Source organism: Fusobacterium sp. DD2, from assembly GCF_018205345.1.
In the GTDB taxonomy this organism is placed as follows: Bacteria; Fusobacteriota; Fusobacteriia; order Fusobacteriales; family Fusobacteriaceae; genus Fusobacterium_A.
In genome coordinates this window covers 1-57671 of sequence record NZ_JADRHM010000003.1, presented here as the reverse complement: position 1 = coordinate 57671, position 57671 = coordinate 1, and the positions used below count along the sequence as shown (strand labels likewise).

The 57671-nt window shown below is 32.2% G+C and carries 51 protein-coding genes (1 of these 51 running past the window's edge); 32 read left to right on the top strand and 19 right to left on the bottom strand.

What is annotated here, in order from left to right:
* Together IX290_RS00965 and manA are read left to right on the top strand one after the other, a co-directional pair.
* A protein-coding gene (locus IX290_RS00965; RefSeq protein WP_211491355.1) for an ROK family protein crosses the window boundary here: on the top strand, nt 1-727 show its 3' portion. Its footprint begins 149 nt before the window's first position; only the last 727 of its 876 coding nucleotides appear in the window; the start codon falls outside the window, past its left edge; the stop codon is at nt 725-727.
* An 8-nt stretch (nt 728-735) separates the two neighbouring features.
* The gene (gene manA / locus IX290_RS00960; RefSeq protein WP_211491354.1) at nt 736-1704 is read left to right on the top strand and encodes a mannose-6-phosphate isomerase, class I; all 969 of its coding nucleotides are present in this window, start codon (nt 736-738) and stop codon (nt 1702-1704) included.
* Between the two features lie 46 nt (nt 1705-1750).
* Here manA and IX290_RS00955 read toward each other — a convergent pair whose 3' ends face one another.
* The 9 genes from IX290_RS00955 to IX290_RS00915 all read right to left on the bottom strand — a co-directional run bounded on the left by IX290_RS00955 (nt 1751) and on the right by IX290_RS00915 (nt 11350).
* Nucleotides 1751-2839, bottom strand: a complete 1089-nt coding sequence (locus tag IX290_RS00955) for an antitoxin (protein WP_211491353.1) — start codon at nt 2837-2839, stop codon at nt 1751-1753.
* Between the two features lie 94 nt (nt 2840-2933).
* Nucleotides 2934-3278, bottom strand: a complete 345-nt coding sequence (locus IX290_RS00950) for a DUF1667 domain-containing protein (RefSeq protein ID WP_211491352.1) — start codon at nt 3276-3278, stop codon at nt 2934-2936.
* A 1-nt stretch (nt 3279) separates the two neighbouring features.
* A complete protein-coding gene (locus IX290_RS00945; RefSeq protein ID WP_211491351.1) occupies nt 3280-4545 on the bottom strand; it encodes an FAD-dependent oxidoreductase in 1266 nt (421 codons plus the stop codon).
* 1 nt (nt 4546) lies between these two features.
* Entirely contained in the window at nt 4547-5992 is a 1446-nt protein-coding gene (locus IX290_RS00940; RefSeq protein WP_211491350.1) for an NAD(P)/FAD-dependent oxidoreductase, read from the bottom strand.
* A gap of 144 nt (nt 5993-6136) precedes the next feature.
* The gene (glpK, locus tag IX290_RS00935) at nt 6137-7639 is read right to left on the bottom strand and encodes a glycerol kinase GlpK (RefSeq protein WP_211491349.1); all 1503 of its coding nucleotides are present in this window, start codon (nt 7637-7639) and stop codon (nt 6137-6139) included.
* A gap of 27 nt (nt 7640-7666) precedes the next feature.
* The gene (locus IX290_RS00930) at nt 7667-8416 is read right to left on the bottom strand and encodes an MIP/aquaporin family protein (protein WP_211491348.1); all 750 of its coding nucleotides are present in this window, start codon (nt 8414-8416) and stop codon (nt 7667-7669) included.
* 201 nt (nt 8417-8617) lie between these two features.
* Complete coding sequence (locus IX290_RS00925; RefSeq protein ID WP_211491347.1) at nt 8618-9181, bottom strand: glycerol-3-phosphate responsive antiterminator; 564 nt, start codon at nt 9179-9181, stop codon at nt 8618-8620.
* Between the two features lie 266 nt (nt 9182-9447).
* Entirely contained in the window at nt 9448-11064 is a 1617-nt protein-coding gene (gene groL / locus IX290_RS00920; RefSeq protein WP_211491346.1) for a chaperonin GroEL, read from the bottom strand.
* 16 nt (nt 11065-11080) lie between these two features.
* Entirely contained in the window at nt 11081-11350 is a 270-nt protein-coding gene (locus IX290_RS00915; protein WP_211491345.1) for a co-chaperone GroES, read from the bottom strand.
* 173 nt (nt 11351-11523) lie between these two features.
* On the opposite strand from IX290_RS00915, the gene IX290_RS00910 reads away from it, so the two are divergent.
* Both IX290_RS00910 and IX290_RS00905 read left to right on the top strand, forming a co-directional pair.
* The gene (locus IX290_RS00910) at nt 11524-12885 is read left to right on the top strand and encodes an MATE family efflux transporter (protein ID WP_211491344.1); all 1362 of its coding nucleotides are present in this window, start codon (nt 11524-11526) and stop codon (nt 12883-12885) included.
* Between the two features lie 92 nt (nt 12886-12977).
* Nucleotides 12978-13796, top strand: coding sequence for an EFR1 family ferrodoxin (locus IX290_RS00905; protein ID WP_211491343.1), 819 nt, complete (start codon nt 12978-12980; stop codon nt 13794-13796).
* A 62-nt stretch (nt 13797-13858) separates the two neighbouring features.
* Here the strand turns inward: IX290_RS00905 and IX290_RS00900 are convergent, their stop codons facing one another.
* Nucleotides 13859-14638, bottom strand: coding sequence for an HAD family hydrolase (locus IX290_RS00900; protein WP_211491342.1), 780 nt, complete (start codon nt 14636-14638; stop codon nt 13859-13861).
* Between the two features lie 152 nt (nt 14639-14790).
* Here IX290_RS00900 and IX290_RS11765 point away from each other — a divergent pair, with 152 nt between their 5' ends.
* Nucleotides 14791-15486: a DUF134 domain-containing protein gene (locus IX290_RS11765; protein ID WP_349290730.1), complete on the top strand. Its 696-nt coding sequence runs from the start codon at nt 14791-14793 to the stop codon at nt 15484-15486.
* A gap of 78 nt (nt 15487-15564) precedes the next feature.
* Here the strand turns inward: IX290_RS11765 and IX290_RS00885 are convergent, their stop codons facing one another.
* A complete protein-coding gene (locus IX290_RS00885; protein ID WP_211491341.1) occupies nt 15565-17283 on the bottom strand; it encodes a sigma 54-interacting transcriptional regulator in 1719 nt (572 codons plus the stop codon).
* Between the two features lie 307 nt (nt 17284-17590).
* Here IX290_RS00885 and dpaL point away from each other — a divergent pair, with 307 nt between their 5' ends.
* The 8 genes from dpaL (at nt 17591) to IX290_RS00845 (ending at nt 26361) form a co-directional block, all read left to right on the top strand.
* Nucleotides 17591-18811 carry a diaminopropionate ammonia-lyase gene (gene dpaL / locus IX290_RS00880; protein WP_211491340.1) on the top strand — a complete coding sequence of 407 codons (1221 nt, stop codon included), beginning with the start codon at nt 17591-17593 and terminating at the stop codon, nt 18809-18811.
* 27 nt (nt 18812-18838) lie between these two features.
* On the top strand, nt 18839-20023 hold the full coding sequence (locus IX290_RS00875) for a YgeY family selenium metabolism-linked hydrolase (RefSeq protein WP_211491339.1): 1185 nt from the start codon (nt 18839-18841) through the stop codon (nt 20021-20023).
* 29 nt (nt 20024-20052) lie between these two features.
* Entirely contained in the window at nt 20053-21525 is a 1473-nt protein-coding gene (locus IX290_RS00870; RefSeq protein WP_211491338.1) for a sodium:solute symporter family protein, read from the top strand.
* 31 nt (nt 21526-21556) lie between these two features.
* Entirely contained in the window at nt 21557-23149 is a 1593-nt protein-coding gene (locus IX290_RS00865) for a D-aminoacylase (protein WP_211491337.1), read from the top strand.
* A 128-nt stretch (nt 23150-23277) separates the two neighbouring features.
* The gene (thyA, locus tag IX290_RS00860) at nt 23278-24102 is read left to right on the top strand and encodes a thymidylate synthase (RefSeq protein ID WP_211491336.1); all 825 of its coding nucleotides are present in this window, start codon (nt 23278-23280) and stop codon (nt 24100-24102) included.
* A 19-nt stretch (nt 24103-24121) separates the two neighbouring features.
* On the top strand, nt 24122-24961 hold the full coding sequence (locus IX290_RS00855; RefSeq protein WP_211491335.1) for a prohibitin family protein: 840 nt from the start codon (nt 24122-24124) through the stop codon (nt 24959-24961).
* A 13-nt stretch (nt 24962-24974) separates the two neighbouring features.
* Nucleotides 24975-25448, top strand: coding sequence for a dihydrofolate reductase family protein (locus IX290_RS00850; protein ID WP_211491334.1), 474 nt, complete (start codon nt 24975-24977; stop codon nt 25446-25448).
* Between the two features lie 316 nt (nt 25449-25764).
* Complete coding sequence (locus IX290_RS00845) at nt 25765-26361, top strand: hypothetical protein (RefSeq protein ID WP_211491333.1); 597 nt, start codon at nt 25765-25767, stop codon at nt 26359-26361.
* Between the two features lie 88 nt (nt 26362-26449).
* Here IX290_RS00845 and IX290_RS00840 read toward each other — a convergent pair whose 3' ends face one another.
* A complete protein-coding gene (locus tag IX290_RS00840; protein ID WP_211491332.1) occupies nt 26450-27391 on the bottom strand; it encodes a manganese-dependent inorganic pyrophosphatase in 942 nt (313 codons plus the stop codon).
* A 286-nt stretch (nt 27392-27677) separates the two neighbouring features.
* Here IX290_RS00840 and ligA point away from each other — a divergent pair, with 286 nt between their 5' ends.
* The 12 genes from ligA (at nt 27678) to IX290_RS00780 (ending at nt 41574) form a co-directional block, all read left to right on the top strand.
* Nucleotides 27678-29693 (top strand): NAD-dependent DNA ligase LigA, encoded by a 2016-nt coding sequence (gene ligA / locus IX290_RS00835; protein WP_211491331.1) that lies wholly within the window; start codon nt 27678-27680, stop codon nt 29691-29693.
* A gap of 95 nt (nt 29694-29788) precedes the next feature.
* Complete coding sequence (secA, locus tag IX290_RS00830) at nt 29789-32467, top strand: preprotein translocase subunit SecA (RefSeq protein ID WP_211491330.1); 2679 nt, start codon at nt 29789-29791, stop codon at nt 32465-32467.
* A 10-nt stretch (nt 32468-32477) separates the two neighbouring features.
* Entirely contained in the window at nt 32478-33218 is a 741-nt protein-coding gene (locus IX290_RS00825) for a hypothetical protein (RefSeq protein ID WP_211491329.1), read from the top strand.
* Between the two features lie 101 nt (nt 33219-33319).
* A complete protein-coding gene (locus tag IX290_RS00820) occupies nt 33320-34168 on the top strand; it encodes a PHP domain-containing protein (protein ID WP_211491328.1) in 849 nt (282 codons plus the stop codon).
* Nucleotides 34165-35163: an ADP-glyceromanno-heptose 6-epimerase gene (rfaD, locus tag IX290_RS00815; protein ID WP_211491327.1), complete on the top strand. Its 999-nt coding sequence runs from the start codon at nt 34165-34167 to the stop codon at nt 35161-35163. The genes IX290_RS00820 and rfaD overlap by 4 nt, the downstream gene beginning before the upstream one ends.
* A 12-nt stretch (nt 35164-35175) precedes the next feature.
* A complete protein-coding gene (locus IX290_RS00810) occupies nt 35176-35985 on the top strand; it encodes an undecaprenyl-diphosphate phosphatase (protein WP_211491326.1) in 810 nt (269 codons plus the stop codon).
* Nucleotides 35986-36030: 45 nt separating this feature from the next.
* The gene (locus IX290_RS00805; protein ID WP_211491325.1) at nt 36031-36336 is read left to right on the top strand and encodes a hypothetical protein; all 306 of its coding nucleotides are present in this window, start codon (nt 36031-36033) and stop codon (nt 36334-36336) included.
* A gap of 150 nt (nt 36337-36486) precedes the next feature.
* A complete protein-coding gene (locus tag IX290_RS00800; protein ID WP_211491324.1) occupies nt 36487-36957 on the top strand; it encodes a thermonuclease family protein in 471 nt (156 codons plus the stop codon).
* 10 nt (nt 36958-36967) lie between these two features.
* Entirely contained in the window at nt 36968-38455 is a 1488-nt protein-coding gene (locus IX290_RS00795) for a carboxypeptidase M32 (RefSeq protein WP_211491367.1), read from the top strand.
* 18 nt (nt 38456-38473) lie between these two features.
* Nucleotides 38474-40288 (top strand): DUF2207 domain-containing protein, encoded by a 1815-nt coding sequence (locus IX290_RS00790; RefSeq protein WP_249168787.1) that lies wholly within the window; start codon nt 38474-38476, stop codon nt 40286-40288.
* A gap of 21 nt (nt 40289-40309) precedes the next feature.
* Nucleotides 40310-40861, top strand: a complete 552-nt coding sequence (locus IX290_RS00785) for a LemA family protein (RefSeq protein ID WP_211491322.1) — start codon at nt 40310-40312, stop codon at nt 40859-40861.
* Nucleotides 40862-40899: 38 nt separating this feature from the next.
* Entirely contained in the window at nt 40900-41574 is a 675-nt protein-coding gene (locus IX290_RS00780) for a GntR family transcriptional regulator (RefSeq protein ID WP_211491321.1), read from the top strand.
* Nucleotides 41575-41660: 86 nt separating this feature from the next.
* Here the strand turns inward: IX290_RS00780 and IX290_RS00775 are convergent, their stop codons facing one another.
* From IX290_RS00775 to IX290_RS00745, 7 genes are read right to left on the bottom strand one after another with little or no spacing between them, the layout of a single operon-like run.
* The gene (locus tag IX290_RS00775; protein WP_211491320.1) at nt 41661-41945 is read right to left on the bottom strand and encodes a ferredoxin family protein; all 285 of its coding nucleotides are present in this window, start codon (nt 41943-41945) and stop codon (nt 41661-41663) included.
* A gap of 2 nt (nt 41946-41947) precedes the next feature.
* Entirely contained in the window at nt 41948-43240 is a 1293-nt protein-coding gene (locus tag IX290_RS00770) for an FAD-dependent oxidoreductase (RefSeq protein WP_211491319.1), read from the bottom strand.
* A gap of 21 nt (nt 43241-43261) precedes the next feature.
* On the bottom strand, nt 43262-43960 hold the full coding sequence (locus tag IX290_RS00765) for a ubiquinone/menaquinone biosynthesis methyltransferase (protein ID WP_211491318.1): 699 nt from the start codon (nt 43958-43960) through the stop codon (nt 43262-43264).
* A gap of 1 nt (nt 43961) precedes the next feature.
* On the bottom strand, nt 43962-44885 hold the full coding sequence (locus IX290_RS00760; RefSeq protein ID WP_211491317.1) for a UbiA family prenyltransferase: 924 nt from the start codon (nt 44883-44885) through the stop codon (nt 43962-43964).
* Nucleotides 44886-44887: 2 nt separating this feature from the next.
* Nucleotides 44888-45859: a polyprenyl synthetase family protein gene (locus tag IX290_RS00755; RefSeq protein WP_211491316.1), complete on the bottom strand. Its 972-nt coding sequence runs from the start codon at nt 45857-45859 to the stop codon at nt 44888-44890.
* Between the two features lie 3 nt (nt 45860-45862).
* Nucleotides 45863-48019 (bottom strand): L-lactate dehydrogenase (quinone) large subunit LdhH, encoded by a 2157-nt coding sequence (gene ldhH, locus IX290_RS00750; protein WP_211491315.1) that lies wholly within the window; start codon nt 48017-48019, stop codon nt 45863-45865.
* Between the two features lie 39 nt (nt 48020-48058).
* The gene (locus tag IX290_RS00745) at nt 48059-48610 is read right to left on the bottom strand and encodes a lactate utilization protein C (RefSeq protein WP_211491314.1); all 552 of its coding nucleotides are present in this window, start codon (nt 48608-48610) and stop codon (nt 48059-48061) included.
* A gap of 306 nt (nt 48611-48916) precedes the next feature.
* Between IX290_RS00745 and IX290_RS00740 the strand changes: the two genes are divergently transcribed.
* The 7 genes from IX290_RS00740 (at nt 48917) to IX290_RS00710 (ending at nt 57642) form a co-directional block, all read left to right on the top strand.
* Nucleotides 48917-50107 (top strand): ArsA family ATPase, encoded by a 1191-nt coding sequence (locus IX290_RS00740; protein WP_211491313.1) that lies wholly within the window; start codon nt 48917-48919, stop codon nt 50105-50107.
* Complete coding sequence (locus tag IX290_RS00735; RefSeq protein WP_211491312.1) at nt 50107-51273, top strand: ArsA family ATPase; 1167 nt, start codon at nt 50107-50109, stop codon at nt 51271-51273. Before IX290_RS00740 ends, IX290_RS00735 begins: the two co-directional genes overlap by 1 nt.
* Before the next feature lie 356 nt (nt 51274-51629).
* Complete coding sequence (locus IX290_RS00730) at nt 51630-53162, top strand: L-lactate permease (RefSeq protein WP_211491311.1); 1533 nt, start codon at nt 51630-51632, stop codon at nt 53160-53162.
* 68 nt (nt 53163-53230) lie between these two features.
* Entirely contained in the window at nt 53231-54658 is a 1428-nt protein-coding gene (locus IX290_RS00725; protein WP_211491310.1) for an FAD-binding oxidoreductase, read from the top strand.
* 51 nt (nt 54659-54709) lie between these two features.
* Complete coding sequence (locus IX290_RS00720) at nt 54710-55846, top strand: acyl-CoA dehydrogenase family protein (RefSeq protein ID WP_211491309.1); 1137 nt, start codon at nt 54710-54712, stop codon at nt 55844-55846.
* An 18-nt stretch (nt 55847-55864) separates the two neighbouring features.
* The gene (locus IX290_RS00715) at nt 55865-56641 is read left to right on the top strand and encodes an electron transfer flavoprotein subunit beta/FixA family protein (protein ID WP_211491308.1); all 777 of its coding nucleotides are present in this window, start codon (nt 55865-55867) and stop codon (nt 56639-56641) included.
* Nucleotides 56642-56658: 17 nt separating this feature from the next.
* Nucleotides 56659-57642, top strand: coding sequence for an electron transfer flavoprotein subunit alpha/FixB family protein (locus tag IX290_RS00710; protein WP_211491307.1), 984 nt, complete (start codon nt 56659-56661; stop codon nt 57640-57642).
* Nucleotides 57643-57671: the final 29 nt, after the last annotated feature.

Here is a 57671-nt window from a genome sequence, read left to right as displayed (position 1 = left end):
GATTGAAGCAATGGGTGTTGGATGCTTTGGTCCTTTAAGTTTAAATCCAAAAAATAAAGATTATGGAGCTATAACAACTACACCAAAAGTATTGTGGCAAAATTATAATATTGTAAATAAGCTTAAAGAACATTTTAATATTCCAATAGGTTTTGATACAGATGTAAACATAGCTGCACTTGGAGAGTACACATGGGGAGGAGCTAAAGGTCTTGATTCATGTTTTTATATGACAGTTGGAACTGGAGTTGGAGCTGGAATAATAGCTGAAGGAAAAATGATACATGGACTTTTACATCCTGAGGTAGGGCATATGATAGTTCCAAAACATCCAGAAGATGATTTTGAAGGGATATGTCCATTTCATAAAAATTGTCTTGAAGGTCTTGCTTGTGGTCCTGCAATTGAAAAAAGATGGGGTAAAAAAGGTCATGAATTGCCTGCTGATCATAAAGCATGGGATATTGAGGCTTACTATCTTTCAATAGCAGTAGTTGAAACAATAGTTATGCTTTCACCTGAAAAAATAATATTAGGTGGAGGAGTAATGAAGCAGTCTCAACTCTTTGAAAAAATAAGAAAACAGGTTAAAGAGATGCTAAATGGATATATCAATGTATCTGAAATAACTGAAAATATTGATGAATATATTATCTATCCAAAATTAGGGGATAATGCTGGAATATCAGGAGGATTAGCACTAGCTAAACAGGTTTTACAAAAATAGGAGGGAAAATGTATCCAATTAAATTTGAAAAACATCTGGTAAAAAAAGTATGGGGAGGACGTGAGTTTGAAACTATACTTGGAATTTCCCTCCCTGAAAATGAAAAAATAGGGGAATCATGGGAAGTTAGTTGCCATAAGAATGGACTTTCTATAATAAAAAATGGAGAGTTCAAAGGAAAAACTTTAGAAGAGATTGTAAAAGAATATAAAGGTGAAATTTTAGGTGAGGAGATATATGATAAATATGGAGATAAATTTCCTCTGCTTATAAAATTTTTAGATATCAATGACAGACTTTCTGTACAGGTTCATCCAGATGATAAATATGCTCTTGAAAAAGAGGGAGAGTTTGGAAAAAGTGAGTGTTGGTATATTTTAGATGCAAGTAGTGATGCCAGACTTATTTTAGGAATAAAAGATGGAATAGATAGAGAAAACTTTATTGAAAAAAGTAGAAAACGTGATTTTACAGATCTATTTAACTGCGTATCTGTAAAAAAAGGTGATTTTATAAATATTACACCTGGTCTTGTGCATGCAAGTTTAAGTGGAAGTATATTACTATGTGAAATACAGCAAAACTCAGATACTACATATAGAATATATGACTTTGACAGAGTTGTAGATGGTAAATTAAGACCTTTGCACCTGGATAAGGCATATGATGTTATAGAGTTTGATAAAAAGCCTGAAATGAGTAGAGAAGAGGACAGGGAGAAAATAGAAGTTTCCAGAGGAAGTAAAGAGCTTCTTGTTAAATCTCCATATTTTACAGTTGAAAAGATTAAACTAAAAGGTAAGTATAGAGATGAAAAGTACAAGAACTTTAAAATCTATTCAGTAATAGATGGAGAGGGGTCAGTTAGAACTGAGGAAAAAATCTATAGAATAGGAAAAGGAGAGACTCTGTTTATACCAGCTAATCTGGAAGTAACATTAGATGGAAATATAGAGATATTAAAATCATATATATAATAAAAAGTACGGCTTTTGCCGTACTTTTTTAGTGAGTGTTAATTAATTAAAGGAAGTTTTCGTTAAAATAAATCATTAGAGCTTCATATTCACGCTTAGTAGAAGCTACTGTATATATATCTATTCTAAATCCTCCAACAGAAGTTTTCATTTCTAAAGCAAGAGTGCTTTCGAAATCATCACTGTCAAGAATAAAGAATTTAGAAACTTTTAATTTTCTATTTGGGTTATAGAATACCACTTTTAACTTATTAACATATGGAGATGCTTTTAACATCTTTATCATATCTTCAAGTTCAGGTGGTCTTGCAGTAATTGTAGAAGAAGGAATCTCTTTATCGTTGATATTTACATTTGTTGTTCTTCTAGGAAGATGATGTGAGTTTTTGACAGTTTTTAGATAATAATATCCAATAGCAGATAACTCAACATATTCTTTTCCATCTATAATTCTGTCTTCTATAAAATAGCTAAGTTCTACTTCCTGCTGTAAGTATTCTTCAACTTTAGCTTTTTCAACTGGTTTGCTAGATGCAATTTTGTTGAAAAATTCTTTATTTTCAAGATAGTAGTTGTAGTCTATTTTAATAGGTAGTGGTGGTATTTCAGTAACGTCTTCAAATTCTCTAAACATGAAATATGATTTGATACCAAGAATTTGAGCCATAAGACTTACCATAAATATTTCAGCTGTATATCCACCAACAGTGCAAACAGCAATATTATATTTGTTAATTACTTTATCAACAATGTTACTGATTTCTTCAACAAGATTTTTAAGTCCTTCAGTTCTAAATTCAACTGGGTGTCTTTTATCAACTTTGCTTATTGATTTTCTTGTAACCTCTTTTACAATTCCTTTTTTTAGGAAAAACTCTTCAAGAACTTCTCCCGCAAGTTTACCATTTACTGTATCATGGTTAATCATATAAAGGTGTTCTCCAGAGAAGATACCCTTCTCTCTAAGATTTTCTACTGAGATAATCTCAGAAGCGTATCTCTTGTCTCTGAAGTCCTCTATTCTTTCTTCTTCATAAAATTTTAAAATGTTTTCTTTGGTGATATCTTTATTTTCATTATGGGCGATATAGTTCTCTATTAAACTAGTACCCACTGTAATAATCAGATTATCCAAATGTATCCCTCCTATCTTTAATAAAAAAATCTCTATACCTAGTTAATACCCTTAAAAACTGATTTTGTCAATACTAAAGATAGATTCTAAGGGCCTACATATCTCTGCAAGCTATTATATCTGCACCTGTTCCAAGTACGTCTTTAATAAGCACTTGACCGTGTTTAACAGGAGATTTTACTACGATATTATTTAGAAGTTCCATACATTTAAAATTTAATTCTTTAGGAATACTTGTACTTGTTTTAACAGGTAGTCTTTTGTGAATTCCACCTTCAATTTTTACTGTAGAAGTGATAACTCTTTTTGGAGCTGTAAGTTCTTCTTTTGCATAAGCTTCACCTCTAGGGCAAGTGTTTCCAGTTACCTCTAAAGTTTTAGTGTCTATTTCAAGATGACATCCCATAGGACATACAATACATACCATTTCTTTTATCATATTACTTATCTCCTTTCTCTTCTACAAGAGTAACTACCAGTTCTTTACCTTGAACACCTTCTAATAGTTTTTTAGGAACCATAACTTTTTCCATTTCTCCTGGAGCAAGGTGTTGTTTTTTCATGTTAACTAATACTCTGTCTCCATCTTTAACTTGAAGTCTCATATTTTTGTAGATATTGTTTACTCTCATTGAAATTTCAAGAGCGTTTTCTATATTTTCCAATCTGTATTTTTGAGGGACTGTATATGTAATTCCAAATCCAGTTTTAAGTTCTACATATTCTCCATCAACAGCTTCATCTTTAATATACTTAGCAGCAGCTTTACCAGCTTTTCTAGCTTCAGCACTAACGAAGTCAACAAGGTCATGAACGTGTACAACGTTTCCACAAGCAAATATTCCTGGGATACTTGTTTCCATCATTTCATTAACAATTGGTCCAGATGTTCTTCTGTCAATTGCAATTCCAGTGTTTCTAGAAATATCATTTTCTGGGATTAATCCAACAGAAAGAAGTAATGTATCACAATCATATTCTATTTCAGTACCTGGAATAGGTCTTCTATTTTCATCAACTTTTGCTATTACAACTTTGTTAAGTCTTTCTTTTCCCTGAATATCAATTACTGTGTGGCTTAGATATAAAGGAATATTATAGTCATTTAGACATTGAGCAATGTTTCTTGCAAGTCCTCCTGAGAATGGCATAAGTTCAACAACTGCTTTAACTTCTGCTCCTTCAAGAGTCATTCTTCTTGCCATAATTAATCCGATATCTCCAGATCCAAGGATAACTACTTTTTTACCAACCATGTATCCTTCCATGTTTATAAATCTTTGAGCTGTACCAGCTGTAAAGATTCCTGCAGGTCTTTCACCTGGAATAGATATAGCTCCTCTAGTTCTTTCTCTACATCCCATTGCAAGGATAACAGCTTTAGCTTCAATAGCCATATATCCATCTTTTGTATTTATAGCATGAACCATTTTTTCAGGAGTGATATCAAGTACCATTGTATCAAGTTTATACTCTATATTCATTTTTGCTAATTCTTTTATAAATCTTTCAGCATACTCAGGACCTGTTAATTCTTCTTTGAATTCGTGTAATCCGAATCCATTGTGGATACATTGTTGTAAAATTCCACCAAGTTCTTTATCTCTTTCTATTACTAAAATACTGTCTACACCATTTTTCTTTGCTTCTATTGCAGCAGCAAGACCTCCTGGTCCTCCACCTATTACAACTAAATCAAATTTCATATTATAGTTCCTCCTGCTTCTTAGTTTCTCCAGTAAGTATATAAGAACCTACTTTATCTAAAACAATATCATCTAGATTTTCATGTAATTCTCTTGCAAGTATCTCTTGTACTCTAGGACCACAGAATCCACCTTGACATCTACCCATACCTGGTCTACATCTTTTCTTGATTCCATCTACTGTTTTAGCTCCAACCATTCTATGGATAACATCAACTATTTCTCCCTCAGTAATGCTTTCACATCTACAGATTATTCTTCCATATCTAGGGTCTTTTTTAATTACTTCAGCTTTTTCTTCAGGTGATAATTCCATAAAGTAGATATGAGGTTTATTTTTCTTGTGTTCAGCTTTTTTAGCTGGATTTCCAAGTTTTTCAACTATCATATTTGCTACATCCAGTCCAATTGCTGGAGCTGATGTAAGTCCTGGAGATTTAGTTCCTGCAATGTTAAAGAAGAATGGAACATCTTCAACTTCTCCTATTATGAAATCAGGAATATCTGCTTCTGCTCTAAGTCCAGAGAAGTTTTTGATATTATCTCTGAAATTAATGTTTTTAACACTTTTTACAGCTGTTGCTTTTATAAAGTCAAAAGCTTCTAATGTATTTCCAACATAGTCTTTGTCATCTTGAGTAGTAGCTGTTGGTCCAACTATTAAGTTTCCGTGTACTGTTGGAGATACTAGAACTCCTTTACCAACTTTTGTAGGGCATTGGAAGATTACTTTGTTAACTAGATTTCCTTGAACTTTATCAAGTAAGAAGTATTCTCCAGCTCTAGGAGTTATTTTTATTTTTTTAGAGCTTACCATGTTGTTAATATCATCAGCATAAACACCGGCAGCATTTACAACAACTTTAGCAGTAAGTTCTTCTTTATTAGAAAGGATAACTTTGAATCCTTCAGCAATTCTTTCTATTTTTTCAACTTTTGCATCAGTTTTAAGTTCTGCACCATTTAATACAGCATTTTCAAGTAATTTTATTGTAACTTCCCAAGGGCTTGTTACTCCAGCAGTAGGAGCATACAGAGCAGCTTTCACTTCTGGGTTGATATTAGGTTCCATCTTTAATACATCTTCTCTTTCTAGAAGTTGCATTCCTGGGATACCATTAGTTATTCCTCTGTTGTATAGTAAATTTAGATGTTCTCTATCCTCCTCAGAAAATGCTAAAACAAAAGAACCAGTTCTTTTGAATGGAGCATCTATCTCTTTACATAGATCCTCATACATCTCATTACCTAATGCATTGTATTTTGCCATTAAAGTTCCCTCAGTAGCATCATATCCAGCGTGAACGATTCCTGAGTTTGCTTTACTTGTACCATTAGAAACATCGTGTTCCTTTTCTAATACCATAACTTTTAAGTTATATTTAGCTAGTTCGTAAGCGGTAGCAGCTCCCATTATACCTGCTCCAATAATAATAACGTCAAACATACCTTCCTCCTATTTTTGTTTATAAAAAAGAGTCAACAAATAGGCAGAAGAAAACCTGCCTATTGTCGACTCTCACTTTTCACCAGTCAATATTCTATTTCAAGACTATTATCTTACATTTCGAAGTGTTTGTCAAGAAATATTTTATTCTTCGTCCCAAGCCATAGATCTTTTAACAGCTTTCTTCCAACCAGCGTATTTTTTATTTCTTTCTTCTTCACTCATTGAAGCTGTAAACTCATGGTCAAGTTTCCATTGAGAAGTGATTTCTTCCTTAGATTCCCATACACCAACTGCTAATCCAGCTAAGTATGCAGCACCAAGAGCCGTAGTTTCAAGAGTCACAGGTCTTCTTACATTAACACCTAATATATCAGATTGGAATTCCATTAAGAAGTTGTTAGCAGCAGCTCCACCATCAACTTTCAGGTTGTTTAATTTAATTCCTGAATCTTCTTGCATTGCTTCAAGTACGTCTCTAGTTTGATAAGCTATTGATTCAAGAGTAGCTCTTATTATATGGTTTTTGTTAGCTCCACGAGTAAGTCCTAATATAGCTCCTCTAGCATACATATCCCAATATGGAGCTCCAAGTCCAACAAATGCTGGTACTACATATACTCCACCATTATCTTTAACTTTTCTAGCAAAGTATTCAGTATCTCTTGCTTCAGAAACAAGTTTTAGTTCGTCTCTTAACCATTGTACACTTGCTCCACCTATAAATATACTTCCTTCAAGAGCATATTCAACTTTACCATTAAGTCCAATTGCTATTGTTGTAACAAGTCCATTTTGGCTTCTAACCATTTTGTCTCCAACATTCATAAGTAGGAAACATCCAGTTCCATAAGTGTTTTTAGAATCTCCTTTATTGAAACAAGCTTGTCCAAATAGAGCAGCTTGTTGGTCTCCAGCAACTCCAGCTATTGGAACTCTATGTCCACCTTTACCTCCAAGGTTTGCGTATCCAAATGTTCCACTACAATCTTTTACTTCAGGAAGCATTGATTTTGGTATACCTAAAATTTTAAGAAGTTTTTCATCCCATTCAAGATTTTTAATATTATATATCATAGTTCTAGATGCGTTTGTATAATCTGTTGCGTGAACTTTACCATTTGTAAGTTTCCATATTAACCATGTATCAACTGTACCAAATAGTAAGTCTCCTCTTTCAGCTTTTTCTCTTGCACCTTCTACATTATCAAGTATCCATTTAATTTTTGTTCCTGAGAAGTATGCGTCAATTAAAAGTCCTGTATTTTCTTTTACATATTCATCTAAACCTTCAATTTTCTTTAGTTCATCACATATCTTAGCTGTTCTTCTACATTGCCAAACTATTGCGTTATAAACAGGTTTTCCAGTGTGTTTGTCCCAAACTATAGTAGTTTCTCTTTGGTTAGTGATTCCAAGTCCAATGATATCATGTTGAGAAATACCAGTTCTTGCAATTACTTCAGCAAGTACTCCACTTTGGCTTGACCATATTTCCATAGGGTCATGTTCTACCCAACCTTCTTTTGGATAAATTTGTCTAAATTCTTTCTGTGCAACTCCTACAATTTTTTGGTCACTATCAAAAACTATAGCTCTTGAACTAGTTGTTCCTTGATCAAGTGCGATTACATATTTTGTATTCATAAGTTTTAAACCTCCAAGATAATGTTATTAAAGTCCTAATACACATTCAACGCAGTAATTAGCGAAGAAGTCAAATAATAATACACCAAGTACAGCACCAATAATTGGTCCAACTATAGGTACCCATGCATATCCCCAGTTTGATCCACCTTTACCTTTTATAGGAAGTATAGCATGAGCGATTCTAGGTCCTAAGTCTCTTGCAGGGTTGATAGCAAATCCAGTTGCTCCTCCAGTTGACATACCTATAACACAGATTAGAAGTCCTACTAGGAATGGTGTAATTCCAGGTTGCACCATGTTTTTACCATATCCTATTGCTAAGATTCCAACTACAAGTATAGCAGTACCAACTATCTCTGTTACTACGTTCCAAGGTTTGTGGTCTATTGCAGGTCCAGTTGAGAAAACACCTAATTTTACTCCAGCGTCAGGTTCTGCATCCATAAGATCCTTGTAAACTAAGTAAGCTAAAGTAGCTCCTAAAATTCCTCCTAAAACTTGTGCAACTATGTACCCTGGTACAAGTGCCCAATCCATTCTTCCACTAAGTGCCAATGCTATTGATAAAGCTGGATTTAAGTGTGCACCACTTACCCATCCTGTAAGATAAGCTGACATAGTAACTGACATACCCCAACCGAAGCAAGTTACCATCCAACCTCCTCCTTTTCCGAAACTCTTGTCTAGAGATAGAGTCATGTTAACTCCGTTTCCCATAAGTAAGAGTAAGGCAGTACCGATAAATTCGGCCAAATACATTGAACTTGGTTCCATACGTAATTCCCCCTTAAATATTTTTTTGGGCTATATGAAAAAAAGAGGCTTAAAAAAACTTTACTACCCTCAGAGTAGTAAGGTTTCTTCCGCCTCACAAATCACATAGCTCTATAACATTACATTAAGTATAATCCTAAAAGTGATTTTTGTCAATACATTTTTTACTGTTTTAAACTATACTGTTTTAAACTAGATAGGTTAGATGTTCCATAAATCTTTATCTGTAGTAGATATACCCATTGCACCTGCACCTAAAGCATTTATGATATCTTCCTTCTCATCAATAAGTCCTCCAGTAATAACAGGAATCTTCACTGAACGGTCTATTCTTGAAATTATTTTAGGCATTAATCCTGGTAATATTTCAACTGCATTTGGAGTATTTTCTCTTATATGAGAGATAGTATTTGAAAGAGAAAAAGAATCTAATACAAAAAATCTTTGAATGACACTGATATTATTTTTTATAGCAAAAGTTACTAAATTATGTTTAGTTGTTATGATTCCATCAGGGTTGATCTCTTTCATTAAAAATTCAACTCCATTATTAGAACTAGAAAGTCCATCCACCATATCTATATGAACGTAAACTATTTTATTTGCCTCTTTTAACTTTGTAACAATATCTTTGATATTAAGGATATCTGCCATAATTACAAATACGATTTCACTATTACTGTGAATAGCTTCAATTAAGTTAACATCATTTTTAACTGCTGGAATTATTGGATTTCTTTCTAATATCTCTTTAATATTATGCATAGGTATTCTCCTTTTTTTTATATTTTAATTTTTTAATGTCTATTTAAATGATATCACGTTTTTTACAAGAAAAAAAGGTATTTTTCTAAAATAGAGAGTTCTAAATACTAATATAGATGATAGAACTTAGTTTTGCGTCGAAAATAGTACAGATATCAACCTTTATTTTTGTAAAATTATCTCAAAAAGCAATAAATTATAGACAAAAAAACCTGTCATCTAAATTTAGATGACAGGCTATATTGATTAAGAAAAATGATCTATTTTTACATCATTCCAGGCATCATACCTGGATTCATCTCATGTTGTTTTGGCTCTTTTTTAGTAGCTACTAACACTTCAGTTGTCAGTATTAGTGCAGATATAGATGCAGCATTTTGGATAGCTGATCTAGTTACTTTAACTGGATCTATTATACCTGCTTCAAGCATATTTACGTAGATTTCAGAAATTGCGTTAAATCCATATCCTTTAGGAAGTTCTTTTATCTTTTCAAGAACAACAGCACCATCGATACCAGCATTGTCTGCAATTTGTTTTAAAGGAGCAGTTAGTGCTTTTTTAACTATTTCAACTCCAACTCCTTCTTCACCTTCAAGTTTAAAATCTTCCATATCTTTAGCAATTTCAACTAAGATAGTTCCTCCACCTGCTACAATTCCCTCTTCAACTCCAGCTCTTGTAGCATTTAAAGCATCTTCTATTCTAAGTTTTTTATCCTTCATTTCAGTTTCTGTAGCAGCTCCAACTTTTATAACTGCAACTCCACCAGAAAGTTTAGCAAGTCTTTCCTGAAGTTTTTCTTTATCATAGTCAGAAGTTGATTCTGCTATTTGATTTTTAATAGCTCCAACTCTTGTTTGGATAGCTTCACTATCTCCAAAACCATCTACAATTATTGTATTGTCTTTAGTAACCTTAACTCTTTTTGCAGTACCTAATTGAGGAATAGTTGTTTCTTCAAGTTTAAGTCCTTTTTCTTCACTTATTACTTCTCCACCTGTAAGAATAGCAATATCCTCAAGCATAGCTTTTCTTCTATCTCCAAATGCAGGAGCTTTTACAGCTACTACATTTAATGTTCCTCTAAGTTTGTTGATAACTAGAGTAGTAAGAGCTTCACCTTCAAGTTCATCAGCAATAATTAAAACTGGTCTTGAAGCTTGCACTGTCTGTTCAAGTATAGGTAGAATATCTTTCATACTTGAGATTTTTCTATCAGTGATTAAAATGAATGGATTATCAAGTTCAGCAACCATTCTTTCTGAATCAGTAACCATATAAGGTGAAATATATCCTTTGTCAAATTGCATTCCTTCAACTACCTCTAGAGTAGTGTCTAGTGATTTTGCTTCTTCAACAGTGATAACTCCAGTTTCTCCGACTTTTTCCATAGCTTGTGCTATTAGTTTTCCAATCTCTTCATCTCCTGCAGAAATTGATGCAACTTGTGCAATCTCTTCATTTGATTCGATTTTTTTTGCTTTTTCTTTTAAATGTTTAATTACCTCTTTTGTAGCTTTTTCGATACCTCTTTTGATAAACATAGGATTAGCTCCTGCACTTACCATTTTTAGCCCTTCTTTAACAATAGCCTGAGCCAAAATAGTTGCAGTAGTAGTACCATCTCCAGCTACGTCATTAGCTTTTGTAGCTACTTCTTTTATAAGTTGTGCTCCCATATTTTCAAATGGATCTTCAAGTTCTATCTCTTTAGCAATTGATACACCGTCATTTGTTATTAATGGTGAACCATAGCTTTTTTCAAGTACAACATTTCTTCCTCTTGGTCCTAATGTTATTTTAACAGCGTCAGCTAATGTGTTAACTCCTATTTCAAGTTTTTTTCTTGCTTCCTCATCAAATTTCAAAATTTTTGCCATTTATATCCCTCCAAAATTAGTCAATAATAGCTAATACATCTTCTATATTTAAAATAAGATATTTTTCTTCTCCATCTTTTATCTCAGTTCCTGAGTATTTAGCATAAATTACTTTTTCTCCAACTTCTATCTTAGGCATGTCTTCTCCAGTTCCAACAGCCATTACTTCACCCATATTAGGTTTTTCTTTGTCCCCAGCTCCTGGAAGAATAATACCACTTGCTGTTTTTTCTTCTTCTTTTATCAATTTAACTAAAACTCTTTTACCAATAGGTCTAATATTCATGATATCTATGCCTCCATAATTTTTATTAGCACTCTATATAACTGAGTGCTACTCAATCTATTAATATATTAAATCATTTACAATTAACTGTCAATAGTTTTTTGAAAATTCATTGTATTTTTTTAGAAGTATTGTTAAAATGTCCTTATATAAAAAATAAGGAGGATGGAAAGATGTTTGCCAAGTTGAGAGATAACAGTGATCTTAGAAATTTTTATAAAAGTTTTTTGGCAATTGGAATTCCGTTAACTATACAGCAATTAGTTTCTTCTTCGTTAAATTTTATAGATAATTTGATGATTGGAAGATTAGGAACAGAGTATTTAGCAGCTGTTGGATTTGCAGGAAGTCTATACAGAATATTGGACCTTGTTATTTTTGGCGTGTGCAGTGGAATGGGAGTCTTTGTTGCTCAATATTATGGTAAAAAGAATTATGATGCTATTAAAAAGATATTCGGCCTTATGATGAGGTGTGCTGTCTTTATAGGAATAGTATTTGCTTTTATTGGTCATTATTTTTCTAATGAAATAATAAAGATTTTCTCTAAAGATACCAGGGTAATTGAAATAGGTGTATCATATATAGAGATTGTTGTATACTGTTATATTTTTTATGCTATTTCATCAGGAATAGCCTATACTCTGCGTTCTATGGGATATACTAAATATCCTATGTTTGCAGCAGCAATTGGAGTAGTTGCAAATACATTTTTTAACTACTGTCTTATCTATGGAAACTTTGGATTACCTAGACTGGAAGAAAAAGGTGCTGCAATTGCTACTATTATTGCAAGAATTATTGAAATGGTAATTATTTTGACAATTGTATACATAAAAGACTTTAATTTAAAAGGAAAACTATCTTCATATATTAATGTATCAAAAGAACTGATAAAAGAGATAATAAGAGTATCAACACCTGTTATGTGTACAGAGTCAATGTGGATATTAGGTACTATTGCTCTTACTATAGCTTATGCCAAACTTGGAACAGATCAGGCTGCCTGTGCTCAAATTGCAGATGTTGTATCAACCTTTTCAGCAATACTTTTTATGGGGATTGCCAATTCAGCAGCAGTTATAATAGGTCATACTATTGGTGAAGGAAATAAAGAAAAAGTTATTTTTTATGCAAAACAGGTTTTATATGTGGCCTTTATAATGGCAGCATTTTGCTTTGTAATGGTTGAAATATTTGTAAATCCTATTGTTTCTCTATATCATCTGCCTGAAGATATCACTTATATGGCAGAAAAAACTGTCCAGGTATATGGAGGATTAATCTTCTTTAAAATGGTAAACTGGGCTATTTTGATTGGGATTTTTAGAGCAGGTGGAGATACTAAGGTGGCATTTTATTTAGATATTCTGCCACTGTGGTTATATGGTGTACCAATGGCATTTGTGGGGGCTTATTTTGCTCTTCCTATATATTACGTAATAGCAATAGCAGAGTTTTGTGAAGTTATAAAACTATGTTTTGCAATGTTAAGATACAGATCTCTAAGATGGATGAAAGATGTAACTGTATAGAGATTTATGTTGAAATACCAGGATAAAAATATTACTATATAATATATAGTGAAGCGAGGGTAAATAATAATAATTAAAAGAGGGGATGGATTATGGAAATAAAGAGAGTGTGGGGAGTATATTTTAGTGCAACAGGAACAACAAAAAAAGTTGTAGAAGAGTTGGCAAAATCTCTTGGGAAAAAATTTAATATTGAAGAAAAGATTTATGATTTTACAGTGCCTGAAAAAAGAAAAGATATACTAAAATTTGAAAAGGGAGATTTAGTTGTTTTTGGTATGCCAACTATTGCTGGAAGAGTTCCAAATCTTATGCTTGAATATCTAAAATCAATTGAAGGAAATGGAGCATTGGCAGTTCCTGTTTCACTTTATGGTAATAGAAATTATGATGACGCATTGATAGAACTTAGAGATATTTTAGCTGATGATGGATTTATGCCAGTGGCAGCAGGAGCTTTTGTAGGAGAGCACTCTTTTTCAAAAATATTAGGAGCAGGAAGACCTGATGCTAAAGATATAGAAGTTGTTCATGAATTTGCAGACAAAATTTATGATAAAATTATTGCAAATAATATCTCTTTAGTTGAGGTTAAAGGGACTCCAAAGCCATATAGATGGTATTATCAGCCAAGGGACAGAAAAGGAGAAAAGATAGATATAAGAAAGGTAAAACCTCTGACAAATGATAAATGTGTAAAATGTGGATTATGTGCAAGAATTTGTCCTATGGGATCAATTTCTCTTGAAGATCCAAGTCAGGTAACAGGAATATGTATTAAATGCTGTGCATGTGTTAAAAGATGTCCACAGGAAGCTAAGTATTATGATGATAAAGGATATCTGTATCATAAATCAGAATTAGAAGCTGAATACTCTGAAAAGAGAAATGAACCTGAGTTATTTCTATAGAATATGTTAAAAAGATGGGCTATTGCAGATTTATAAATGCAATAGCCCATTTTATATAAGTTTTATAGATTAAAATATTTTTCAATATATTTAGCAACACCATCGTCTATGTTTGAAAGTGTCATATTATGAAATTCTTTTTTTATAATCTCCTGTGAATTGGCCATTATTACTGGATGACCAGCTGTTCTTAACATATCAAGATCATTTTCTCCATCTCCAAAAGCCATAAATTCGTCAAGGTTAAGATTAAAAATCTCTGCTAAATGTCTTAGAGCAGCTCCTTTGCTGCAACCTTTAGGAGAGATATCTATACATGTAGGTTGAGAAAGGGTAATCTCAACTTGAGAAGCAAATTTTTCTCTTAGAACTTTATTTATTTTTAAAATAATATCTGTATCCTCATCTACTACTATTATTTTATTAAGTTCAGGACAATCTTTAGGAGTATCAAGAATAACCTCTGTAAAAAGAGTTCTTGTTGAATGATCCCTATTATCATCTTTATCACGATAATAATAATTTTCTCTAAATCCACTATAAAAATGGTTGTTATCTTTTATTGTCTGTAAAATATCAGCAGCAATTTTAGAAGGAATCAAATCTTCATATATAAGTTTTCCCTCTTTATTATAAATATTTGCTCCATTATTACATATAAGGAAAATATCAGTATCCAATTTTTTTAAAATCTCTTGAACTCCCAGTTTTCCTCTTCCAGTTGCAATTACAAAATTTATTCCTCTATCAATAAGTTTAGTTATAGCCTTTTTTGCGTATTCACTTGGTAAGTGATCTGGCTGTAAAAGTGTTCCATCTAAGTCTGATACTACAAATTTCATAAAATCTCACCTCTTGTGTACTATATAATACACCAAAAATGTGAAATATAAAAGAGAAGATATTGTAAAAAATAATATATTGACATTTTAATAAGAAAGGAGTATATTTTAATTGTGCATATGCACACAATAAAATTTACTGAGGTGATAAAGTGCCTAGATGTAAAAAGACACGTTGTTGTAGGATTTTGCAAAATGAGATAATTTTCAAACCTACTGGTATTCCTTTGGCAGATTTAGAGATAGTTGAAATAGAAGTAGATGAACTGGAAGCTGTAAGACTTTGTGATTACGAAAATAAAAGTCAGATAGAAGCTGGTGAGATTATGGAAATCTCCCGTGGTACTATTCAAAGACTTTTAAATGAAGGCAGACGAAAGATTTTAGATGCTCTACTTCATAAAAAAGCGATAAAATTGAAAAATGATTATTCTGATGAGATAAAAACTATAGGAGATGATAATATGAATAAAAATTTAAGAGTAGGGTTTGGAACTAATGATGGTGTAAATGTAGGAGATCACTTTGGACACTGTGCTAACTTTGTTATTTTTACAATAGAAGATGGAAACATTGTAAATAAAGAGATGTTAGCTGCTCCAGAACATGCACCAGGAGTATTCCCTAGATTTATTGCTGAAAATAAAGTGGATGTAGTTATTATTGGAACAATGGGAAGCAGAGCTTTTGATATGATAAAAGCAAATGGTGGAGAAGTAATACTTGGAATCAATGGTAAAATCAGCACTGTATTAGAAACATACCTTGCTGGAAACTTAAAATCTCAAGGTACAGCATGTCAACATCACCATCATCATGAAGGTGAAGATCACCACTGCAAACACTAATTTTGATATTTGCAAACATACAACTATACAAATTCAAAAAAGTCTGGAATTTATTTCCAGGCTTTTTTGTTTTCCAATCTATTCTTTTTCTAATTGGTATTGTTTTATCTTTCTATAAAGAGTTGCAATACCTATATCTAAAATTTTAGCTATTTTTTGTTTCGCAGCAGAGGTGTATCCAAACTTACTTAACATTTTTTCAATAGTTTCTTTTTCAATTTGGGCCATTGTTTTAAAAAGTTCACTATTTCCAGTAGTTGTAAAATGAGGTGGTAGATGTACAGTAGTTATTACATTTTCATTGACATCTACAACATTTACAAGATATTCAATAATATTTTTTAATTCTCTTATATTTCCTGGCCATGGATATGAAATAAAACTATTCATTACTTGTGGAGATAATTTTTTTTGAGATGTTCCAAATTTACGGCAATATTTAGTTACAAAAAATTCAGAAATAGCTTTTATATCTACAGGTCTTACTCTTAATGGAGGAATATTAATAGGGAAAACATTTAATCTGTAAAATAAATCCCCTCTAAAAGTATTTTCTTTTACCATTTCTAATAAATTTTGATTTGTAGCTGCAATTACTCTGACATCAATTGTTTTACTTGTATCAGATCCAACTGGTGAAATTGTTTTTTCCTGAAGTACTCTTAGAAGTTTAACTTGTAAAGGTAAAGGCATATCTCCAATTTCATCTAAGAAAATTGTGCCACCATTAGCTTGCTCAAAATATCCCACCTTACCTTTAGGATTTGCTCCGGTGAAAGCTCCTTTAACATACCCAAAAAGCTCACTTTCTATTAAATTTTCAGGAATTGCACCACAGTTAATAGGAATAAATGGTTTATTTTTTCTTTCACTATTACAATGAATTATTTTGGCAATAACTTCTTTTCCAGTTCCGCTTTCACCTGTAATTAAAACTGATGTTGTTGTTTTTGCTACTTTTAAAGCTTTAACGTATACTTCTTGCATTTCAGCAGAGGAAAAAATAAAACTGTGTTCTTCATCAGTGTTAAATTGTCTAAGATAAGATCTGAATTTTACAGCTTCTTCAAATATATAAAGAGTTCTAAATCTTCCCATATGTGTAGGAAAGTCAAGAATGTCTCCAACTACTTCATTTTTTACGTTGTTACAAGTAAGAATGAATTTTTTCTTATCTATGAATTGTTCAAGATTTGTTACTTTAACATCTGAATGAACTTCTGGAGATTGGAAAAGTGCACTACCCATTTCATTAATTAATTCTATTTGATTGTATTCATTAGTAATGATAATTGGATTTGGAATTCGATCAACAATATTTAATAAGACTTTGTTGTTATTCTCAATTCTAATTTTTTCTGTTTCCTGGTAAAGGTGTGAGCTTACAAATGAAGCCATCTGTTCTATGAACTTTATATAGGATTCTTTTTTTTGTATAAATTCTTCTTTTTGTTCGTCGTTAAAACAAATCAAACCTATAACTCCTATTGGGCTAGAATCGAATATGATTGGAGTGGAAAGCTCTAAGTATTCTTTACATTCTCCTATTGAAGGACAATTTTTACAAAGAGGCTCTTTTCTAGGATTAGCAATAATTATAGTCTTTCCTGTTTTTAAAACATGTTTATATACGTGTGATTCCTTTGACATATTTAATCCAACTTTATCAGCTAGTCTACCAGTACCTGCAATTCTAATGAGATTCTGATCCATAACTTCTACATCAACGTTAAGTATATTGGCAATTGTTTCTGCGTATAACATTATATCTTTTTTTAATTTAAAAAGTATATCCATCTCTTCTCCTTTAATTATTTTTCTAATTTCATCCATTATTTTATCATAATGATATAAAAAAGTTAAATTATTTCAGAATTAACACTTTAAATTGTGATATAATTTGTGTTACATATTATTTTATCAAAATGATACTTATTTATCATTTTGATAAATAAAAGACTGATAAAAATATAAGACCCAAGATATATTCTTCTTTTAATAAACTATTTTTGTATATATTTCATGGTTAAAATAGAATTTTAAATTTGGCATCAAAATTGCTATATAAAGTAGCAAAAGATAAAAATAGGAGGAAAAGATAGGAATGAAAAAACTTATTGATTGGGTTCAAAATACTAGAAGTAGAGACAAAAATTATAAAAAATCTAAATTGGAAGGTTTTGACGAGAAAACTATGAAAGAGGTTTATACATTTCATAAAAGTTTACCAAATTATAAACCAACTCCTTTAGTTGAATTAAATAACTTAGCAAATCACTATGGAGTAAAAAAGATATGGGTTAAAGATGAATCAAAGAGATTCGGATTAAATGCATTCAAAGTATTAGGTGGATCTTATGCTATTGGGAAATACTTAAGCAATAAATTACATAAAGATATAAGTGAACTGCCTTATAACGTATTAGTATCAGATGCAGTAAAAAAAGAATTAGGAGATGTTACTTTTGTAACTGCAACAGATGGTAACCATGGAAGAGGAGTTGCATGGATGGCTAACAGATTGAATCAAAAATCTGTAGTGTATATGCCTAAAGGATCTGCACAAATGAGATTTGATGCAATAAAAAATGAAGGTGCAGATGTAACAATAACTGATATGAACTATGACGATGCTGTTAGATTAGCTAATAAGAAAGCAGAAGAGTGTGGATGGGTTATGGTACAAGATACAGCATGGGATGGTTATGAAGATATTCCTTTATGGATAATGCAAGGTTATTCAACAATAATAAATGAAGTAGTGGATCAATTAAAAGCTACTGACGAAAAACCTACACATGTATTCTTACAAGCAGGAGTTGGATCTTTTGCTGGAGCTATTCAAGGGTACTTAGCACAATTATATGGAGAAGATAGACCAATAACAATTATTTGTGAGCCTCATGGAGCAAACTGTATTTATAAATCAATGCTTGCAAATGATGGAAATCCACATAGTGTTGGAGGAGACCTTACAACAATAATGGCTGGTCTTGCTTGCGGAGAACCAAATACTATAAGTTGGAAAATTTTAAGAGATAATGCTGATTTCTCAGTATCATGTGATGATTCAATTTCAGCAAGAGGAATGAGAGTTTTATCTAGTCCATTGAAAGATGATAAAAGAGTTATATCTGGAGAATCTGGAGCAGTTGGACTTGGACTATTTACTATTTTAATAGATAAACCAGATGAATGTAAAGAACTTCTTGAGAAGTTAAAGATTGATGAAAATTCTAAAATATTATGTATCAGTACAGAAGGGGATACTGACATAGTTGGATATGAAAATGTTGTATGGAACGGAGCTTACTGTAATAAATAAAAAATAAAAAAAATTAGGAGGAATAAAATGTTTTCACAAGAAAGAAAAAATCAATTAGTTGAAGTTTTACAAAATATGATTAGAAGAAGAAGCTACTCAGGAGAAGAAAAAGAAATAGCTGAGTATATCAAAAAAATCTGTTTAGAAGTTGGATATGATGAAGTTCATATTGATAAATATGGAAGCGTAATTGGAAAAATTAAAGGAAATTATCCAGGACCAAAAGTGTTAATGGATGGACATATGGATACAGTTCCTGTTGATGAAGAAAAATGGGAGAAGAAACCTTTTGAAGGAGAAGTAATAGACGGAAAACTTTATGGAAGAGGAACTAGTGACATGAAAGGTGCTTTATGCGCTATGTTGCTTGCAGGAGCATATTTAGCACAAGACCTTAAAAAAGAATTTGCTGGGGAAATATACATTGCAGGAGTAGTACATGAAGAGTGTTTTGAAGGAGTTGCTGCAAGAGAAATAAGCAAATATGTAAAACCTGATTTTGTAATTATAGGAGAAGCTTCTCAATTAAATCTAAAGATTGGTCAAAGAGGAAGAGGAGAAATAGTTGTAGAAACTTTTGGAAAACCATCTCACTCTGCTAACCCTGAAAAAGGAATAAATGCTGTGTACAAAATAATGGGAATTATTGAAAAAATAAAACAACTTCCAATGACTCATCATGATGTTTTAGGATACGGAATTCTAGAACTTACTGATATAAAATCATCTCCATATCCAGGAGCATCAGTTGTACCAGATTATTGTAAAGCTACTTATGATAGAAGACTTCTTGTAAATGAAACAAAAGAAAGTGTTTTAAAACCTATCCAAGATTTATTAGATGAAATGATGAAAAATGATAAAGAATTAAAAGCTAAAGTTTCATATGCAAAAGGAAAAGAAAAATGTTGGACTGGAGATACTATAGAAGGAGAAAGATTCTTCCCAGGATGGCTATATGATAAAAATGAAGAGTATATCCAAAAAGCTGTAAAAGCTTTAAAAGGAATTGGACAAAATCCAGAAATTACAAACTATAACTTCTGTACTAATGGATCTCATTATGCAGGTGAAGCTGGAATAAAAACAATAGGATATGGACCATCAAAAGAAAACTTAGCTCATACTATTGATGAATACATAGAATTAGATCAATTATATAAAGTATCTGAAGGTTACTACGCAATTTTAAAGGAATATTTAGCGAAATAGTTTAGACTATAATTTAGGAGGGGTTTTTTATGCGTAATGAACAGATTACAGCATTGGTAATAATATTACTATATATGTTGGCAACTGTAGGAATTGGACTTTTTGCTTCAAGAAAAAAAGCGAAGGAAAAAGAAAGTAATGATGACTTTTTAATGGCTAGTAAATCTTTAGGACCAGTAGTATTAGCAGGAACATTATTTGCTGCAAATACTGGAGGAGCAAGTACAACTGGAATTGCTACAAATGTATATCAATATGGATTGTCAGCATCTTGGTATGTTATAGCAGGAGGAATAGGATTTGTTTTAGTATCATTTATAGCGCCATATTTTAGAAGAGCTCAAGCTAATACAGTTCCTGAAATTATAAGTAAGAGATATGGAAAAGCATCACATATTTTTACAGCTTTAACTTCGATAACTGCATTATTTATGGCAACTGGGGCACAAATTATAGCAACAGCTTCAATAATAAACGTTGTAACTGGATTGAACTTTAAAACAGCAGCAATAGTAAGTACAGTGGTTGTAATTATTTATACAATGATTGGTGGATTTAAGTCTGTTACAGCAGCAAACCTTATGCACGTATTGTTCATAACTGTTGGAATGACTGTGGCAATGTTTATTATGGTAAATAGTGATAAGGTTGGTGGATTTGACGCATTATTTGAAAAAGCAAGAGCGATGACAAATGAATCAGGTGTCAACATGGATTTCTTAAGTATGACTAAAATTGGAGCTACAACTATTTTAGGATATGTTGCAATGTACTTTATGACTTTCCCAACTGGACAAGAAATAGTTCAAACTTATTGTTCAGCCAAGGATGGTAAGGCTGCAAAACTTGGTTCTATATTAGCAGGAGTAGTTTCAGCTCTATATGCAATAGTGCCAGCAATAATTGGTCTATTAGCATATGTATGTATAGATGGTTATATTTTAGGTGGATCACAAAAAAATGCTTTAGCACAAGCAACTTTAACTTTTGCACATCCATTGATTGCAGGTGTTGTACTAGCAGCAATAGTTGCGGCAACAATGAGTAGTGCTGCTGGAAATATGATAGCAACAGCAACTATGTTTACAAATGATATTTTTGTTCCTTACATGAATAATGGAGTGAAAGATGATAAAAAAGAAATCTTCATTTCAAAGGTAGCAATGTTCTTAGTTGGTGGAATAGGATTATTTATCGCATTAGAAGCAAGCAATGTTATCAGTGTAATGATGGGAGCTTTTGCACTAAGAAGTGCAGGACCATTTGCAGCATTTATTTGTGGATTATTCTATAAAAATGTAACAAAAAGAGCAGGATTTGTATCTATCCTTGTAGGAACAATAGTTGCAGCAATATGGATTTATGGATTTAATACACCTTGGGGATTAAATGCAATGGTGCCTGGTGGAATTGTAGCGTTCATAGTTATTTTCGCAATGTCAGCCATTGAAAGAAAAATGGGAGTAGAACCAGCACCAGAAATTAAATTTGATGAGATGTAGGATTTAAGACAAAATATTTGGAGGAATTTAGATGAAAATTTTAATAAAAAATGGGCAAATTATTGATGGAAGCAGAGAAAAAAGATATGTTGGAAATATTTTATTAGAAAATGATAAAATAGTAAAGATTTCAAAAGATGAAATAAATGAAAAAGTTGATAGAGTAATTGATGCTACAGGAAAAGTAGTAAGTCCTGGATTTATAGATACTCATAGCCACTCAGATTTAAAAGTATTGGTTGAACCTTTCATTGAACCTAAACTTCGTCAAGGTATTACAACAGAAATATTAGGACAAGATGGAATATCAATGGCACCATTACCAAAAGAATATGTAAGTTCTTGGAGAAAGAATCTTGCAGGTTTAGATGGTGATAGCGATGAACTTTCATGGGATTGGGAAAATACTGAAAACTATTTAAATCTAATAGAAAAAACAGGATCTGGACCAAATGAACTATATTTAGTACCACATGGAAATATAAGAATGGAAGCAATGGGATTAGAAGCTAGAGTTGCTACAGATGAAGAACTAGCAAAAATGAGAGATATTACTAGAAGAGAATTAGAAGCAGGAGCTGCTGGAATTTCTACTGGACTTATTTATATTCCGTGTGCTTATTCTGAGACTAAAGAATTAGTTGAAATATGTAAAGTTGCTGCTGAATTTGATAGACCATTAGTAATTCACCAAAGAAGTGAAGCAGATACTATGATTGAATCAATGAATGAAGTAATTAATATTGCAAAACAAAGTGGAGTAAAAATACATTTTTCACACTTTAAAATTTGTGGAAAAAATAACTGGCATTTAATAAAGGATATAATAGCTCTTTTAGATAAGTGTAAAGAAGAAGGAATAAGAATTTCTTATGACCAATATCCTTATGTAGCTGGAAGTACAATGCTTGGAGTTATTATTCCTTCATGGGCTCATGCAGGTGGAACAGATAAGCTTGTTGAAAGATTGGGAAATCCTGAAGATAGAGCTAGAATGAAACATGATATTATAAATGGAATACCTGGTTGGGATAACTTCATTGATTTTGCTGGATTTGATGGTATCTATGTAACATCAGTTAAAACAAAAGCAAATGAAGATTGTATCGGTAAAAATCTTCTTGAAATAGCTGAAATGAGAGGAAAAGATAAATTTGATGCAGTATTTGATCTATTAAAAGAGGAAGAAAATGCTGTTGGAATGTACGATTACTATGGAAAAGATGAGCATGTTGTTACATTTATGACTAGAGAAGAAAGTAATATTTGTACAGATGGATTATTAGGTGGTAAACCACATCCAAGAGTTTATGGAGCATTCCCAAGAGTAATAGGTAAATTTGTCAGAGAAATGAAAGCAATGAGTTTAGAAGAAGCAATCTATAAAATGACAAATAAACCTGCTAAAACTTTCAAAATTGATAATAGAGGTCTATTAAAAGAAGGATACTTTGCTGACTTAGTAATATTTGATGAAAATACTACTATTGATAAAGGAACATTTACAGATCCAATTCAATTCCCTGAAGGAATTAGTCATGTTATAGTAAATGGAGAAGTTGTTATTGATGACTTCAAGAAAAATGAAAAACTTGCAGGAAGAGTTATTCGTATAAAAAAATAATTAATCTAGTTCAAGCTACTGAGTTGGAGACAGCTCAGTAGTTTTTTTATATTTTGGTTTTAATTGACAGATATGATAGTTATGATAGAATATAAAAGGAAAAATATGGATAATTATAGGAGGATGGTATGTCAAAATTTGATAAAGAGTACAGAAAAATAGTTGAAACGATAAATGAAAAGGGAATTTGGAGCGAAGGAAAGGTAAGAACAGTTTATGCAGATGGGACTCCAGCTCATTATAAAAGCTATATAGGATATCAGTTTAGACTTGATAACTCAGATGATGAGGCACAGCTTATAACTACGAGATTTGCACCAAATAAAGCTCCTATAAGGGAATTATATTGGATATGGATTATGCAGTCTAATGACGTAAATGAATTAGAGAAACTAAAATGTAAATTCTGGAATGAATGGAAGCTTGAAGATGGAACAATAGGAAAAGCTTATGGTTATCAGATAGCTAAAAAGACATTTGGCCATGAATCACAACTTCATTATATAATCAATGAACTTAAGAATAATCCAAATAGCAGAAGAATAATGACAGAAATCTGGGTTCCAGAAGAGTTAGATCAAATGGCACTAACTCCTTGTGTGCATCTGACTCAATGGAGTGTCGTAGGAGATAGACTTTATCTTGAAGTAAGACAGCGTTCATGTGACGTTGCTTTAGGACTTGTAGCCAATGTATTCCAATATGCTGTATTACACAAGTTAGTTGCTATGGAATGCGGATTAAAACCTGCTGACATTATCTGGAATATTCATAACATGCATATTTATGATAGACATATGGATAAACTTTTAGAGCAGGTTCAAAGAGAGGAGTATCCTGGAGCAAAATTAAAAATAAATAACTTTACTTCGATTTTTGATTTTAAACCTGATGATGTAGAGATAACAGATTATAAGTATGGAGATAAAATATCTTATGAAATAGCAATTTAGCTATATGAGGTGGTAATGTATGGGAAAAAAGATTTTAAGTGGACTGATAGGAATCTGTATATTAGTAGTAATTGCCTTGGGACTTATGAGTTATTATACAGTTAATACTGGTGAAGTAGCTATAGTTAGTACTTTTGGTAAAGTAAGCAGAATTGAAGGAGAAGGACTTCATTTTAAGCTTCCTATAGTTGAAACTAAAACAATAATGGAAGTAAGGGAAAAAATTTATGATTTTACCCGTCAGGGATTGAATAAAAAATTTGATGAAAAAGCTGGAGCAACTGACAATTCTATGGTTGTAAGTACCAAAGATATGCAATCTATCAATATTGAAATAACAGTTCAAGCAAGCATAATTGATCCTGAAAAATTATATAGAGCTTTTAAAGGAGCACATGAGGATAGATTTATAAGACCTAGAACAAGAGAGATAGTACAAGCTACAATTGCTAAGTATACAATTGAGGAATTTGTAAGTAAAAGAGCTGAAATATCAAAAGTTATATTTGATGATTTGAAAGATGATTTTAATTTATATGGACTTCAGGTTTCTAATATTTCAATTGTAAATCATGATTTTTCAGATGAGTATGAAAAAGCCATAGAAGCTAAAAAAGTAGCAGAACAGGCAGTAGAAAAGGCAAAAGCTGAACAGCAAAAACTTATAGTTGAAGCTGAAAACAGAGTTAAACTTGCTGAATATCAGCTTAAAGTTAAGGAGCTTCAGGCTCAGGCAAATCTTATTGAATCAAACTCATTAACACCTCAGCTTATAAAGAAAATGACAATAGAAAAATGGGATGGGCATTTGCCAAAAGTTCAGGGAAATGCAAATAGTTTTATAGACGTAGACAGATAGAAACGAGGAATAAATGGCAGTTAATATGATAGTGTGTGTTGCAAAAGATAACCTTATGGGAGATAGAAATCCTGAAGGCAATGGACTTTTATGGCATTCAAAAGAGGAGTTACAATTTTTTAAGGAAAAGACAGTTGGAAATGTTGTTGTATTTGGAAAAAACACTGCAAAATATGTTCCAATTAAACTTATGGAAAAAACAAGAGATGTAGTTGTAATCTCTTCTAAAGATAATTTTGATGATATAGTAAAAAAATATGAAGGGACTGGAAAGGATATTTTTATATGTGGTGGAGCAACTGTGTATGAACATTACCTAAAAACATATCCAATGGATAGATTATATATTTCAAGATTAAAAGATAATATAGAGGTAAAAGAAGCAACTTCTCCTTTATATTTACCAGTAGTAGAAGATTATGGATATAGGGTAGTATCCAGTATAGAATATAATGATTTTATCTCTTATGTTTATGAGAAAAAATAGAAAAATACAATATTAAAATTGAAAGCTCATTTTCAAAGTGTCTGAAAATGGGCTTTTTTATTTCTAAATGATTGTAAACAAAAATACATAAAATATCTTTTGTATTGTAACAGGAAAATGTGGTATAATAATATGATTTTTTTTATCCACTTAAGTTAAAATTGTATTTAAATGTATTGAAGTAAAATAATTGAAAAACAGTGATTAAAAAATAAACTAATTTGAGAAAAATACCGACTAAAAAATAAGACCATAACGACAAGTACTAACACACATGGAGCTCCTACTCGATATTAGTTTCTGAGGAGGGAAAATGATGAAAAAAATAGTATTGGTGTTGTTTATAATTCTATCAACAATTTCCAGTGCAGTTGGCTATAATGTTGATCCAGAAGAGCTTGCAAAAGAAATACACGAGATAAATAACGTTATCTTTGATTATGAAAATATTGATAAATGGGACCTTTTAATCAATGGAACAGTAAGTGCAGAGACTTTATATGGGACATATAAAGGGAATGGTAATCTGTGTTTATCACAGATAAGTAAAGCGGGTTATAGTTTTGTAGATTCAAGACTTACTGAAGAGGATAAAGAAAAATTAAAGGCTTTAGGATACGAAAATATTAAATTTAAAGATTTGAAAGTAGATAATAGACTTTCAATAATTTATTGCTGTTTATATTACAAATATAAACTGGCAGGAGTTCCACCAAAAAACTTAGAGGATTGTGCTAAAGCTTGGAAAAAATACTACAATACATTAGAAGGTAAAGGTAGACCTAAAGATTTTATAGTCAGATTTAATAAATATGGATTAAAATATGTAATGTCACTTTATACAGGACAGATTAATGAAAATTATATACCAATAGTTGGAAAGGCATTGAAAGCATTGGCGTATAATGGATAACATTAAAAATAGCTAAAATTGGGCAGATAATCATCTGCCCAATTGTTTTTTGACAAAAAAGGCGATGGTTAACATCGCCTTAATTTTATTATTTGCTAGCTTCTAACATGAAAGGTACAACTTGTTTCTTTCTAGAAACAACACCTTCAAGCCAAGCTGTATTATTATCTAGAGTTACTTTAAATCCTTTTTCAACTAATTCAGGTGTTTTACCTGCAACTAATACATAAGAACCAGCTTTGATGATATCAGTAATGATTAGAACAAATAAATCATATCCTTTTTCATCTATTCTGGCATTCATAGCTTTTTCTAGAGTTTCTTGCATAGATAGAGTTCCTTTAGTATCAACAGTATTAACTTGTGCTACTGCTACAGTTTTACCATTCATATCAAATTCTTTCATATCCATAGTGATGATTTCATCTGGAGTTTTGTCAGATAAAGTAGTTCCTTCTATAAGAAGTTTCATACCATAATCTTCATAATCTTCTTCTCCAGCAAGTTTTGATAACTCTTTAACAGCTGCGATATCTTCAGGTGTGCAAGTTGGAGATTTGAATAAAAGTGTATCAGATATAATAGCACTCATCATAAGTCCAGCTGCTCTTTTTGAAGGAGTAATTCCAGCTTGTTTATATAGTCTGAAAACAAGTGTAGAAGTACATCCAACTGTATCTGCAATTATTTTTAAAGGTTCATCAGTAATTAGATGAAATTTGTGGTGGTCAATAACTTCAAGTATTTTAGCATTTTCAATACCATCTGGAGTTTGGAATCTCTCATTGTGGTCTACTAAAATAACTTTCTTTTTATTTCCATTTTCATCTGGATTTACGTTATCTAATAATATTGGAGCTTCAGCACCAAAATGGTCTAAAGCATATTGAGTTTCTCTGCTGATTTTTCCAAGTCTACAAGCTACAGCATTTTCAACACCTTGTGCATGTTTTAATTCAGTATATGAAATAGCTGAACATATAGAGTCAGTATCTGGAATCTTGTGTCCAGTTATAAGAATTTTTTCCATAAGGCCTCCTTAAAAAATATATATGTTTACTTCCCTATCATATCACTTTTTTTGAATTTTGTAAATATTTGAAAGGCAAGAATATATAAAGGTTTTATAAAGGAAAAGAGAGTAAAAACAGAAGCTGAAGTATAAAGGGGAAATGATTTTTCAATTAAGTGACACAAGGTTGGGAAAAAATGATATAATAATCTAGAGATGCAATTTATAAAATATATTGAATTTGAAGAAATTGATTATGAGTAAATAAAGGAAAAATTTTAATTATAGTGATAGGAGTATTAAAATGGACGTAAAGAAAAAAATTGAGGAAATGAGAGAAAAAATTAAGATGTATAGTGATTATTACTATACAAATAATAGCAGCCTTATTTCAGACGTAGAGTTTGATAAGATGCTGGCACAACTTAAAAAACTTGAAGAGGAATATCCTCAGTATGCAGATTCACAATCTCCTACTCAGGTTGTTGGAGCAACTGATTTGAAATCTACCAAGTTTCAAAAGGTTACACACAAAAGACCGATGTTAAGTCTTTCAAATACGTATAATGAAGGAGAGATAAAAGATTTTACAACTAGAGTAAAAAAACTTTTGCCTCAGGATACAAAGGTAGAGTATGCTCTTGAATTAAAATTAGATGGACTTTCTATAAGTGTTCAATATGAAAAGGGAAAACTTGTAAAGGCTGTAACAAGAGGAGATGGACAGATAGGAGAAGATGTTACAGAAAATATTATTCAGATAGAGTCACTTCCTAAAACTCTTAAAGAGGAAGTAGATATGGAGATAAGAGGAGAGGTAGTTCTTCCAATTAGCAGATTTGAAGCACTGAATGAAAAAAGACTGGAAAATGGAGAGGATGTCTTTGCTAACCCTAGAAATGCAGCAAGTGGTACGTTAAGACAGCTTGATTCTTCTATTATAAAAGAGAGAGGACTGGATGCGTATTTTTATTTCCTTATAGATGCTGGAAAGATGGGATTTAAATCTCACAGTGAAAGTCTGGCATACCTAAGTTCTTTAGGAATCAAAACAACTGGAATATGTGAAGTATGCAAAACAGCTTCAGAGTTGATGAAGAGAATTGACTACTGGGGAGAAAAGAGAGAAGAACTTGACTATGAAACAGATGGTATGGTTATAAAGGTAGATAATATTGAATTATGGGATGAACTTGGAACAACTACTAAGAGCCCAAGATGGGCTATTGCCTTTAAATTTCCTGCTAAACAGGTAACTACTAAAATAACTGGAGTAACATGGCAGGTAGGAAGAACAGGAAAGATAACTCCTGTTGCAGAACTTGATGAGGTAGAACTGTCAGGAAGCAGGGTAAAAAGAGCAAGCCTTCATAATTTTCAGGAGATAGAAAGAAAGAGTATTAAAATAGGGGATACAGTATTTATAGAAAAAGCAGCTGAAATAATTCCACAGGTTATAACATCTGTAAAAGAGTTAAGAGATGGAAGTGAAACTGAGATTATTGAACCTACTCACTGTCCTATATGTAATACCAAGGTAGTAAGACAGGAGGGACAGGTAGATATTAAATGTCCAAATCCTCAATGTCCAGGTAAGATAGAGGGAGAACTTATATATTTTGTATCAAGAGATGCAATGAATATAGCAGGTTTTGGAAGTAAGATAGTTGAAAATATGCTAAAACTTGGATTTGTGAAAAATATTGTAGATATATATTCTTTAAAAGAGCATAGAGAAGAGCTTGAAAAGCTTGAGAAAATGGGAAAAAGAAGTGTAGATAAACTTCTTATTGCCATTGAAGACAGTAAAAAAAGAGAGTATTCAAAGGTACTATGTGCTCTTGGAATACCATATGTTGGAAAGACTTCAGCTAAACTTTTAGCTAAAGAGACTAAAAATATAGACAGACTTATGGCTATGTCAGTTGAGGAACTTATGGGAATAGAGGGAATAGGAGACAAGATGGCTCAGGCTATCTATGACTTTGTAAGAGATGAGGAAAAGATTTCCCTTATAAATTCTCTTAGAGAACATGGACTTCAATTTGCTGAAGAGGAAACAGCTGAGGAAAATACAGAAGAGCAGATTTTTATAGGAAAGACTTTCCTATTTACAGGAACTCTTAAAAACTTCAAAAGAGATGAAATAAAAGAAGCAATTGAGAAACTTGGAGGTAAAAATCTATCAGCTGTAAGTAGAAATCTTGACTATTTAATAGTGGGAGAAAAAGCTGGAAGTAAACTTAAAAAAGCACAGGATTTAGGAACAGTAAAAATTATAACAGAAGATGAGTTTATTGATATGTGCAATAAAAAATAACTTCAAAAAATCCATTGCATTGACTATGGAATATTTTTGTGGTAGCATATATCGTGACGAGGTATAGACAAAAAAATTTAAAGAGAGGAACATAAATGATAGGAGATATTTTTAAGAAAATTTTTGGGACTAAAAATGATAGAGAAGTAAGAAGAATAAAAAAGATTGTGGATGCTATCAATGCTTTAGAACCAGATTATGAAAAATTAACTGACGAGCAGTTAAAAGAAAAGACAGTTATCTTTAAAGAGAGACTGGCAAAAGGGGAAACATTAGATGATATCTTAGTAGAAGCATTTGCAACAGTAAGAGAGGCATCAAAGAGAACTCTTGGTATGAGACACTATGATGTTCAACTTATTGGAGGAGTAGTACTTCACGAAGGTAAAATAACAGAGATGAAAACAGGAGAAGGTAAAACTCTTGTTGCAACTTGTCCAGTATACTTAAATGCATTAGCTGGTCATGGAGTTCATGTAATAACAGTAAATGATTATCTTGCAAAAAGAGATAGAGATTTTATGGGAAGATTATATAGCTTCTTAGGACTTACATCAGGAGTAATTTTAAATGGAATTACAACAGATGAAAGAAAGAAAGCGTATAACAGTGATATTACTTATGGTACAAACTCTGAGTTTGGATTTGACTATTTAAGAGACAACATGGTTGGATCAGTAGATGAAAAAGTTCAAAGAGAACTTAACTACTGTATAGTTGATGAAGTTGACTCTATTTTAATTGACGAAGCTAGAACACCTCTAATTATTTCAGGGGCAGCTGAAGATTCAACAAAATGGTATCAAATTTTCTATCAGGTTGTATCAATGCTTGATAGAAGTTTTGAAAGTGAAAAAATCAAAGATATCAAACTTAAAAAAGAGCTTCCTATGGATCAATTAGGAGATTATGAAGTTGATGAAAAATCTAAAAATATAGTTCTTACAGAGAAAGGTATAGCTAAAGTTGAAAAGTTATTAAAACTTGAAAACCTATATTCACCTGAAAATGTAGAACTTACACACTATTTAAACCAGGCTTTAAAAGCTAAAGAACTTTTCAAAAGAGATAGAGATTATCTTGTAAGAGAGGGACAGGTAATAATAATAGATGAGTTTACAGGAAGAGCAATGGAAGGAAGAAGATACTCAGATGGACTTCACCAGGCTATTGAAGCTAAAGAGGGAGTTCGTATTGCTGGAGAAAACCAAACTCTTGCGTCTATTACATTACAAAACTATTTCAGAATGTATAATAAACTTTCAGGAATGACTGGTACAGCTGAAACAGAGGCTGCTGAGTTTGTTCATACTTATGGACTGCAAATAATTGTTATTCCTACAAATAAGCCAGTAATAAGAAAAGACCATGCTGACTTAGTTTATAAGACACGTAGAGAAAAAATAAATGCAATTGTTGAAAGAATACAGGAGCTGCATAAGAAAGGTCAACCAGTACTTGTAGGTACTATATCTATAAAAAGTTCTGAGGAGTTATCTCAAATACTTAAAGATAAAAAAATACCTCACAATGTATTGAATGCTAAATACCACGCAAAGGAAGCTGAGATTGTTGCTCAGGCAGGAAGACTTGGAGCTGTAACTATTGCTACAAACATGGCAGGTAGAGGTACAGACATTATGCTTGGAGGAAATCCAGAATTCTTAGCTCTTGCTGAAGCAAAAACAAAGGATAATGAAAAATATCCTGAAATATTAGCAAAATATAATGAGCAGTGTGCACAAGAGGGAGAAAAAGTTAAAGCTCTTGGTGGATTATTTATTCTAGGTACAGAAAGACACGAATCTAGAAGAATAGACAACCAATTAAGAGGTAGAGCAGGAAGACAGGGAGACCCTGGAGAATCAGAATTCTATCTATCACTTGAAGATGATTTAATGAGACTATTTGGTTCAGATAGAGTTAAACATGTTATGGAAAAATTAGGACTTCCAGAAGGAGAGCCTATTACTCACTCAATGATTAACAAGGCTATTGCAAATGCTCAAACTAAGATTGAATCAAGAAACTTTGGAATCAGAAAGAACCTTCTTGAATTTGACGACGTTATGAATAAGCAAAGAACAGCTATTTATGCAAGTAGAAACGAAGCTATGGAAAAGGATGACTTAAAAGACAATATCATCAATATGCTTCATGAAACAATATTTGCTCAAGTGGCAAAAAGATTTACTGCTGAATATAAAGAGGACTGGGATATTACAGGACTTGCTGAATATTTAAAAGAAAACTATCGTTATGAAATTGAAGATATGAATGAATATAAATCTATGAGTGTTGAAGAGTATAGTCAAAAACTATATGATGAAATCTTAGCTCAATACAACGAAAAAGAAGAAAAAATTGGTAGAGACTTAATGAGAAGACTTGAAAAATATATTCTTTTCGAAGTTACAGATGCAAGATGGAGAGAACACTTAAAAGCTTTAGATGGATTAAAAGAAGGTATCTATTTAAGAGCTTATGGACAAAGAGATCCAGTTGTAGAGTATAAACTTATTTCTGGAGATCTATATGAACAAATGATTGAAACTATAAAAGAACAAACAACTTCATTCCTTTTCAAAGTAATTATAAAAGATGAAGAAGAGGAAAAGGCAATGGAGATGAAAAATGATCAAGAGGAGATAACAGAGTATACTTCAGAAGATGAAAGTGGAGTAGAAAATGTTCCAGCAGAGGAGTTAACACCAGATTCACCATGTTCTTGTGGAAGTGGTAAGAAATATAAAAACTGTTGCGGAAGATTATAAGGAGGATTGCATGAAAAAGACAATTTTAACATTATTTGCTGTTTGTGTAATGGCCTCTTGTAGTTCTTTTGAAAGTGGAGCTTCATTAGAAAAGAAGTATTCAATAGATAAAGAATCAGCAAAGGCTTGGGACCAGACAATTGTGAGAGTAATCCAGGGGGAAGCTTTAATTCCAGATTGGTATGGAAATGAAAATCCGATTATTTATTTAAGAAAAACAGGAAAAATGAGTGAGAAAGATTTTAATTTCTTATTATCTCTTGAAAAAATGAAACCTGAAGAGATATCTCAAGAAGACTATGAAAAATTCTTAGACTTGGTAACTACTTATAATAAGAGAATGCCAAGAAAATTCTACCTAGCTGACAACAATATAAAAAATCCTAAGGCATTAGTTGACGCTATGGTAAGAGAATCATTCTTAAAAATGGAAACACCTGCAAGTCATATAAAAAATGAAGTAGCTACACCAGAAGAATGGGAAGAGATAGTAGCTTTTTCAAAACAAAGTGATCTTTCACAAAAAGATACTAAGAGACTTAGAAAATTATTAAACAAATTTATAAAAAGAGATGAGTTCTATAACGAGAGAGCTTGGTATAATAAAGAATTATCTGATAGAACTATCCAACTTACAAATATTGACAACAAAGAAAAAGTATCTTCATTAGAGAGAAATAATGTCAATGCAAAGGCATTATATCTAGCATATCCAGAGTATTTCTCAACATTGGATAAATGGGATAACTAATATCAGATAGACATTATTTGAAAGTAAACATATGACTTTGAACAGAGAGCCCTCATAGTTAGTTTATGAGGGTTTTTCTTTTCTGATGGGAGGAAAGATTTATGCAGGTAGATATGCACATACATACTGTTGAATCAGATGGAACATATACTCCAGAAGAGGTTATTAAAAGAGCTATAGCTAATAATGTTAGAGCTGTTTCTATAACTGATCACGATACAGTTGCAGGAGTAAAAGCAGGAGAAAAGGCTGCAGGAGATATAGGGCTTGAGTATATTCCAGGAATAGAGATTTCCTGTAACGATGCAAATTTAGAGGTACATGTTTTAGGATACTATCTCAACTTAGAGGACAAAGAGTTTATGGATGAGATAGAAGAATTAAAAAAAGCCAGAGAAACAAGAAATTTAAAAATTATAGAAAATTTCAAAAAAATTGGTATAATAATAGATGTTGATGAACTTAAGAAGATGGCTCCTGGAAATATTGTAAGTAGACTTCATTTTGCAAACTATCTTTTAAGAAAAGGAATAGTTCAAAGTAAAGATGAAGCCTTTGTAAAATATTTGGGAAAACATGGTTCTGTCTATGAAACAAAGGAGAATTTTCCACCAGAGAGGGCAGTAAAAATTATTAAAAAAAATGGAGGTTTTGTATCTCTTGCACATCCACTGCTTATAAGTTCTGATATGCAGGTTTTAGAAAAACTTATTGAGAGATTAAAACCACTTGGTTTAGATGCTTTAGAAGCTCAATATAGCTCTTTTTCTAAAACTCAGATAAAGTCTTTAAAAAGACTTGCAAAGAAACATGGACTTGGGATAACAGGTGGTTCAGATTTTCATGGTATTAACAGAATGGGTGTTGCTATTGGAGATGGAGGACTTGATTATTCACAGTTAGAAGTGATAAAAAATAAAAGAAAAGAGATGAAGGAGGATAATCTATGATTATTGTAACAGGTGCTGCTGGAATGATAGGAAGTGCAGTAGTATGGAAATTAAATGAGATGGGAATCAATGACATTATTGTTGTAGATAAAATGAGAACTGAGGACAAATGGCTTAATTTAAGAAAAAGAGATTATGCTGACTGGGTAGATAGAGATGACCTTTTTGACTGGTTATCAGTTTCTGCAAATGCTGAAAAAATAACAGGAGTTGTACATATGGGGGCATGCTCTGCAACTACTGAACGTGATGCAGATTTCTTAATGTCTAATAACTATGGTTATACTAAAAAATTGTGGGAATTTTGTTCTCAAAGACAGATAACATTTGTATATGCATCTTCTGCAGCAACTTATGGTGGAGGAGAACTTGGTTACAATGACGATGTTACTCCAGAAGAACTAAAAAAATTACAACCATTAAACAAATATGGATATTCTAAAAAGATATTTGATGACTGGGCTTTCAAACAAAGAATAGCTCCAAAACAATGGTGTGGACTTAAGTTTTTCAATGTATATGGACCTCAGGAGTACCATAAAGGAAGAATGGCATCAATGGTTTTCCATACATTTAATCAATATAAAGAAAATGGTGGAGTAAAACTATTTAAATCTTATAAAGAGGGATTTAAAGATGGAGAGCAATTAAGAGACTTTGTTTATTTAAAAGATGTTGTAGATGTTATCTACTATATGCTTAATAATAAAGTTGAATCAGGAGTATACAACATTGGTACAGGAGAAGCTAGAAGTTTCTTAGATTTATCAATGGCAACAATGAGAGCTGCTTCTGGAAATCCAGAACTTAAACAGGAAGAAGTTGTAGAATTTATTCCTATGCCAGAAGATTTGAGAGGAAGATATCAATATTTTACTCAAGCTTCTATGGCAAAATTGAAAAGAGCAGGATATACAAAAGAATTTACTAAACTAGAAGATGGAGTAAAGGATTATGTAGAAAACTATCTTGCAAAAGAAGATAAGTATTTATAGAGAGGTTTTTTAATGAGTCCGATATTATTAGTAATAATTTTAGCAGTAGTTGAAGGAATGACAGAGTTCCTTCCTGTAAGTAGTACAGGACATATGATTCTTGTAGAAAAGTTTTTAGGCGATGTAGGATTATCAAAACAGTTTATGGACAGTTTCCTGATAATTGTGCAGCTTGGAGCAATACTTGCAGTGGTGATATATTTTTGGGATAAACTTACCCCTTTTGTAAAAACTAAAAAAGATTTTATCTTGAGAATGAGATTGTGGGTAAAAGTAATAGTAGGAGTATTACCAGCAGTGGTAATAGGGCTGCTACTAGATGATTATATCTCAGAGTATTTTATGGGAAATGTATTTGTAGTAGCAACTACATTGATATTTTATGGAATTTTGCTGATTGTTATAGAAAAATATAATAAATCAGAGGGAAAAATCAATACAATGGGAAAACTTAGTTATAAATTGGCTTTTATTATAGGTTTTTTCCAATGTCTTGCTATGATTCCTGGAACATCAAGGTCTGGAGCAACAATAATAGGAGCATTGCTTTTAGGTCTTTCAAGAGAAGTTGCAACTGAATACTCTTTCTTTCTTGCAATACCAACAATGTTTGGAGCTACGTTTTTAAAACTTATAAAAAATGGTATGCATTTTACAAGTTCTGAATGGCAGCTTATAGGGATTGGAACAGTTATAGCATTTGTAGTTGCTTACATAGTTATAAAATGGTTTATGGCTTATATAAAGAAACGAGACTTTGTATTCTTTGGAGTCTATAGAATTATTTTGGGAATAATAGTACTTCTAGCAATATTTATCTGATAATAAAAATACTGAGGAGAGATTTACAAATTTTCAGATATAGAGGTGTCTAAGTTGTTATACCTTATTTTAGGTTATATTATACTTTTCATTGTTTTAAGAAGTTATGTAAATAAAATGAATGGAATAGTAAAAATTAAAGGAAAACTTTATTATTTAAAATCTGGGTCAAAGGGTATTTGTACATATGGGAAAAATAGAATTTGTACAGTTGATGGAAAAAGTAATTGCACAAATTGTTATTTAAATGAGGAAATATCTAAAAGAAATTATATAGGAAAAAGAGTTGTTTTTGGACTATATGCATCACAGATTTTAATAGGTGGCGTATTTTTAGTGTCTTTTATATAGTGCAGCACTATAATGAAGCTTTCTGTGTGGAAAACGTGCTAAGTTCAATGGGCTTAGCACTTTTTTTGAAATTAATTCATTTTTTAGGAGAGTAATAATTCAAGATGTGGTATAATATAACAAATGTATTACTTTTTAGAGAGGGATAAGATGAAAAAATTTTTAATTTCTTTATTAATATTCTTAAATACAATTTTTTCTTTTGCTTTAAGTGGAAAAGTTGTAAAAGTATCTGATGGTGATAGTTTTTATCTAAAATCTGGGAAAAAAACCTACAGAATAAGGATGTATGGAATTGATGCTCCAGAACTTCATCAGGAACATGGAAAAGAGAGCAAAGTTTTTCTTGAAAATATTATCCTTGGGAAAAATATTGATGTTAAAGTTATGGATGAGGATAAATACGGAAGAAAAATAGGGAAAATCATCTACAAAAATAAAGATGTAAATCTTCAGATGCTTGAATCTGGAAATGCATGGTTTTATGAGTACTATGCTAAGAGTAATAGAGAGTATAAGAAGGCATATGAAAATGCCAGAAAAGAGAAAAAAGGACTTTGGAAATATGAAAATTTAGAAAATCCAAGAGATTACAGATTGAAACATAAGAGGGAGGATTAGTGTGAATGACATATTAAAAAAGTTTAGAGATACTATTGAAGAAAAGAAGAAAATAGAGGGAGCATTAGAGATACTTCAGTGGGACCTGGAAACTTGTACACCTAAAAAAGGAAAAGATTATCTTTCAGAAATAGTAGGATATTTAAGTATGAAAGAGTATAATCTTTCAACTTCAAAGGAATTTTTAGAGATAGTTGAAAATCTTAAATCAAAAAAAGAGGAACTGAGCGATATTGAAAGAAAAGAGATAGAGCTTATAGGAAAAGAAATTGAGAAGATGAAGAATATACCTCCACAGGAGTATCAGGAATTTTCAGAGTTAGCTGTTAAAACCCAGGCTATATGGGAAGAGGCAAAAATAACTGACAATTACGATATCTATAAGGGTTATTTGCAGAAAATTTTTGACTTTATAGTCAAATTTGCTAACTATAATCGTAAAGATGAAAAATGCCTATATGATGTAATATTAGGTGATTACGAAAAAGGAATGACAACTGAAAAGTTAGACAGATTTTTTAACTCTTTAAAAAAAGAGATTGTGCCTCTTTTAAAGAAAATTATTGAAAAGGGAAATGAGCCAAGAAAGCTCTTAGTAGATACAGATATAGAAAAGCAAAAAGCATTTAATAGAAAAATTGGAGAGTATCTTGGATTTGATTTTGATAGAGGTGTTGTAAGAGAGAGTGAGCATCCATTTACATTAAATATAAATAAAAATGATGTGAGACTTACAACAAAATATATTAAGGATAATCCTTTTTCTGCTATTTTTAGTACTATACATGAGACAGGACATGGTATCTATGAACAGCAGATAGGAGATGAACTTGTAAATACAACACTTGGAACTGGTGGTTCTATGGGAATTCATGAATCTCAGTCAAGATTTTATGAGAATATAATTGGAAGAAGCAAATCTTTTTGGAAAGGCATTTATAATGATGCTAAAAAATATATTCCAGTTTTAAATGAGATATCTTTAGATGAGTTCTATAAGGAGATAAATATTGTTGAACCATCTCTAATAAGAACTGAAGCAGATGAGCTTACATATTCTCTTCATATAATGGTAAGATATGAGATTGAAAAGGAAATTGTAGAAGGAAAGATAAGTACTGAAAATCTACCTGAAATATGGAAAAAGAAGATGCTTGAGTATGTTGGAGTAGCTCCTGAAAGTGATAGAGACGGAGTATTGCAGGATGTTCATTGGGAAGGTGGACTTGTAGGATATTTCCCATCTTATGCATTAGGAAGTGCATATTCAGCTCAGATATATTATGCTATGAAAAAAGATATTGATGTAGACAAAGTTTTAGAAAGTGGAGATTTGTCAGCAATAAAAGAATGGCTTGGAAATAAGATACATAAATATGGTAGATTTAAGGAAACAGAAGAGATTGTAAAAAAGATTACTGGAGAGGAATTAAATCCACAATATTACATCGATTATTTGAAGGAAAAATATTCAAAGATATATAATCTCAATGTCTAAAATGAGTAGGTGAAAGTAATGAAAAAGATAGCCTTGATATTTATTCTTTTATGCAGTGTAGTACTGGGACGTCCAGCATACAGGATAGAGAACCTGGATATTACTGCTGATATTCAAAATGACGGAAGTATCAATGTAGAGGAAAGGGTTTTATATAATATTTCAGATATAAATGGAATATTTTATAATATAGATGCTTTAGGCTATGGGAAATTAGAAAATTTACAAGTTTTTTATGAAGAGGGTAAAAACAGATTTGAACGTGCAGTTGAGAGCAATTATCCAGATAGAGGAACATATTCAATAGGCGAAAAAGGTGGACTTTATAAGATAAAACTCTATGCTCCAGCAAGAAATGAAGCAAAAGAATTTATTTTTAAATATACTTTAAGTAAGGGAGTCACAGTTTATAGAGATATTGCTCAACTAAATAGGAAAATGGTTGGTAAGGACTGGGACGTAGGAATTGAGCATATTAAACTTACGGTAGTTCTACCAAAAGCTGTATCAAAAAAGGATATATATGCTTTTGGTCATGGTCCTTTAACAGGAAATATAGATATTGAAAATGGACAGGAGATTGTCTATACACTTGATAACTATAGACCTGGAGAATTTTTAGAAGCAAATATTTTATTTCCTAAAAAACTTATAAGTGATTATAATCCATTTATGGTAAAAAATGAGAGGGCTTTAAATAGAATCCTTGCAATGGAAAAAAAGCTTGCAGAGGAAGCTAATAATCAGAGAAAAGCTGCAGCAGCAAAACTTTTCTTTGGAAGAGTTGTTTTTGCAATCGGTGTTATATGGTGGTTATTTTTAATAGTCTATATCTATATTAAAAATAGTAAAAGACATAAAGTTGTAAATGAATATGGTGAATATTTTAGAGAGCTTCCTGATAGTTATAGCCCAGCTATTGCAGGAACATTAGTATCAAGAAAACTATATCCTGAATCTAAGGAGCTTTTTGCAAGCCTTTTAGATTTAGTAAGAAGAAAAGAGTTAAAACTGGTAGAAGAAAATGGAAAGACAATACTTCAATATGCTGGTGAAAAACGTGAATTCTTAAAAGATTATGAGAGCTTTTTAATAGAGTGGTATATTAAAGAACTTGGAGATGGAAATCAGGTTGTAATTGAAGATATTGATAAAAATATAAATACTAAGAGTAAAGCTATAGCCTTTAATGACAACTATGAAAGATGGCAAACTATGGTTTATAGTGCAATGCTTTCTAAAAATCTTAGAAATGATAAGAGAGATAAATTATCAACATCACTTGGAATGTTAACAGGTATGGGATATTTCGTTGGAGGAATGCCTCTTTCAGCATATTTTGACACTCCTATCTTTGTGGTTTTAGTAGTGTTAGGATTTCTTCTTCTTCCTTACACACTGTCTCGTAAAAGATTTAGTTTGGAAAAAGAAAAAGCCTATGCAAGATGGCAAGCTTTTAAAAAGTTTTTAGTTGACTATAGTAACTTAGAAGAAGCAAAATTAGCTTCAATTCAGCTGTGGGAACACTATTTTGTATATGCTGTAGCATTAGGTGTAGCTGAAAAAGTAGCTAAAGGATACAAAAAGGTTATGTCAGAAAAATCAGTTGGAACAGATACAGGAGTAATGAATGTTGCTGGAAGTTCTCTAATGGGAATGTATCTATATAGTAATATGTTTAAGAATGTTCAGGGAAGTACAGAAAGAGCAGTTCGTCGTTCTCTTGAAAGCATAGCTAAATCAAATGCTTCATCTCCTATGGGAAGTGGTGGAGGATTTAGCGGTGGATCTTCAGGAGGTGGCGGTGGCCGTGGTGGCGGCGGAGCTTTTTAAAACATCAGGGAGGAATAGATTATGGTATTTTTAATAATTATTATTGCTATAATAGCAATACTTATATTAACTGTGATAGGTTATCAAAATAAATTTGTTAAACTTCATGAAAGAGTAAAAAATTCATGGAGTCAGATAGATGTTCAACTTCAAAAAAGATTTGATCTAATTCCAAATCTTGTTGAAACTGTAAAAGGATACGCAACTCATGAGAAAGATACTCTTGAAAAAGTGATATCTGCCAGAACTCGTTATACTACTGCTGGAACAGTTGATGAAAAAATAAAAGCAAGTGGAGAGTTAAGTTCAGTATTAAGTAGACTTATGATGGTATCTGAAAGCTATCCTGAATTAAAAGCTAATGAGAATTTTATGGATTTACAAAGACAATTAAAAGATGTTGAAGACAAGATAGGTTATGCAAGACAATTTTATAATGATACTGTAACAGCATACAACCAGGCAATAAAAATGATTCCAGGAAATATTATTGCTGGAATGTTTAATTTTAAAGAGGAGCCACTGTTTAAAGTTGAGGAATCAGCAAAAGTTGCTCCAAAAGTTCAGTTTTAAAAAGCTGAATTTTTCTAGAAACTAAGAGGTGACAATTGATGCAAAAATCACATACGAAAGTAAGTGAATTTATCTGGGATAAGATTTATAACAAGGAATTGGAGATTGGAGATAAGATTCCGTCAGAAAGGGATTTGGCTAAAATATTGGGAATAAGCCGTAATTCAGTAAGAGAGGGTTTAAAAGTTCTGGATAATGTGGGGATAATATCAAGTCAGCATGGGTCAGGAAACTATGTTTCTGCAAAATTTGAAGATACAATAACTGAGATTATGAGTTTTATGTATATAATGCGTGGAATGAATGATAAACAGATTACTGAGTTCAGATATGCATTGGAATGGCAGGCTGTGAATATTATTTCTGGTAAACTTCCTGAAGAAATAAAGGAAGGTCTTTTGTATCATCTTGAAGCACTGGAAGATTGTACTGATGAAGATGAAGGAGCGTTGCATGACAAGGCTATTCACTATCTTCTTATTGAAGCAACAGGAAATGATTATATGATATGCAACTATAGTGCTTTAACTAAAATTATCAGTATGTATATTCCAAAATTAAGAGGAAGAATTATTGTTGGAATGAAAAGTGAAAAGCATCTGCAAAATGTCCACAGACAGATTATAGAGGGACTAATAGAGGGAGATACTGAGAAAAGTCTTAAAGGACTTCATCTTCACTTTAATTATATTATTAAATATCAGGATTCATAATAAAATGGAAAAAGAGTATCGTAAAGAAGAAAAACGATACTCTTTTTTTTATATATATTCATAGAGTGAAATATGGGCGATAATAATTATCCTTGTCTGTAAGTTACTCCAACTTCTCCAATAGGATATTTCCATTTTTTAACAACTTTTCCAAGAGATAAAACTCTGCAAGTTCCACATTCTAAGCATCCTAAATGGCTGAAACTTAATTTTCCATCAGTGTATTTGTAACACTCAGCAGGACATGCCATAAGAAGTTTTTTAATCTCTTTTTCATCTGCGTAATCTTTATCTATTTCAATATGAGAATTTTCTTCGTCAACGTGAAATATATTTAATCCTAGTTTATCTTCTATTGTCATTTTTTTCATAGTTAAAACGCCTCCAATACTTTAGTCACAAAATTAGAAAGTTTGGCAGCAGTTGTATGTTGTGCAATAGATTGAATTATATACATTAGTAAGTTTTGTGGGTTTCCATCTACTGTAAATGCTTTTGCTGCAATATCATTAGCCATTTCTGGTAAATCTTCAAATATCTCTCTTTGTCCTAATAGAGTAGGGAATCCTTTATATTGTTCCATATCTTCAAATACGAAGCTATGACGAAGAGCTTTTTCATAAGCAGATAGAGTTTCTGCACTAAAGTCTCCAATTTCATGAGCTTTAATAATTGTTTCTGCAGCTAAACGTCCAGATTCAATGGCAAAATCCATTCCTCTTACTGTAAATCCAAGGTTGATACAGAAACCTGCAGCGTCTCCAGTTACAAGTACTCCATCTCTATATAATTCAGGAACCATGTGGATTCCTTCTTCAGGAACTAAGTGTCCAGAGTATTCAATTGGAGTTCCACCTTCAATATATGGAGCTATTGATGGATGTTCTTTAAATCTATCAAGAAGTTGATTGATAGAAAGACCACTGTGGTCAATATCACTTAGAGTAGCAACTATACCAATAGATACACTGTCTTTATTAGTATATAGAAGTCCTCCACCAAATCCTCCTATTGTAGGATCTCCACAAGAAAGCCAAGATACACCTTCATCATTTCTTATTCCAAAACGTTGATTTATTACATCTTCACCTAATCTGATAACCTCTTTTGCACCAACTGCAACTTGATGAGGTTCTAATTCTTTTTTCATTCCTAAACTTTGAGCAAGTAGAGAGTTTACACCATCTGCAAGAACTACTACATCAGCGTAAAGTTCTTCTCCAGTTGCATATATTCCAACTACTTTTCCATCTTCAACGATAAGTTCGTCAACAAGGATTCCTGGAATTATTTCAGCTCCAGCTTCTTCAGCTTTTTGAGCTAACCATTGGTCAAATTGGGCTCTTAAAACTGTATAAGAAGCATTTTCTTTTGTAGAACTTAATTTTTTTGAACCAAATCCAATATCAAGAGAACCATCTTTACTCATTAGAGAAACTTTTTCTTTAGTAATTCTTCTTTCAATTGGAGCTTCTTTTGCAAAATCAGGAATAATTTTTTCAAGACTATGACCATATAGTCGTCCACCAGTCATATTTTTTGCTCCACAGAAATCTCCTCTTTCAACTAAGAGAACTGCAAGTCCTGCATTAGCAAGAACAATAGCTGCTGAACAACCTGCTAAACCGCCACCTACGATTATGGCATCAAATTTTTCGTCGCTCATTTCTTTTCCTCCTATAATTTTCTACTTTTTTCCTTGAACTAGTACACATGCTCCAAACATTTTGCTTTTGAATTTGATATCTTTCAAACCGACTTTTTCATAAAGAGAAATCAGTTCATCTTTTCGAAGGAAATCATGTGTTGATTTATATAACCAAAGATATTCTTTGTAATTTGTCTTTCCACCCCCCAGGAGTGGCATAAAGTATTTAAAATAAATTTTATAAAAAGGTTGAATAAGTTTATTATCTGGTACAAAAGAATCAAGGCAGTAGATAGTGCCATTTTCTTTTATAACTCTTTTCATTTCTGCAATTACTTTTTCATAATCTGAAGTATTTCTAAGACCAAATGAGATACATGCTGCTGAAAAACTATTGTCTGGAAATGGTAGTGAGAGTGCATCTCCTTCTATCCAGCAGATATTATCCATTTGACCACTTTTCTCCTTAGCTACTTTAAGCATTGCAGGAGAAAAATCCATACCAGTAACTTTGATATCTTTTCTTTTTTGGGCGCACCAGATAGTAATATCACCAGTACCACAGCAGATATCCATAAGTGAACCTTCTGCAGGAATTGTATCTGAAATCTGTTTTACAAGAAAATTTTTCCATTGTTTCTGTAACCCCAAACTGATGCGATTGTTAGCACTGTCATATTTAGTGGAAATATTTTGAAAAACTTCATATACATATTTTGATTTTAACTTTTTATTCATATTAAAAATCACCTAAGCATAAATTTATAAGTATTACCAGTATATAGCTTCCATTTCCAACTATATTGGCTAAAACAATCATTTTCATCTGTTTAATTCTATCTTGTGGGAGTAACCTGGAGTTTAAAAGGAATAAAAATGGTTTAAATCCCAAAAGAAGAAAAACAATTATAATTGCACCGAAAATTTTAAATTGTATAAATGACAGGACAACTATAAGAGATAACCACGTAATAATTGATATGTAATATAATTTTTTAATAGATTCTCTTCCAAGAGCTACAGCTAAGGTAAAGCGACCTGCTTCTCTATCTTTTTCAATATCACATCCATTATTTGTCATCATTATGAGCCCTATTCCTAAAAAAAGAGGCAGAGCATAGAGAAAAAATTCACTATGAAATTTTCCATCAGCTGCTGCACCTATTCCCAAAGGAATAAGTATTCCCATTACAAATCCAGATACAAACTCTCCTATTGGAAGGTATGATATAGCAACTGGTCCACCAGAATACAAGATTACTATTATGGCACCAATTATCCCAATCATTAAAGGAAGAGCTCCTTTTCCAATACATGCTATACTTCCTAAGCCACAACCAAGTATAAGATATATTATTCCAAGAATAAGTACATGTTTTGGATTTACTGGATTATAAATAAGAACTGCATCACTTACTTCTACATTGTCTTCTACACTGTCAGTTCCCTTTATAAAATCAACATAATCGTTGAAAGTATTAACTGATGATTGCATCAGGATACAGGCTATCAGTAAAAATAGGCTCTGTATAGAGGTAAGATTGTATCCATACAATTTGCAGAAAATTATTCCAAAAATCGCAGGGATAGCTGATGCAACCCAGGTATGTGGGGCTGCCAGTTGAAGAGCCAATTTTGGCGTAAGTTTTGTATAAGAGCTCATTTTTATTCCTCCAATGCTTTCATAAGTAGAGAAAATAGAGCAGTTATCTCACTGTTGTTATCCAAATCTTTTATTAAATTTTTATTGATTTCAGAAAGTTCCTGTATTTTTTTATAACTTTCTTTGATTCCACCAAAGTCCATTACACAATTTACAGCTTTTGAAATCTCTTCTTGAGATAGGTCTCTAGTTTTATTAGCCTTCATAATTGGCAATAATATATCTTTTCCTTGTGGATTTTTCATTGTCATAATCACTGGAAAAGTATATATTCCATTTTGAAAGTCTTGATGTATCTCTTTACCTGTTGAGTGAAAGGTTGAGGTAAAATCCAAGATATCATCTTTTATTTGAAACATAAAACCTATATTTTTTCCGAAAAGAGCCAATCTTTCAATAAGCTCATCTGTACAACCAGCTTCTTTTGCACCTATGTAACAGGCAGTTTCAAATAGTGCTGCAGTTTTTCCCTCGATATTTTTGAAGTATCTTTCAGGAGTGATATCTTCCATATAACGGCATATTCCCTGTCCAATCTCCCCTGCACACATTGCTTCAACTGCTTTGGATAAAAGAGCTGCTGAGTCATTTAAATGCTCCACTGCTTCATAGTAATAAATTCTGGCCATAATAAAATCTCCAGCATAAACAGCGGCATTTCTTCCATATTTTTTTTGTATAGATTCCTGTCCTCTTCTGTATGGTGAATCATCTACAATATCATCATGAATTAGAGATGCAAGATGTGTAAGTTCAACCATAGCTGCCAGTTTGCATAGAGTTTCTCTTTTTTCTTCCCAGTTTGGTCCTAATAAAGCACAAAGTAGTAATAGCTTAGCTCTAATCATTTTTCCTGAAAGATTGAGAGATTCATCTAAGATATTTCCTACCTCAGTTCCTTGCATTGAGTGAGCACCAATAACCTGCATATAGTGTTTGACTTGTTTTATCCATTTGTTACATATTGATTCCATAAACTAAATTAATCCCCTTTTCTCTGCAATAATTTGTGCTGTATGTTTAACTTTGATTTTACTGTCTCTTGCATCTAATCCACCTTTGATTTGCATTAGACATCCTGGACAGTCTAAAGCTACAACTTCCGCACCAGAGTCTTTAATATTCTTAATTTTATTTTCTAAAATTTCTGCTGAAATTTCAGGATAAAGAACACTGTATGCTCCACCAAATCCACAACAGTTGTCGCAATCGTTCATTTCAACGAATTCAACACCTTTTGTATGTTTTAAAAGTTCTCTTTGTTCCTTACTTACTCCTAAAGTTCTCTTTAGGTGACATGAGTCGTGATAAGTAACTTTTACAGGTTTTCCATCTCCTACATCTGCTACACCACCAAGGTCATAGAAAAGTTTAGAGAAGTCAAAAGTTTTGTCAGCAAGTTCTTTTGCTCTTTTGTGCATTTCTGTTCCCTCTTCAAAGAATGTAGGATATAGACGTAGTTGGTGAGTACATGAAGGACATGCAGTTACAACATAGTCGTATTTTTCAGCTTCCATTCCTTCAATATTTATTTCAGCTTCTTTAATAGCATTTTCAGTGTCTCCCATACTTGTAGCTGGACATCCGCAACAAGCTTGTCCTAGAGGCATTTCAACTTTATATCCAATAGAGTTTAAGTTAGCTATTACAGCTTTTGCAAGGTCAACATAAACGAAATCAAGTAGACATCCTGCAAATAGAGCTATTGTTCCTTTAGGATTTTTTACATCTTGAGGTATAGTGTGGAAAATATCTCTTAAAGGTACTTGAGCAATAGCTGGGAAACTTCTTCCTTTAGTAAGTCCAGATAGGAACATAGGAAGATGTCTTATCATAGGTTGTCCTTTAGTAAATATTCCTTGAGCAACTGATGCTATACGTAACATTGAGTGGAAAAGTTTTCTGTCTGTTACAGCATCTAATGCAAATTTCTTAACTGCATCTGGATTTTCTTTCATCTGTTTTTCTCTAAGTTTCATAATCATGTCAGAGATTTTTAATTTTCCTCCACAAACTTCGTTACATCTTCCACATTGAAGACAGATATTTTGAATTTCTGATGCACGTTCTTCAGAAACTAGGAAGTGAGTAAGCATAGTTCCGATTCCTCCAGTATATACTTTAGAACCGTAAACGTGTCCTCCAACTAGTGCAAATGCTGGGCAAACGTCAAGACAAGCACCACATCTGATACAATCAAAGATTTGACGGAAATCTGGTTCTGCTAAAATTTCACGACGTCCAGGATCATCCAGGATAACACAGTAGAATTCTTTTTTAGCTTTTTCGTCAGTATCTTTATTTATTGTAACTTCAGTAGCTCCTGTGTACATAGAAAGGTAAGAAGTGATTCTTTGAGCTGTACCATTACGAGGAAGTACTTTAAAAATATGTCTTGCATCAGAGAAAGATTTAACAAATTTCTCAATACCAAAAACATATAGATGGATTGGAGGAAGAGTTCCTACCATACGTCCATTTCCTTCATTTGTCATTGTAAATACAGTACCTGTATCAGCAACTGCAACGTTGGCACCTGATACAGCCATATCTGCATGAGTGAATTTATCTCTCATAACTCTACGGGCAGTTTTTACCTCTTCAGAGATAATTGGTTCATTTTTAGTTTTAGTATAATCAGTAAATAGTTCTGCAACTTGTTCTTTATTTAAGTGAAGAGCAGGCATAACCATATGTACTGGAGTATTTCCTTCAAGAGCAATAATAAATTCTCCAAGGTCAGTTTCCTGTACATTTACTCCATCTCCACCAAGTATCTGGTTCATATGGATCTCTTCAGATGCCATTGATTTAGATTTTACAATAGATTTAACACCTTTTTCTTTTACAAGGTTTCTAATCCATTCCATTGCTTCATCGGTACTTTTAGCATGGAAAACATGACCTCCTCTTCCTTCACAATTTTTAGTGAAAGATTCAATCATTTCATCAATGTGGTCAGCTGCATAAGATTTAACTTCTGCAATTTTTTTACGGGTATTTTCAAAATCCATACCTTCGTATGATTTTTTTCTTCTATCTGGATATGATTTACAAAAATTTCCAAGAGTTTTTCCAAGTGTTGCGTTATCCAATGCGCAACGTATCTCTTTTTTTAAATCTTCCTTTGACATGTTGTTCTCCTTTCAAATTGATTTTAATTATATTCTCTTCTATTCATCTTCAACAATGATGATATAAACTTTTATAGGTCCATGTACTCCAACAGTTCCAACACACTCAATGTCAGCAGTACGGCTAGGTCCTGTTACAAATCCTACGAAATTAGGTATTTCAGGCATTGCACTTAATATATCAAACATATCATCATAAGTAGGTACTATTTTAGAACCTTTTATAATTCCAATATAAGTTTCAGACATTGTGGCAATCATTCTACCATCAACATCATCACTTTCTTGAACAATGGTACCAAGTTCTGCAATACCATGGTCTGCTTCAGTTATTCCTCCTTTATCAGTTTCAGCATGAAGACGAATGTGATCCAAATGTACAGTAATTCCTGCATCTTCAAGGGCAGAAACAACTTTTGCATCTTTCAACATAGGAGATTCCAACATACAAGTAGAATCAATTTGTTCTTCTGTAAACACTGCTGCGATAGCTTTTCCTAAATTTGCTTTAGAAGTAATGATACAGCTTCCATTTACAGCTTCTAAGTTTTTCTTAAAATCCCCATATAGTTTTTCTTTCTCAATACTCATTTTTAAACTCCTTTCTTTTTTCATAGTGGTACTACCAATATTTTTTATTTAAGTTTATAATATAACAATGGGGGACAGTTGTCAATGAATGATTATAAAAAAATTGATTTATTTTATTATTTTATGTATTATATCAATATAAAAATTCGATATTTTAATCACATTATATATATTTTATATTATGAGTATTTTAAAATAAATACTAATTTTGTAAACCGAAGAGTATGAAAAAAATAAAAAAATTGAAAATTAATTACTAAAATAAGAGAGGAGGGTTATGGATAAAAAATATCTATAACGAAGAAAATGACAAAAATAATTATTTTTACAGGAAAAGGTGGAGTTGGAAAATCAAGTATAGCTACTGCTCATGGAATTGGTTTTTCAAAAGAGGAAAAAAAGACACTTCTTGTAAGTACAGATATGGCTCATAATTTAGGAGATATATTTCAAACAAAGGTGGGACATAAGATCACAAATATAAAAGAGAATCTGGATCTGATAGAATTGGATCCAAATATTTTAAGAAATGAATATTTTCCAAAAATAAAAGAGAATATTGAGAATTTAGCAGGTGGATGTAGTATGGAGCTTACTAATCTCAATAACAATTTTGCAATTCCTGGTTTTGGGAATCTTTTCTGTATGTTAAAGATAAAAGAATTCTATGACAGTGGAGAGTATGATTATATTTTAGTTGACTGTGCACCTACTGGGGAAACACTTGCATTTTTAAAGATTCCAGAACTGCTGGCATGGTATATGGAAAAATTCTTTCCAGTAGGAAAGACCATAGTGCGTGTATTAAAACCTATATCTAAGATGAAATATGGAGTCACTTTACCAAGCTATAAAAGCATGGATACCATAGAAAAAATACATAAGAAACTTATTGAGCTGCAATACTTACTAAGAGATAAGGATATATGCTCTATTAAACTGGTTTGCATACCGGAAAAAATGGTTGTTGAAGAGACAAAAAGAAATTTTATGTATATGAACCTGTATCAGTACAATGTAGATACAGTTTTTATTAATAGAGTTTTAAGTGGTAAAATAACAAATCCATTTATAAAAAACTGGAGAGAGATTCAGTCAAAATATATAAAAGAGCTGGAAGAGGTCTTTGTAAATATACCAATAGCTAAGATACCATGGTATCCAAATGAGATATTGGGAATAGATGCTGCAGAAAAACTTTCTGAGAGAGTTTTTTCAATTGCAAAAGAGTTACCACCTAAAAAAGCTTTTCCAGAGGAAAAATACTCTACCTGGGAAAAAGGTTATATTTTTACTTTGTATTTGCCTCAGGCAAAACTTGAGGATATAAAGGTCAATATCCACGAGATGGATTTAGTCATCAAAGTAAATAATTTCAACAGATGTATCCCTTTACCAAATGTTTTAAGAGGGAGCTCAATAAATAAATTGGAGCTTGAAAATCAATGGCTATCAGTTTATTTTGAAACAGCTAAAAATATGGGAGGGGAAGAGTAGTGAGAATTTTATTTTATACTGGAAAAGGTGGAGTAGGAAAAACTACTCTTGCAGCAGCAACAGCAACTCACATTGCAAAAAGTGGGAAAAAAGTTTTACTTATAAGCAGTGACCAGGCCCATAGTTTAGGGGATTCTCTAGGGTGCAAGGTATCCTCAAAACCTCAGGAAATTTCTAACAACTTTTATGCTATGGAGATAGATACAGTTGAAGAGGGAAAAAAAGTATGGGCAAATCTGCATGACTATTTGAAACAGATTATAAAAAATAAGGCTAACTATGGAATTGAAGCTGATGAAACTCTTATGTTTCCAGGACTTGATGAGGTCTTTGCACTACTTAAGATTTTAGAAATTTGTGAAAACAGTCAGTTTGATGTATTAGTTGTTGACTGTGCTCCAACTGGACAGTCACTTTCTATGTTAACATATGCAGAGAAGATAAAAATGATAGCAGATGCAGTAATTCCAATGGTAAAAAACATAAATTCTATTTTTGGAAATTTTATATCTAAAAAAACCTCTGTTCCTAAACCGAAAGAGATTGTTTTTGATGAATTTGGAGCTTTAGTGGATAGGCTTACAAACCTATATGAGATTTTAAAAGATCCAGATAGTACAAGTATCAGAATTGTTACTACTCCTGAGCATATAGTTCTCGAAGAGGCTAGAAGAAATTATACATGGCTCAAATTATATGGGTTTAACCCAGATGCAGTATATATAAATAAAATCTATCCTGAAAAAGCATTAGATGGATATTTTAGTGGATGGAACCAGTATCAAAAGGAGAGTATAGAACTTGCAGAGAAAAGTTTTGCAAAAGAAAAAATATTTAAACTAGAACTTCAGCAGGATGAGGTTTTAGGGAAAAATAGTTTAGAGAGTATAGCTTCACTCCTTTATAAAAACAGCAATCCTTTAGATATATTTTGTAAAAGTGAGGGAGCTGTTATTGAGGATAATTACGGAACAAGAACTTTGATAATGGATCTTCCATTTGTAGAAAATAGTGATGAAATCACTGTTTTAAAAGATAGAGAAGACATTGTAATAAGATGGCTCAATGAAGAAAGAAGATTTCATCTTCCAGAAAAATTGAAGAAAAGAGATATTACAGAGTATGTTTATGATAATGGTAAACTAAAAATAAAAATGGATTATTAATGACTTTTTTGTAAATAAATTGTGTTGTAGAAATGTGCTGTTTTTTGGAAAAAACAGCATATTTTTTTACAAGAATTAGTTTCAATTTTATAAAAAATAGGTATATATAAAGTTTGGAAATAAGTCATTTCTTTTGGAAAAAGTTGTTTTTTTCAAAAAAGAGGTAGACATTTACAAAAACTAGTTGTATAATAAAGCCAACAAAGTGGTAGTACCAATGAAAAGTGGGGGAATTATAAAAATAAAAAAAGACTTTATTTTTTTTATTCAAAATAACTGGTAGTACCACTGAAGACTGTCTTTGTCTAGAAAATTAGAGTAACAAGAAACTGTAATTTTTATAAGGGGTGACATCAATGGTTATATTTTTATTGGCTATTTTACCTATAGTGTTTTTAATGATTGCACTTAGCGGATTAAAAATGTCTGGGTATAAAGCCTGCACAATAGCTATGGTTATTACCATAGTGGAAGCATTGGTTATATGGCAGCAAAATGTTATGGATGTGGCAACAGGTGCGTTAGAAGGATTTGTAATGGCTATTTGGCCTATTTGCCTTGTAATTATAGCAGCAGTCTTTACTTACAACTTAGTGGTATACACTAAAAATATGGAAGTAATAAAAAAGATGTTGGCATCAGTATCAACAGATAAGAGGATTTTGGTACTTATCATTGCTTGGGGATTTGGTGGATTTATGGAAGGAATGGCAGGGTTTGGAACTGCAGTTGCTATTCCAGCAGGAATTTTAGTTGGATTGGGATTTGATCCAGTATTTGCAGCTATGGTTTGTCTGGTAGCTAATACTACACCAGTTGCATTTGGTTCAATAGGGATACCTACTGTAACAGCAGCTAATGTTGCAGGACTTGATTCAAGTATCTTGGCAGCTGACATAGTTTCACAACAGGCAATAATGATAATGCTTGTTCCATTCTTAGTAGTTTACATGGTTGGAAAATATGAGGGATACAAAGGACTTAGCATGTTTAAAGGAGTTTGGCTTATGACTCTTATTGCAGGACTTGGTTTCTTAATTCCTGAATATACAATAGCTAAATTTATGGGAGCTGAGCTTCCAGCAATTATGGGTTCTGTTGTTTGTATGGGACTTATAGTTCTTGCAACAAAAATATTTAAAACATCTAATAAGGATTTTGAACTTGAAATTGAAAAGACAGATGATATAACAACACATCAATGTCTTGTTGCATGGAGTCCATTTATATTAGTACTGGTTTTCTTAATAGTGACATCATCAATAATACCAGTTATACATGATCCATTATCAAGTATTAAATCAAGTATTCAAATCTACACAGGTGTAGGAGCAAAACCTTATACATTTGTATGGCTTGCTACTCCTGGAGTCTTGATAATTGAAGCAGCAGTAGTAGGAGGACTAATTCAAAAATGTCCAATCGGAGAGATTATATCAGTATTTGTAAAAACAGTAAAACAGATGTTTAAAACAGTAATAACAATAATGGCAGTATTAGCAACAGCAAAAGTAATGGGATACAGTGGAATGACTCAAACAATAGCAGATTTTATAGTTGGTATAACAGGAAGCTATTATCCACTAGTTGCACCACTTATTGGTTCAATTGGAACATTTGTAACAGGAAGTTCTACTTCAAGCAGTGTTCTATTCTCTAAACTTCAATTAAGTACAGCAGAAGTACTTGGAATGAATTCAGCTTGGATGGTTGCAGCAAATACTACAGGAAGTGTAGCAGGAAAAATAATATCTCCACAAAGTATTGCAGTAGCAACTGCAGCAGCAGGAATTGTTGGTAAGGAAAGTAAAATACTTGTAGGAGTAATCAAATATTTCATAATTTTCATTGTAGTTTTCGGGGTAGTAACATATCTTGGAGCTGCGTAAACAAAAGTGTATCTAACATTTTTTATTAGATAGAAATAAGGCAAAGTAACTTTAAGGAGGAAATGAAGATGCAGGAGTTAAAGTACAATAAAATAACACCTGAACTTGTGGAACAATTTAAACAAATCGTTCCAGGAAAAGTCCATGTAAATGGAGACATCAATGAAGACTATTTTCATGATGAAATGCCAATCTATGGTAAAGGAACTCCAGATGTAGTTGTAGAGGCTACAACAACTGAAGATATAGCAAAAATAGTTAAGATATGCTATGAAAACAATATTCCAGTTATCCCTAGAGGAGCAGGAACAGGATTGACAGGTGCTGCTGTTGCAATATACGGCGGTGTAATGATAGATATGAGCAAAATGAACAAAATATTAGGTTATGACAAAGAGAATTTTGTTGTAAAAGTTCAAGCAGGAGTACTATTAAATGACCTTGCTGAAGATGCTCAAAGACAAGGATTATTATATCCACCAGATCCAGGAGAAAAATTTGCAACTGTTGGTGGAAATGTATCAACAAACGCTGGTGGAATGAGAGCAGTAAAATATGGATGTACAAGAGATTATGTACGTGCAATGACTGTAGTTCTTCCAACAGGAGAAATTGTAAAAATGGGAGCAACTGTTTCTAAAACATCTACTGGTTATAGTTTAATCAACTTAATGGTAGGTTCAGAAGGAACATTAGGAATTATAACTGAGTTAACTTTAAAAGTTATACCAGCACCAAAAGAAACAATAAGCTTAATCATTCCATATGAAAACTTAGAAGATTGTATAGCAACTGTACCAAAATTCTTTATGGCACATTTACAACCTCAAGCTCTTGAATTTATGGAGAAAGAGATAGTACTTGCATCAGAAAGATACTTAGGTAAAAGCGTATTCCCTCAAGAGTTAGAAGGAACAGAAATAGGAGCATACCTACTTGTAACATTTGATGGAAATGATATGGAAGAATTAGAAGCAATAACTGAAGAAGCATCAGAAGTTGTATTTGAACAAGGAGCAATTGACGTACTTGTAGCTGATACACCTGCTAAGAAAAAAGATGCCTGGGCAGCTAGAGGAAGCTTCTTAGAAGCAATAGAAGCTGAAACAAAATTACTTGATGAATGTGACGTAGTTGTTCCAGTAAATCAAATTGCAACATATTTAACATTTGTAAAATCTTTAGAAAGTAACTATGATTTCAAAATAAAAAGTTTCGGACATGCTGGAGACGGTAACTTACATATCTATGCTTGTGCAAATGATATGGATGAAACTGAATTTAAAAAACAGGTTGCTGACTTTATGAAAGTTATCTATAAAAAAGCAGCTGAATGTGGAGGACTTATTTCAGGAGAACATGGAATAGGACATGGAAAAATGGAATATTTAGCAGATTTTGCTGGAGAAGCAAACATGCGTATCATGAGAGGTATTAAAGAGGTATTCGACCCTAAAATGATACTAAATCCAGGAAAAGTTTGTTATAAACTATAGAAATAACTAATTAAATTAGTTAAAGATAAAAAATTATTAGGGGGTATCAAAATGGCATATTTAATATCAGAAGAAGCAAAAGACTTATTACAAGACGTAAGAACTTTCTGTGAGAAAGAAGTAAAAGAACAATGTAAAGAATACGACGTAACAGGAGAATGGCCAAAAGAAATATATGATAAGGCTATTGAACAAGGATATCAAGCTCTAGAAGTACCAGAAGAATTTGGAGGACCTGGACTAAGCAGAGTTGACGTAGCAGCTTTAATAGAAGAAATGGCTATTGCAGATGCAGGATTTGCAACAACAATTTCAGCAAGTGGACTTGGAATGAAACCAGTATTAATCGCAGGTACAGAAGAACAAAAGAAACGTGCATGTGACCTTATTCTTGAAGGAGGATTTGGAGCTTTCTGTTTAACTGAACCAGGAGCTGGATCAGATGCTGGAGCAGGAAAAACTGTAGCAGTTAAAGATGGAGACGAATATGTATTAAACGGAAGAAAATGCTTTATAACAAATGGAGCAATCGCTTCTTTCTACTGTGTAACAGCAATGACAGACAAATCTAAAGGGGTAAAAGGAATTTCAATGTTCTTCATTGAAGCTGGAACTCCAGGATTAAGCACAGGAAATGAAGAAAATAAAATGGGTATCCGTACATCAAATACTTGTGACGTAGTTCTTGAAGATGTTCGTATCCCAGCTAAAAACCTTATAGGAGCAGAAGGAAAAGGATTCTCAATAGCTATGAAAACTCTTGACCAAGCTCGTACATGGATGGGATGTGTTGCTACTGGTATAGCTCAAAGAGGTATCAATGAAGCAATCGCTTATGGTAAAGAAAGAATTCAATTTGGAAAACCAATCATTAAAAACCAAGCAATGCAATTCAAAATTGCAGATATGGAAATAAAAACAGAAACAGCTAGACAAATGGTAGCTCATGCTTTAACAAAAATGGATATGGGATTACCACACAGTAAAGAATCAGCAATAGCTAAATGCTATGCATCTGATATTGCAATGCAAGTTGCATCAGAAGCAATTCAATTCTTTGGAGGATATGGATACAGCCGTGAATACCCAGTTGAAAAACTTCTAAGAGACGCTAAAATTTTCCAAATCTTTGAAGGAACAAATGAGGTACAAAGAATAGTAATTGCAAATAATACAATTGGAAGATAGTTAAGGAGTGTGCAAAAGATGGAAATATTAGTTTGTATAAAACAAGTTCCAGATGATTCTGTAGAGATATCTCTTAATTCAGAAACTGGAAAACCAGCATTAGAAGAGGTAACTCAAGTAGTTAATGCTTTTGATACATATGCTTTAGAAATGGCTACTCGTCTAAAAGAAAAAGTTGGAGGAGAAATTGTAGTTGTCTCAATAGGTGATGAAAGTGTAAAAAATTCTCTTAAAAACTGTTTAGCAGTTGGAGGAGACAAGGCATTTTTCGTTAAAGATGACAATGCAGAAGCTCTTGATGCAGTAGGAGTTGCAAAAACATTAGTAAAAGCAAAAGAAGAAATAGAAGGGAAACTAGGAGTTAAATTCGACATGGTATTCTGTGGAAAAGAAGCTACAGATTATGCAACAAGCCAAGTTGGACTTATGCTTGCTGATGAATTAAAACTTCCTGTAGTTACAAATGTTGTAGATGTTGAAATAAAAGACAATCTAATAGACATTAAACAAGAAAAAGATGAAGGTTACACTGTAATAGAAACAACACTTCCATGTGTAGTAACAGTTCAAAAACCTAATTATGAACCAAGATACCCAACTATTAAAACTAAAATGCAAGCTAGAAAGAAACCTATTGACCAACTAGATACTGTTTCAGAAGCTGCAAGTGAAGTTGAAGTTATAAAAGTATACGAACCTGTAAAACGTTCAGCAGGTGTAAAAATTAAAGCTGAAACTGTTGAAGAAGCAGTTGCTCAAGCTATGAACATGATGGTTGAGGCCAAGGTATTATAATTAGGAGGTTATAGAAAATGAAGCTTACAGATACAAAAAATATAATGGTTTATGTGGAAACAAAAGATGGAGCGCCTGTAAGTGTTGCTTTAGAATCTCTTGCTGAGGCCAGAACATTAGCTGATGAGACAAATGAAGAGGTTCTTGCAGTTGTAATAGGAAAAAAAGACGATAACGGGATAAAGACTATTATTGAAGCAGGTGCAGACAAAGTTATCATAGTAGAGGAAGATTCTTACTTATTTGAAAAATATGCTGGAATCCTAAAAGAACTTGTAAAAAAATACAAACCAAGTTTATTTATGGCAGGGGCTACTTTAATCGCTAAAGATTTAACTCCAGCAATTGCTAAAGAATTTGAAACATCAAGTGCGGTAGATGTTTTAAATGTTAGAAGAGACGGAGATAAATTAGTAATAACTTGCCCAGTATATGGAGGAACTGTATTAAATGATATTATAATAAATACAACTCCAGTTATTATGACAGTTCGTCCAGGTTCTTTCAGCAAAAATATTGTTGCAGGAAGAAATGGAGAAGTTATAGAAGAAAAAATCACAGTTCCAGAAGAAGCTGTTTTCAGTAAAATAATTGATATTATTAAGGAAGTTGCAGAAACTGTTAATCTAGAAGAAGCAGATGTAATCGTTTCTGGTGGACGTGGAATGGGTTCTAAAGAAAACTTCCAATTAGTTCAGGAGCTAGCTGATGTATGTGGTGGTGTTGTAGGAGCTACAAGACCAGCAATAGAAGATGAATGGGTACCTCGTTCTCACCAAGTTGGACAGTCAGGAAAAATTGTAGCACCAAAATTATATATTGCGTGTGGAATTTCTGGAGCTACACAACATGTATCAGGAATGATAGGATCAGGATATATTGTGGCTATCAACAAAGATGAGGATGCAGCTATATTTGACATTGCAGACGTAGGAATCGTTGGAGATGCAATGAAAGTAATTCCTCTTTTGATAGAAGAGATAAAAAAGGTAAAGGCATAATAAAAAAGGCATATTAAATCCATTAAGAG

Excerpts from the sequence above, each read along its gene's own strand:
- IX290_RS00740 (WP_211491313.1), top strand. The coding sequence starts at position 48,917 with ATGACAAAAATAATTATTTTTACAGGAAAAGGTGGAGTTGGAAAATCA.
- IX290_RS00945 (WP_211491351.1), bottom strand. The coding sequence starts at position 4,545 with ATGAAATTTGATTTAGTTGTAATAGGTGGAGGACCAGGAGGTCTTGCT.
- IX290_RS00930 (WP_211491348.1), bottom strand. The coding sequence starts at position 8,416 with ATGGAACCAAGTTCAATGTATTTGGCCGAATTTATCGGTACTGCCTTA.
- IX290_RS00910 (WP_211491344.1), top strand. The coding sequence starts at position 11,524 with ATGTTTGCCAAGTTGAGAGATAACAGTGATCTTAGAAATTTTTATAAA.
- IX290_RS00950 (WP_211491352.1), bottom strand. The coding sequence starts at position 3,278 with ATGATAAAAGAAATGGTATGTATTGTATGTCCTATGGGATGTCATCTT.
- IX290_RS00785 (WP_211491322.1), top strand. The coding sequence starts at position 40,310 with ATGGTATTTTTAATAATTATTATTGCTATAATAGCAATACTTATATTA.
- IX290_RS00925 (WP_211491347.1), bottom strand. The coding sequence starts at position 9,181 with ATGCATAATATTAAAGAGATATTAGAAAGAAATCCAATAATTCCAGCA.
- IX290_RS00755 (WP_211491316.1), bottom strand. The coding sequence starts at position 45,859 with ATGGAATCAATATGTAACAAATGGATAAAACAAGTCAAACACTATATG.
- IX290_RS00915 (WP_211491345.1), bottom strand. The coding sequence starts at position 11,350 with ATGAATATTAGACCTATTGGTAAAAGAGTTTTAGTTAAATTGATAAAA.
- glpK (WP_211491349.1), bottom strand. The coding sequence starts at position 7,639 with ATGAATACAAAATATGTAATCGCACTTGATCAAGGAACAACTAGTTCA.
- IX290_RS00720 (WP_211491309.1), top strand. The coding sequence starts at position 54,710 with ATGGCATATTTAATATCAGAAGAAGCAAAAGACTTATTACAAGACGTA.
- IX290_RS00875 (WP_211491339.1), top strand. The coding sequence starts at position 18,839 with ATGTTTTCACAAGAAAGAAAAAATCAATTAGTTGAAGTTTTACAAAAT.
- IX290_RS00730 (WP_211491311.1), top strand. The coding sequence starts at position 51,630 with ATGGTTATATTTTTATTGGCTATTTTACCTATAGTGTTTTTAATGATT.
- IX290_RS00820 (WP_211491328.1), top strand. The coding sequence starts at position 33,320 with ATGCAGGTAGATATGCACATACATACTGTTGAATCAGATGGAACATAT.
- ligA (WP_211491331.1), top strand. The coding sequence starts at position 27,678 with ATGGACGTAAAGAAAAAAATTGAGGAAATGAGAGAAAAAATTAAGATG.
- IX290_RS00760 (WP_211491317.1), bottom strand. The coding sequence starts at position 44,885 with ATGAGCTCTTATACAAAACTTACGCCAAAATTGGCTCTTCAACTGGCA.
- rfaD (WP_211491327.1), top strand. The coding sequence starts at position 34,165 with ATGATTATTGTAACAGGTGCTGCTGGAATGATAGGAAGTGCAGTAGTA.
- IX290_RS00710 (WP_211491307.1), top strand. The coding sequence starts at position 56,659 with ATGAAGCTTACAGATACAAAAAATATAATGGTTTATGTGGAAACAAAA.
- IX290_RS00865 (WP_211491337.1), top strand. The coding sequence starts at position 21,557 with ATGAAAATTTTAATAAAAAATGGGCAAATTATTGATGGAAGCAGAGAA.
- groL (WP_211491346.1), bottom strand. The coding sequence starts at position 11,064 with ATGGCAAAAATTTTGAAATTTGATGAGGAAGCAAGAAAAAAACTTGAA.
- IX290_RS00775 (WP_211491320.1), bottom strand. The coding sequence starts at position 41,945 with ATGAAAAAAATGACAATAGAAGATAAACTAGGATTAAATATATTTCAC.
- IX290_RS00715 (WP_211491308.1), top strand. The coding sequence starts at position 55,865 with ATGGAAATATTAGTTTGTATAAAACAAGTTCCAGATGATTCTGTAGAG.
- manA (WP_211491354.1), top strand. The coding sequence starts at position 736 with ATGTATCCAATTAAATTTGAAAAACATCTGGTAAAAAAAGTATGGGGA.
- ldhH (WP_211491315.1), bottom strand. The coding sequence starts at position 48,019 with ATGTCAAAGGAAGATTTAAAAAAAGAGATACGTTGCGCATTGGATAAC.
- IX290_RS00810 (WP_211491326.1), top strand. The coding sequence starts at position 35,176 with ATGAGTCCGATATTATTAGTAATAATTTTAGCAGTAGTTGAAGGAATG.
- IX290_RS00770 (WP_211491319.1), bottom strand. The coding sequence starts at position 43,240 with ATGAGCGACGAAAAATTTGATGCCATAATCGTAGGTGGCGGTTTAGCA.
- thyA (WP_211491336.1), top strand. The coding sequence starts at position 23,278 with ATGTCAAAATTTGATAAAGAGTACAGAAAAATAGTTGAAACGATAAAT.
- IX290_RS00725 (WP_211491310.1), top strand. The coding sequence starts at position 53,231 with ATGCAGGAGTTAAAGTACAATAAAATAACACCTGAACTTGTGGAACAA.
- IX290_RS00885 (WP_211491341.1), bottom strand. The coding sequence starts at position 17,283 with ATGGATATACTTTTTAAATTAAAAAAAGATATAATGTTATACGCAGAA.
- IX290_RS00905 (WP_211491343.1), top strand. The coding sequence starts at position 12,978 with ATGGAAATAAAGAGAGTGTGGGGAGTATATTTTAGTGCAACAGGAACA.
- IX290_RS00790 (WP_249168787.1), top strand. The coding sequence starts at position 38,474 with ATGAAAAAGATAGCCTTGATATTTATTCTTTTATGCAGTGTAGTACTG.
- IX290_RS00780 (WP_211491321.1), top strand. The coding sequence starts at position 40,900 with ATGCAAAAATCACATACGAAAGTAAGTGAATTTATCTGGGATAAGATT.
- IX290_RS00840 (WP_211491332.1), bottom strand. The coding sequence starts at position 27,391 with ATGGAAAAAATTCTTATAACTGGACACAAGATTCCAGATACTGACTCT.
- IX290_RS00800 (WP_211491324.1), top strand. The coding sequence starts at position 36,487 with ATGAAAAAATTTTTAATTTCTTTATTAATATTCTTAAATACAATTTTT.
- secA (WP_211491330.1), top strand. The coding sequence starts at position 29,789 with ATGATAGGAGATATTTTTAAGAAAATTTTTGGGACTAAAAATGATAGA.
- IX290_RS00900 (WP_211491342.1), bottom strand. The coding sequence starts at position 14,638 with ATGAAATTTGTAGTATCAGACTTAGATGGAACACTTTTACAGCCAGAT.
- dpaL (WP_211491340.1), top strand. The coding sequence starts at position 17,591 with ATGAAAAAACTTATTGATTGGGTTCAAAATACTAGAAGTAGAGACAAA.
- IX290_RS00940 (WP_211491350.1), bottom strand. The coding sequence starts at position 5,992 with ATGTTTGACGTTATTATTATTGGAGCAGGTATAATGGGAGCTGCTACC.
- IX290_RS00845 (WP_211491333.1), top strand. The coding sequence starts at position 25,765 with ATGAAAAAAATAGTATTGGTGTTGTTTATAATTCTATCAACAATTTCC.
- IX290_RS00825 (WP_211491329.1), top strand. The coding sequence starts at position 32,478 with ATGAAAAAGACAATTTTAACATTATTTGCTGTTTGTGTAATGGCCTCT.
- IX290_RS00870 (WP_211491338.1), top strand. The coding sequence starts at position 20,053 with ATGCGTAATGAACAGATTACAGCATTGGTAATAATATTACTATATATG.
- IX290_RS00765 (WP_211491318.1), bottom strand. The coding sequence starts at position 43,960 with ATGAATAAAAAGTTAAAATCAAAATATGTATATGAAGTTTTTCAAAAT.
- IX290_RS00850 (WP_211491334.1), top strand. The coding sequence starts at position 24,975 with ATGGCAGTTAATATGATAGTGTGTGTTGCAAAAGATAACCTTATGGGA.
- IX290_RS00745 (WP_211491314.1), bottom strand. The coding sequence starts at position 48,610 with ATGAGTATTGAGAAAGAAAAACTATATGGGGATTTTAAGAAAAACTTA.
- IX290_RS00855 (WP_211491335.1), top strand. The coding sequence starts at position 24,122 with ATGGGAAAAAAGATTTTAAGTGGACTGATAGGAATCTGTATATTAGTA.